The organism is Actinacidiphila sp. bgisy145 (genome assembly GCF_057708125.1).
Genome location: NZ_JBYIRL010000035.1, coordinates 1 through 57366, shown reverse-complemented (window position 1 = coordinate 57366; position 57366 = coordinate 1). Strand labels below are relative to the sequence as shown.

The window sequence follows — 57366 nt, the reverse complement described above, 5'->3', positions numbered from 1 at the left end:
TCCGCGGCGAGGCCCAGCTCGCCGGATACGAGCGGGCGTTCGCCTTCCCCGGCTTCGTGCCCGCGTACATCAGGCCGCTGTTCTGCGAGGGCAAGGGCCCCTTCCGCTGGGCGGCGCTGTCCGGCGACCCCGCCGACATCCACCACACCGACAAGGCGATCCTCGACCTCTTCCCCGAGAACGAGTCGCTGGCCCGCTGGATCAAGCTCGCCGGCGAGCGCGTGCACTTCCAGGGCCTGCCCGCCCGCATCTGCTGGCTCGGCTACGGCGAACGCGACCGCGCCGGCGAGCGGTTCAACGAGATGGTCGCCGACGGCACCCTCAAGGCGCCGATCGTCATCGGCCGCGACCACCTGGACACCGGCTCCGTCGCCTCCCCCTACCGGGAGACCGAGGGCATGCTCGACGGCTCCGACGCCATCGCCGACTGGCCGCTGCTCAACGCGATGGTCAACGTCGCCTCGGGCGCCTCCTGGGTCTCCATCCACCACGGCGGCGGCGTCGGCATCGGCCGCAGCATCCACGCCGGCCAGGTCACCGTCGCCGACGGCACCCCGCTCGCCGCGGAGAAGATCCGCCGCGTGCTCACCAACGACCCCGGCATGGGCGTCATCCGGCACGTGGACGCCGGGTACGACCGCGCCGAGGAGATCGCCGGGCAGCGGGGCGTGCGGGTGCCGATGCGGGAGGGCGACGGAGCGTGAGCGACGCCGCGAGGAAGCAGGGCGGCGGCTTCGGCGGCGGACCGGACGGACCGGGCGGCGCGGACCGGCCGGCGGCCGGTGCCCGGGCCGCCGGCCGGGCCCCTTCGGCGCCCGGCTTCCAGACGATGTGGCGCGAGCTGGCCGCCGTCGGCCGCCACGCCGCCAGCGGCGGCTACCGCCGCTACGCCTGGACGCCCGCCGACACCGACTGCCGCGCCTGGTTTCGCGAGCAGGCCGCCGCCCGCGGCCTGGCGTACGAGACCGACCGCAACGGCAACCAGTGGGCCTGGCTCGGCGACCCTTCGGCCGGCGACGCGGTGGTCACCGGCTCGCACCTGGACTCCGTGCCCGACGGCGGCGCCTTCGACGGGCCGCTGGGCGTCGTCTCCGCGTTCGCCGCGGTCGACGAGCTGCGCGCTCGGGGCGCGCAGCCGCGCCGCCCGCTCGCCGTGGTGAACTTCGGCGACGAGGAAGGCGCCCGCTTCGGCCTGGCCTGCGTCGGCTCCCGGCTGACCGCGGGCCGCCTGACGGCCGAGGACGCCCGGCAGCTGTGCGACGCCGACGGGGTGACGCTCGCCCGCGCCATGGAGCACGCCGGGTACGACCCCGACGCGATCGGCGCCGACCCCGAACGGCTGGCGCGCGTCGGCGCGTTCGTCGAACTGCACGTCGAGCAGGGCCGGGCGCTGGACCTGACCGGCCACCCGGTCGGCGTGGCCTCCGCGATCTGGCCGCACGGCCGCTGGCGCTTCGACTTCCACGGCGAGGCCAACCACGCCGGCACCACCCGCCTCGCGGACCGGCACGACCCGATGCTGACCTACGCCGGCACGGTGCTCGCCGCCCGCGAACAGGCCCGGCTGGCCGGCGCGCTGGCCACCTTCGGCAAGATCGCCGTCGAACCGGGCGGCGTCAACGCCATCGCCTCCCGCGTCCGCGGCTGGCTCGACTCCCGCGCCGCCGACGAGGAGACGCTCGCCGCCGTCGTGGCCGGGATCGAGCGCGCCGCGCGCGAGGGCGGCCTCCGCGACGGCGTCGCCGTGGACGTGGTCCGCGAGTCCTTCACCCCGGAGGTCGAGTTCGCGCACACCCTGCGCGACCGGCTCGCCGCCCTGCTCGGCACCGACGCGCCCGCCCCGGTGCTGCCGACCGGCGCGGGACACGACGCCGGCATCCTCGCCACGGCGGTGCCGACCGCCATGCTGTTCGTACGCAACCCCACCGGCGTCTCGCACGCGCCGGCGGAGTTCGCGGCCGAGGACGACTGCGCCGCGGGCGTCACCGCGCTCGCCGACGTACTGGAGGGGCTCGCGTGCCGGTGACGTACTGGCTGGAGCACGCCTGGCTGGACCCCGCGGTCGAGCCGGGCGTGCTGCTGACCGCGGACGGCGGCCGGATCACCTCGCTGCGCACCGGCACACCCACCCCTCCGCCCGGCGCCGTCGCGCTGCGCGGCCTGACGCTGCCGGGCCTGGCCAACGCGCACAGCCACGCCTTCCACCGCGCCCTGCGCGGCACCGCCCAGCGGGGCGGCGGCACCTTCTGGACCTGGCGCGAGACCATGTACGCCACCGCCTCCCTCCTCACCCCCGACTCCTACTTCGACCTGGCCCGCGCGGTCTACGCCGAGATGGCGCTCGCGGGCATCACCTGCGTCGGCGAGTTCCATTACCTGCACCACCAGCCCGACGGCACGCCTTACGCCGACCCCAACGCGATGGGCCGGGCGCTGATCGCAGCGGCCGCCGAGGCAGGTATCCGGATCACCCTGCTCGACACCGCCTACCTGCGCGGCGGCCTCACCGAGCGCGGCCACCTGCCGCTGGACGGCGCGCAGCGGCGCTTCGGCGACGGCACCGCCGACCAGTGGTACGACCGCTGGTCACTCCTGGCGGACGCCGAGGACGCGACCGGCGCCGGGCACGCCCGGATCGGCGCGGCCCTGCACTCGGTACGGGCCTTCGCGGACAGCGACGGCTACACCGCCTTCGCGGAGCGCACCCGGCACGTGCCGGTCCACATCCACCTGTCCGAGCAGCCCGCCGAGAACGACGCGTGCCTGGCCGTGCACGGCCGCACCCCGGCCCGGCTGCTCGCCGACGCGGACTTCTGGGGCCCGAACACCACCGCGGTGCACGCCACCCACCTCACCGGCGAGGACATCGCGCTGCTGGGCGGCGCGCGGTCCGCGGTGTGCATGTGCCCCACCACCGAACGCGACCTCGCCGACGGCATCGGCCCCGCGCCCGCGCTTCAGCGGGCCGGCAGCCCGCTCGCCCTGGGCAGCGACAGCCACGCCGTGGTGGACCTGCTGGAGGAGGCCCGCGCGATGGAGCTGAACGAGCGGCTGCGCACCCGCACCCGCGGCCACTGGACCGCCGCGGAGCTGCTGCGCGCGGCCACCGCCGACGGGCACGCCAGTCTCGGCCGGCCCGACGCGGGCCGGCTGGCGCCGGGCGCGCTCGCCGACTTCACCACGATCGCGCTGGACTCGGTCCGCACCGCGGGGCCGCCGCCCCGGCTCGGCGCCGAGACCGCGGTATTCGCGGCGACCGCGGCGGACGTGCGGCACACCGTGGTGGCGGGGCGGCAGATCGTCGCGGACGGGCGGCACCTGCGAGTGCCGGACGTGGCGGGCGCGCTGGCCGCGGCGATCGCCGCCGTGCGCGGCTGAGGGCGGCCGGCATCCGTGCGCGGCGCGGCAGGCGTACGAGCAGGCGTACAAGCACGCCTACGAGCACGCCTACGAGCAGAAGGACGAGTGGGGCGGGCCGTGCCGCGGGCGCACGGCGCGCCGCCGAACCGGCGCGCAGCCGGCCCCCGGGACGGGACCGTTTCGCGGAGGACCCCCGTACTCCCGCGAAACGGTCCCGAACCCCGGCGGGCAGCCGCGCCGCCGCGGGCCCCCGTGTCCACGCGAGCACCACGAAGGAGCAGGCCATGACCGTCAGTACGGCCATCACCGGCATCGGCAGCCTGGTCACCAACGATCCCTCCCTCAGCAGCGCGGACAACCCTCTCGGCACGGTCCGCGACGCCGCCGTCGTCATCGAGGGCGACCGCGTCGTCTGGACCGGTGCCTCCAGCAAAGCACCCACCACTGACAACCGGGTCGACGCCGGCGGCCGCGCGCTCCTGCCCGGCTTCGTGGACTCCCACGCCCACCTCGTCTTCGCGGGCGACCGCGCCGCGGAGTTCGCCGCGCGGATGTCCGGGCAGCCGTACGCGGCCGGCGGCATCCGCACCACCGTCGCGGCCACGAGGGCCGCCTCCGACGCGGAACTGGCCGGCAACCTCGCCCGCCTGCTCGCCGAGGCCCGGCGGCAGGGCACCACCACGGTCGAGGTCAAGTCCGGCTACGGGCTGACCGTCCACGACGAGGCCCGCGCGCTGCGGATCGCGGCCGGGCAGACCCCGGAGACGACCTATCTCGGCGCCCACGTGGTCGCCCCGGAGTTCGCCGACGACCCCGCCGGGTACGTCGCGCTCGTCACCGGCCCGATGCTCGACGCGTGCGCGCCGCACGCGCGCTGGGTGGACGTGTTCTGCGAGGAGGGCGCCTTCGACGGGGACCAGGCGCGGGCGGTCCTCGAGGCGGGCGCCGCCCGCGGTCTGACCCCGCGGGTGCACGCCAACCAGCTCGGCCACGGCCCGGGCGTGCGGCTCGCGGTGGAGCTCGGCGCCGCCTCGGCCGACCACTGCACCCACCTCACCGACGCCGACGTGGACGCCCTGGCGAGCGGCGGGACCGTGGCCACCCTGCTGCCGGGCGCCGAGTTCTCCACGCGCGCCGCCTACCCCGACGCGCGGCGCCTGCTCGACGCCGGGGCGACCGTGGCACTGTCCACCGACTGCAACCCCGGGTCGTCGTACACGTCGTCGATGGCCTTCTGCGTCGCCGTCGCCGTCCGCGACATGGGCATGACCCCGGACGAGGCGGTCCGCGCCGCCACCCTCGGCGGCGCGCGGGCCCTGCGCCGTACCGACGTCGGGACGGTCGCCCCCGGCGCCAGGGCGGACCTGCACCTGCTGGACGCCCCCACGCATGTGCACCTCGCCTACCGCCCGGGTGTGCCGCTCACCGCGGCCGTGTGGCAGGCGGGCGAGCGGGTCCGCCCGCAGTACCCGGCCGGGTGAGCGCGCGGCCCTGCCGCGCCCCCGACCGGCGGCCGGTCAGGTCCGGGCGGGCGGCACCCGCAGGATGCGCAGCAGGGTCGAGGCCAGCACCTCGTACAGTTCGCCGTCGGGGAGGTCGGTCAGTTCGGCCAGGCGGTCCGGCACGGTGAAGACCACGCCGTACGCGAGCCGTTCGGCACCGGTGGGCCGCTCGCCGAAGATCAGCCGCAGCCCGCGCTCGTGCAGGGCGGTCACATGGGACTTGTCCGGGTGCTCGTGCCATTCGGGGTCGGTCGCGGCCATCACCATGTTCTGCCGGTTGGCGACGAGGAAGGCCACGAAGCCGTGCACGAGGTGCTCGGTCCTGGCCCGCCGGCCCCTGAGGGCCGCCGCCTCGTCCAGGAGCGCCTTCAGCCGCTCCATCCCGGGTTGCATCGCCGCGTGCAGGATGTCGTGCTTCGCCCGGAAGTGGTAGTAGACCGCCGCCTTCGTCAGTCCCAGCTCGTCCGCGATCATCTGGAGCGAGGTCGCGCTGTAGCCGAGTTCCGAGAAGAGCCGCTGGGCGGTGTCGAGGATCTGCTGCCGGGTCTGCTCGGCCTGCGCCGCGCGGCTGGTCAGGCCCCTGGCCGACGTCGCCATGGCTGCTTTCCTCCTTCGTCCCCCGTGATTTGCGCAGCATACAAGCCACCGGACACAGCGTCACCAGCTCGCGCACCGGGCCCGTGCGCGTTCGGTCCGACCCGCGGTCCGACCTGGTGTTCGGCCGGGCCCATCGCGCCGCGAGTGCCTTCCGGCATGGCGGTTTCACTGGCCTGCGGCCGGTGAATCACCTGCCGATCGGCCAGTGGTTCGCTTGACGAGCGGCTAGTGAAAGCCTAGCGTCGTCGAGCGGGACGGCAACCGCGCCGACCCGACGCCGGATGCACGGGAGACGTGGGGAAAGACACTTATGTCCAGTTATCTGTACCGCCTGGCCCGCTTTTCCTATCGGCGACGCGTCCTCGTTCTCGTGCTGTGGCTGGTGGCCGCGATCGCCGCCGTCACGATCGCCCAGCTCAGCGGCGGCAAGACGAACGACGACTTCACGATCCCGGGCACCGAGGCGCAGAAGGCGTCCGACGTGCTCAGCGCCAAGCTCCCCGCGTTCAGCGGCGGGCAGAGCACCATCGTCTTCGCGGTGAAGAGCGGCACCACGGTGACCTCGCCCGCCACGCAGAAGCAGATCCGCACGGCGATGGCCAAGGTGTCGTCCGTGCCCCAGGTGTCGAAGTCGGTGGACCCGTTCACCAGCCGCCTGGTCTCCAAGGACGGCCGGATCGCGCTCGGCCAGGTCCAGTGGACCGCCAAGCCGCCGGACGTCAAGGACGCCAACCTCGACGCCGTGCAGGACGCGATGAAACCGGTGCGCGCCGCCGGCGTGCAGGTCGAGTACAACGGCAGCGTCTACCCGGGCTGGCGCTTCGAGATCTCCGAGACGCCCGAACTGGTCGGCCTGGTGATCGCCTTCGCGATCCTGATGATCACCTTCGGCACGTTCGCCGCCGCCGGCATGCCGATCATCAGCGCGATCATCGGGGTGATCACCACCTTGATGGGGGTGACGGCGGTCGCCTCCGTCATCACCATCGCCTCCGCCTCCACCACCGTCGCCCTGATGCTGGGGCTGTCCTGCGGCATCGACTACGGCCTGTTCATCCTGTCCCGGCACCGCGCCAACCTGCTGCGCGGCGTCTCACCGGAGGAGTCGGTGCCGCTGGCGATGGGCACCGCGGGCAGCTCGGTGGTCTTCGCCGCGCTCACGGTGATCATCGCCCTGTGCGGCCTGACCGTGGTCGGCATCCCGTTCCTGACGATCATGGGCCTGTCCGCGGCCGCCTCGGTCGCGGTGGCACTGCTCATCGCGCTGACCCTGCTGCCCGCGCTCCTCGGCTTCGCCGGCCCCCGGATCGCCCGCTTCAGCCGGCTGCCGAAGTTCGGCGCGCACGCCGAGCGGGTGGCGCGCCGTACCGCCGCCGACCCGTACAGCACCGCGGGCGCCCGCTGGGCGCGGTTCGTCGTACGGCACCGCGTGGTGGTCGCCGTGATCGGCGTGGTGCTGCTGGGCGTGCTGGCGATCCCCGCCGCGAGCATCCGGCTCGGCCTGCCCTCGGGCGCCTCCCAGCCGACCGACAACACCCAGCGCAAGGCGTACGACCTGACCACCGAGGGCTTCGGCGCCGGCTTCAACGGCGCGCTGCTGGTCGTCGTCGAGGACGTCTCCGCGCCGGCGGACACCGCGAAGATCGCCGCCTCGCTCGGCCGGCAGGCGGACGTCGCCCAGGTCACCCCGCTCGCCGGGCAGCACAGCACCTCGCTGATCCGGGTGGTCCCGAAGTCCGGACCGAACGACGCCGCCACCCAGGACCTGGTGCACCACCTGCGCGACAACCGGACCGCGATCGAGTCCGGCACCGGCGCGCACATCCTCGTCGGCGGCACCACCGCCTCCAACATCGACGTGTCCGCCAAGCTCTCCAGCGCGCTGCCGGTCTTCCTGATCGCGGTCGTCGGCCTGGCGTTCGTGCTGCTGACCTTCGCCTTCCGCACGATCCTGGTGCCGCTGAAGTCCATCGTCGGCTTCCTGCTGTCGATGGCCGCGGCCCTGGGCGCCCAGGTCGCCGTCTTCCAGTGGGGCTGGGGCAAGCACCTGTTCGGCATCACCCCGAGCGAGACGATCAGCTTCCTGCCGATCATCATGCTCGCGATCATCTTCGGCCTGTCCAGCGACTACGAGGTGTTCGTCGTCTCCCGCATCAAGGAGGAGTACACCCGGCACGGCGACGCCCGCGCCGCGGTGCAGCGCGGCACCTCACTGTCGGCCCGGGTGGTCACCGCGGCCGCGCTGATCATGTTCTCGATCTTCGTGGCCTTCACCTTCACCTCCAACCCGACCATCAAGGCGATCGGCTTCAGCTTCGCCGTCGGCGTCTTCCTCGACGCCTTCGTGGTGCGGCTGACCCTGGTCCCGGCGGTGATGGCCATCGTCGGCGGCCGGATCTGGTACCACCCGAAGTGGTTCGGGCGCTTCGTGCCCGACCCGGACATCGAGGGGCAGCGGCTGGAGGAGCGGCTGGCCGAGGGCGCCTTCGGCGCCGAGGCGGCGAAGGCGGCGTCGGCCGCGAACGCCTCCGTCGGCTAGCGCGGGCGGCCGGCAGGCCGGGGACGCCTCCGGGCCGGGTACGGGCAGGGCCGGTACGCCGGTACGCAGAGGGCCGGTGGGGGCGCGCGGGCGCCACCACCGGCCCTCTGCCGCGGCCCCGGGTCACACCAGGGACGCGGCCGCCCACGCGGCCACCGCGGCCACCACCAGCAGGGCGACGTTGAGCCCGATCTCCCGCACCTCCCCGCGCGACAGGTGCAGCGCGCCGGCCCCGACCTGCACCAGGGCCAGGCCGATCGCGGCCGCGACCGCGAGCCCGACCGCCACACCGGTCAGCGGCGGCAGCAGCAGCCCGAGCGCCCCGAGCACCTCCACCGCCCCGATCGCCCTGACCCGCGCCATGGGCACCTGGTCGACCCACCCCATCATCGGCCGCAGCCGATCCCGGTCCTGCACGAGCTTCTTGCCGCCCGAGTAGGCGTAGAACACCGCGAGCAGCACCGCCAGCACCCAGTACGCGACATGCACGGCAACCCCCAATGGTTACGAACCGTAAGTTGCCCCATCATGGGTGACCGTCGGAAGCCTTACAAAAGGCACACGCGTGTGCTCAACGCACACCGGACGTGCCCCGCACGACACCTGGAGGAGCGCCTTGGCGCGCTACGAGCACACCTGCATGATCCGCGGCGACGGCGGCCGGGCGATCCGCGCGATCCTGGACCGGATCTGCGACAAGTGGACGATGCTGGTCGTGGCCACGCTCGACGGCAACCGGATGCGCTTCACAGAGCTGCACCAGCACATCCCCGGCATCTCCCAGCGGATGCTGACCCTGACGCTGCGCAACCTGGAGCGCGACGGCCTGGTCTCCCGCACCGCCTACGCCGAGGTCCCGCCGCGCGTGGAGTACGCCCTCACCGACATGGGCAAGAGCCTGATCCCGCCCGCCTTGACCCTCGCGAGCTGGGCGATCGAGCACAACGCCGCCATCGAGGAGAGCAGGACCCAGTACGGCGACCGGCCCCGCTGAGCACCTCGACGGCGGCGTGCGGGCTGCTTCCTGCCGGGGACCTCGCGCTACTCCTCCACCATCAGGCCGCGGCGCAGCCTGGCGAGGGTGCGGCTGAGCAGCCGGGAGACGTGCATCTGCGAGATGCCCAGCTCCTCGCCGATCTCCGACTGGGTGAGGTTGCCGACGAAGCGCAGCGACAGGATGGTCCGGTCCCGGGCCGGCAGCTTGGCGATCAGCGGCCTGAGCGACTCGACGTACTCCACGCCCTCCAGGTCGTGGTCGTCGTACCCGATCCGGTCCGCGAGCGCGCCCTCCGGGTCGTCCTCGGCGGGCTGGGCGTCCAGGGAGCTGGCGGTGTAGGCGTTGCTCGCCGCCATGCCCTCGATCACCTCGTGCTCGGGCAGGTCCAGCCGGTCGGCCAGCTCCCGCACGGTCGGGGTGCGGTCGAGCTGCTGGGCGAGCTCGTCACCGGCCTTGGCCAGGTCCAGCCGCAGCTCCTGAAGCCGCCGCGGCACCCGGACCGACCAGGAGGTGTCCCGGAAGAACCGCTTGATCTCGCCGACGATCGTCGGCATCGCGAAGGTCGGGAACTCCACCCCGCGGGCCAGCTCGAACCGGTCGATCGCCTTGATCAGGCCGATCGTGCCGACCTGGACGATGTCCTCCATCGGCTCGCTGCGGCTGCGGAAGCGGGAGGCGGCGAACTTCACCAGCGCGAGGTTCAGCTCCACGAGCGTGTTGCGGACGTAGCTGTACTCGCCGGTGCCCTCCTCGAGGGCCTGCAACCGGCCGAAGAGCGTCTTGGACAGCGCCCGGGCGTCGACCGGGCCGATCTCCTCGTAGGGCGGGATCTCGGGCAGCCCGTCGAGCTCGAGGTCGAAGTGACCGGGGTCGAGATGGCCTGGGCCGCCCCCCTGCTGCTCCTGGTCCTGGTCCGGGCCGAGCCGGGGTGTCATGCGCTCATCCCTCTCTTGCGGCGCGGGTGGTCTTTCCTCTGCCGTACTCCAGCCCTACCGCCATTCGGCGGTATGCCGCAAGTCCGGGGCCTGCACGGCCGACTACCGCGCGCAACCCGGAACGGTTATGGTCAGGCTCGCGTCACCCTAGGGACGCAGGGTGTGTGACCAGGGACGCGGCGAGGAGAACAGATGGACCACGAGGCGGTGGGCACCGCCGATCTCGGCCGAAGGCTGCGCGTCGACGTACGGCAGCACGGCAGCAGTACGGTCTTCACCCCGTCGGGAGAGCTCGACCACTACACCGCCGACCTGCTCGCCGGGCCGATCACCACGGCCGTCGAGCAGGGCGCGACCCGGCTGGTGGTGGACTGCTCGGGCCTGGAGTTCTGCGACTCCACCGGGCTCAACGTGCTGCTCGGGGCACGGCTCCAAGCCGAGGCGGGCGGGGGTTCGGTGCACCTCGCGGCCATGCGGCCGACGGTCGCGCGGGTATTCGAGATCACCGGCGCAGACGCGGTGTTCAGCGTGCACGAGACACTCGACGAGGCACTCCAGGAGTAGCCGGGCGGGGGAGGGGGGCAAGCTGCATGAGAGGGATCAGCCGGTTCGCAGACGCATTGGTCACGCGGGAGGCGTGTTCCCGGAGATCGACCGGGCAGAAGAACGTTCGGACCCAGCCGGACATCCGTGAGGTGAGGCCAAGATGAGCACCACCCGGCCGTACGCCGCGGGTGACCGCGCTCCCGACGCGGGCGACGGCGAGAGCGGCGCCGAAGCGCGGTCGACCGCACCCGAGCCGGTGCGGCGGCTGGCGCTCTCCGGGGAGAGCGGCATCGTGCCGCGCGCCCGGGACTTCACTCGCCAGGCGCTGCGCGAGTGGGGCTGGCTGCCCGGCTCCACCGCGGACCGCCGGGCCGCCGCCGAGGACGTGCTGCTCGTGGTCTCGGAGCTGGTCACCAACGCGTGCCTGCACGCCGGCGGCCCCGACGAGCTGCGGCTGCTGCGCAGCGGCAAGGCGCTGCGGCTGGAGGTCACCGACGGCGGCCGCGGCGAACCCGCGCCGCGCTCCCCGCACCGCGCGGGGCGCCCCGGCGGCCACGGCATGTTCATCGTGCAGCGGCTCTGCCTGGACTGGGGCGTGGTCCGCGACGGCGACCGCCCGGGCAAGACCGTGTGGGCGGAGCTGGCGGCCCCGCAGTAGCCCCTCCGGCGCGCTGTCGGGCGGTCGGCGGTATCTGTTGCCCACTGCGGGGCCGCCGGGCCGTCAGAAGGGCGGCCAGGCCCCTTCCTGCGGCCGGTCGGGCCGCCGGGCGCGGGTGTGCCCGACGGCCCAACCGTCGGGCTCACCCGTCGAGCTGCCCGATCGTGGCCACCGACGGGCCCCGCTGCGTGCGCAGGGCGGCGGCCGCCGACTCCGCGTCGCGCAGCACCCGTACCGCGTTGTGCCAGGTGAGCTTCGCGATGTCGGTGTCGGACCAGTTGCGGCCGAGCAGTTCGGCGACGAGGTGGGGGTAGCCGGCCACGTCGGCGAGGTCGGTGGGGGTGAACGCGGTGCCGTCGAAGTCGCCGCCGATGCCCAGGTGGTCGATGCCCGCGACCTCGCGCATGTGGTCGAGGTGGTCGGCGACGGTGGCCGAGGTGGCGGCCGGCCGCGGGTGCACCGCTTCGAAGGCGTGCTGCACCGCCATGCCCGCCGGGGTGGTGTCCAGGGGGTGCAGGCCGTGGGCGCGCATGTTCGCGTCCGCTTCCTGGGTCCACTCGATCGCGGCGGGCAGGATGAACTTCGGCACGAAGGTGGCCATCGCCACACCGCCGTTGCCGGGCAGCAGGGCGAGCACGTCGTCGGGGATGTTCCGCGGGTGGTCGCACACCGCGCGCGAGGAGGAGTGCGAGAACAGCACCGGCGCCTGCGCCACCCGCAGCGCGTCGCGCATCGTGTCGGGGGCGACGTGCGAGAGGTCCACCAGCATGCCCAGCCGGTTCATCTCGCGCACCACCTCCTCGCCGAAGGCGGTCAGGCCGTGCGCGGCGGGCTCGTCGGTCGCCGAGTCCGCCCACGGGGTGTTGTCGTTGTGGGTGAGCGTCATGTAGCGCACCCCCAGCGCGTACAGGGCGCGCAGCGCGGCCAGCGAGCAGTCGATGGAGTGCCCGCCCTCGGCACCCATCAGGGACGCGATCCGGCCCGAGGCGCGTGCCGCCTCCATGTCGTCGGCGGTGGTCGCCAGCAGCAGGTCGTCGGGGTGGCGCTCGGCCAGCCGGCGCACCACGTCGACCTGTTCGAGGGTCGCGGTCAGCGCGGCGCCGCCCTTGAGCGACACCGACACGTAGACCGACCAGAACTGCGCGCCCACCCCGCCGGCCCGCAGCCGCGGCAGGTCGGTGTGGGTGCGGGCGCTCTGATCGGCGGTGAGGTCGAACCGGTCCAGGTCGTACGCGACCTGCTCGCGCAGCGCCCACGGCAGGTCGTTGTGGCCGTCCACCACGGGGTGGGCGGCCAGCAGGTCACGGGCGCGGTCGAGGCGGCGGTCCACAGGGGCTCCAAGTGCGTTGCGGGGGTGCGCGCCCACCGGGCACGCACCCCTCGACGGGCGGCGGTCCGCGGCGGCTACCGGGCGAAGCCGAAGCCCGCGGTCCCCTTCACCTTCGCACGCAGCCGGTCGCCCTTCTCCGTGGCCTGCTCGGTCAGCGACGTCTGGAACTCGGTCATCCGCGCGCGCAGCTCCGCGTCATGGGCGGCCAGGATGCGTACGGCCAGCAGCCCGGCGTTGCGCGCACCGGCCACCGACACCGTGGCGACGGGCACGCCCGCGGGCATCTGCACGATCGACAGCAAGGAGTCCATGCCGTCCAGGTACTTCAGCGGCACCGGCACCCCGATCACCGGCAGCGGGGTGACCGCGGCCAGCATCCCCGGCAGGTGGGCGGCGCCGCCCGCGCCCGCGATCAGCGCCTTCAGGCCGCGGTCGGCGGCCTGCTCACCGTAGGCGACCATCTGGTGCACCATCCGGTGCGCGGAGACCACGTCGACCTCGTAGGGCACCGAGAACTCGTCCAGGGCCTCGGCCGCGGCCTCCATCACCGGCCAGTCGGAGTCGGAGCCCATCACGATGCCGACGGCGGGGGACGGCGCTTCACTCATCGATGGTTCCTCGCAGGTAGCCGGCCGCGTGGTCGGCGCGCTCGCGCACGTCGGCCAGGTCGTCGCCGTAGGTGTTCACGTGGCCGACCTTGCGGCCGGGCTTCACGTCCTTGCCGTACATGTGGATCTTCAGGCCCGGGTCGCGCGCCATGCAGTGCAGGTACGCCGGGTACATGTCGGGGTAGTCGCCGCCCAGGACGTTGGCCATCACCGTCCAGGGCGCGCGGGGGCGCGGGTCGCCGAGCGGCAGGTCGAGCACGGCGCGCAGGTGGTTGGCGAACTGCGAGGTGACCGCGCCGTCCATGGTCCAGTGGCCGCTGTTGTGCGGGCGCATGGCGAGTTCGTTGACGAGCACCTCGGAGCTGCCGTCCGGGCGGCGCACCTCGAACAGCTCGACCGCCAGGTGCCCGACCACACCCAGTTCGGCGGCGACGGTCAGCGCCAGCTGCTGCGCGGCGGCGGACAGCACGTCCGGCAGCCCGGGCGCCGGCGCGATCACGGTGTCGCACACGCCGTTCACCTGGATCGACTCGACCACCGGGTAGGCGACCGCCTGGCCGTGCGGCGAGCGCACCACGTTGGCGGCCAGCTCGCGGACGAAGTCCACCTTCTCCTCGGCGAGCACCGGCACCCCGGCCTTGAACGGCTCGGCGGCCTCCGCCTCGGAGCGGACGACCCACACGCCCTTGCCGTCGTATCCGCCGCGGGCGGTCTTCAACACCACGGGGAAGCCGTCGCCCTCGGCGGCGAAGCGCACCACGTCGGCGGGGTCGGCCACGACCCTGTTGCGCGGGCAGGGCACGCCGATCTCGGCGAGGCGGCGGCGCATGACCGCCTTGTCCTGGGCGTGCACCAGGGCGTCGGGCCCGGGCCGCACCGCGATGCCGTCCGACTCCAGGGCGCGCAGGTGCTCGGTGGGCACGTGCTCGTGGTCGAAGGTGATCACGTCGCAGCCCGCGGCGAAGGCACGCAGAGTGTCCAGATCCCGGTAGTCGCCGACGGTCACGTCGGACACGACCTGGGCGGCGGAGTCCTGCGGGGTGTCGCTGAGCAGGCGGAAGCGGATGCCGAGGGGGATGCCGGCTTCGTGGGTCATACGGGCGAGCTGGCCGCCGCCGACCATGCCGACTACGGGAAATGTCACGGTGAGGGTCCTGCCGGTGGTACGGGGGCTGGGTGCTGTCCAGGATATCCGCCGGCCGCCGGACGGAACTCACGGCCTTCGCAGGCCGTCTTCCTCCCCGAGGCAGCTAGGCTGTGGTCGAACCGTCGCCATCCGGCGCCCCGATCCCACCAGGAAGCCGAGTCCCCAGACCCCGACAGAACCAGGCCCAGCGACATCATGAGCGGACTGCGCGCACTGCGATCGAAGCTTGCCCTGATCTACCGCGAGATCGCCAAGTTCGGCGCGGTCGGCGCGGCGGGTGTGCTCGTCAACATCGGCGTGTTCAACCTGGTCCGGCACAACACGGGGTTGCAGACGGTACGCGCCAGCATCGTGGCCACCATGGTGTCGATCGTCTTCAACTACGTCGGCTTCCGGTACTTCACCTACCGCGACCGGGACCGGGCGGGCCGCACCAAGGAGCTCAGCCTCTTCCTGTTCTTCAGCATCATCGGCCTGGTGATCGAGAACGGCGTGCTCTACGCGGCGACGTACGGCTTCGGCTGGGACACCCAGTTGCAGAGCAACGTGTTCAAGTTCGCCGGTATCGGGGTGGCCACCCTGTTCCGCTTCTGGTCCTACCGCACCTGGGTGTTCCGGCGGCTGCCGGCCCGCGAGGCGGTGGAGCAGGCGGAGTCGTTCCTCACCGCGGCCGGGCCCGCGAAGCGGGACAAGGTCGGCAAGCAGAAGCGGGCGGCCGCCGACCGGATCGGCTAGGGTCCCGCGATCGCCGCACCGAACCCCCCGGGCCGCCGCCTGCCCCAGCGCCTCAGCTGATGACCTCCTGGCGCGGTGGCGGCGGGGTGATCTCCTGGGCGAGGAAGAGGGCGAAGACCGGTGGCCGCTGCTGGAGCAGTTCCAGCCGCCCGCCGTCCGCCTCGGCGAGGTCGCGGGCCACCGCGAGGCCGAGCCCGGTGGAGTTGCGGCCGCTGACGGTCCGCTCGAAGACCCTGGCGCCCAGGTCCGGCGGCACCCCGGAGCCGTCGTCCGACACCTCCACCACGGCCTGGTTGCCGGTCACCCGGGTGTGCAGGGCGAGGGTGCCGGCGCCGTGCATCAGCGAGTTCTCGATCAGGGTGGCGAGCACCTGGGCGACCGCGCCCGGGGTGCCGACCGCGCGCAGCCCGCGGGTGCCGGACAGCTCCACGGCGCGCCCTTCGTTCTGGTAGGCCGGCCGCCACTCCTCGACCTGCTGCCGGATCACCTCGTCGAGTTCGAAGTCGACCGCGGAACCGCTGCGCGGGTCGCGTGAGTTGGTCAGCAGCCGCTGCACGACGTCGGTGAGGCGCTCGACCTGGCCCAGCGCGATCGCCGCCTCCTCCTTCACCGCCTCGTGGTCGTCGGCGCTGTCCATGATCTCCTCCAGCCGCATGGACAGCGCGGTCAGCGGGGTGCGCAGCTGGTGGGAGGCGTCGGCGGCGAGCCGGCGTTCCGCGGTGAGCATCCGGCCGATGCGCTCGGCGCTGGCGTCCAGTACGTCCGCGATCCGGTCGAGTTCCGGCACCCCGTAGCGGCGGTGGCGGGGGCGCGGATCGCCCGAGCCGAGGCGCTCGGCGGTCTCCGCGAGGTCGGTGAGCGGGCTGGCCAGCCGCCGTGCCTGGCGCATCGCCAGCACCACCGCGGCCAGCACCGCCAGCAGCGCCACCGCGAGGATCACCAGCAGGGTGCGGCCGATCTGCCGGCTGACGGTGGAGCGCGACTCCTCCACGGTGACGGACTCGCCGTGGTCGCCGCGCTGCGTGGACTTCAGGACCGCGCCCGAGGGCCGGTCGCCGAGGTGCACCTCGGGCCGTCCGGGCACCCGGACGAGCGCGTACCGGTTGTCGGCGATCTGCCGGTCCAGGCCCTTGGCGTCGACCGACTCACCGGCCAGGATGCGGTTCTCCACGATCCCGGTGAGCCGGACCGCCTCGGACTGCACGCCGTCCTGGGCGCTGCTCTGGATGGTCCGCGCCTCCACGATCACCAGGGAGATGCCGAAGACGGCGATCACGACGAGCACCACGGCCAGCGTGGAGGTGATCAGGCGGCGGCGCATCGAGCGGGCGGGTCAGTTCTTCTCGAAGCGGAAGCCGACGCCGCGGACGGTGGCGATGTAGCGCGGGTTGGCCGCGTCGTCGCCGAGCTTCTTGCGCAGCCAGGAGATGTGCATGTCCAGGGTCTTCGTCGACGACCACCAGGTGGTGTCCCACACCTCGCGCATCAGCTGCTCGCGGGTGACCACCCGGCCGGCGTCCCGCACCAGGACCCGCAGCAGGTCGAACTCCTTGGCGGTGAGCTGGAGTTCGTCGTCGCCCATCCAGGCGCGGTGCGACTCGACGTCGATCCGCACCCCGTGCGTGGAGGGCTGGGCGGACTCGGTGGTGCCGCGCCGCAGCAGGGCCCGGACCCGGGCGAGCAGTTCGGCGAGGCGGAACGGCTTGGTGACGTAGTCGTCGGCACCGGCGTCCAGGCCGACCACGGTGTCCACCTCGTCGGCGCGCGCGGTGAGCACCAGGACGGGGAAGGCGTGTCCCTCCGTGCGGATGCGGCGGCACACGTCCAGACCGTCCATGCCGGGCAGGCCCAGGTCGAGCACCACCAGGTCGACCGCGCCGAGCAGCGCGGTCTCCAGCGCGGCGGGTCCGTCCTCGCGCACCTCGACCTCGTACCCCTCGCGGCGCAGGGCGCGTGCGAGCGGTTCCGAGATGGATGCGTCGTCCTCGGCGAGAAGTACGCGGGTCATGGGCTTGATGGTAGTCCGCGCCGGGCCCTGGCGGCCCGGTGGTCCACAGACCCGTGGCGGCGGCCGGTCAGAGCACCTTGCGGCGGATCAGGGCGCTCAGGGTCAGGGCGGCGGGCAGCAGCGGCAGCCACACGGTGACGATCCGGAAGGCGAGCACCGCCGACGCGGCCGCCCCGGTGGGGGCGCCCGCGGCGACCAGGGCGATCGCCAGGGCCGCGTCCACCGAGCCGATGCCGCCGGGGGTGGGCACCAGGGCGGCCGCGCAGGTGGCGGCGAGGTAGGCGAGCGCGACGGGCACCGGCGCGACCGGCAGGTCGAGGGCGCGGGCGACGGCGGCCATCGACACGGCCTGGATCAGCGGGAAGACCAGCGAGCCGCCCCACAGCGCCAGTGCGCGCTCCGGCCGCGCGTGCAGGGTGCGGGCGTCGGCGAGCGCGTCGGTGACGAACCCGGCGGCCGCGCGGCGCAGCGAGCCGGCGAGCACCAGGGTGAGGACGGCCGCGGCGGTCACCGCGGCGGCCGCCGCGGCCAGCAGCAGGAGCCCGTCCCCGTCCGGCAGCAGGCCCTTGGCGTGCAGGGCGTGCGGATTGGCGGCGAGCAGCACCAGCAGCAGGCCCACGCGGCAGCAGGACTCGGCGAGCGAGTACAGCGCGAGGGCGGCCGTCGCGCGGGCCAGCGGCACCCCGTTGACGCGCAGGAACCGCAGGTTGACCGCGCTGGCGCCGAGCCCGGCGGGGGCGAGCTGGCCGGCGGCGGTCGCCGCGAACTGGGTGGCCAGCAGCGGGAGCCGGGGCAGGGGTTCCAGGACGGTGCCCTGGCGGGCGACGGAGTTGGCGGCCCAGCCGAGGCCGGTGCAGGCCAGCGCCGCCAGCAGCCAGCCGGGGTCGGCGGCGACCAGGTCGTGCCCGCCCGACACCATCAAGGAGCGGTGCGCGAGCGCCCACACGCCGACCAGGACGGCCGGCACGAGCCCGGCGGCGGTACGCAGCGGCAGGCGCCGCCACAGGGCCCTGCCGGCCCGTCCGGGCCGGTCCTGGGCCTCCTCCTCGGCGGCGGTGTCCGCGCTGCTCGTGCCGGCCGCGGGCGGGCCGGGCGCCGGGACGCGCGTCCTGCGGCGGACCCTGGCAGGCGTCCGCGGCATCGCACCCGCCCCCCGCCCCGCTCGTCACCGGCCCGGCGCCGGCCGGTCGCCGGCTGCCGGACCCGGCCGGGCGGCCGGGTCCGATCGCAGCATCGCGGGGCCGGGCTACGGCGGGGATACGCCCAGGCCACGGATGGGACACGTCCTGGCGTCGGGCGGGCCGGGCGCCGCGCGGCCGGGTCCTACTGATGTCTGACGGGCGCCGACGAGTGCCCGGTCAGCAGGCGCACAGGCAGAAGGGGTGGCCCGCCGGGTCGGCGTACACCCGCCAGTTGCGCGTGCCGCCCTGGTCGCCCTCGAGCAGGGTCGCGCCCAGGGAGAGGACCTGCTGCTCGGCGGTGTCCATCTGCTCGCGTGGCACCGCGATGTCCAGGTGGAACTGCTGCGGCCGCTCCGGGTCCGGCCAGGCCGGTGCCCTATGGGCGGGGGCGAGCTGGAAGGACAGCCGCTGCCCGTCCTCGCGGTTGAGGTCGACCCAGGTGCTGTCCTCGGCGTCGACGGTGCCGCCGACCAGTTCCGCGTAGAAGGCGGCGAGCGAGGCGGGGTCCGGGCAGTCGAGGACGACAGCGCCGAGGGTGCCGATCATGCGGGCTCCATAAGGTGTCAGGCGGCCCGGGAGCGTTACCTGCTTCCGGTCCTTGCTGGTAACCGTTACCTCATGATGGCGGTATTGGGGTAACGCTGCAAGGCTGATTCGGCAGTAACGTTGCGGGGGTGGAGCAGCCCGGAGACCGCCATGCCGCACCCCAGTCGCTTCGGCTGGTGCAGGACCTGGTCAACACCGTCGACCTGGAGGACGCGGAATCCGACGCGCTGGGCAGCCCGGAGGCGCTGGCGGCATGGGCGCGCGAGCACGGGATCACCGCGGGCGGCGGCTTCGACTGGGCGGGGCTCGACATGGTCCTGACGCTGCGCGAGGCGCTGCGCGACGCCTGCTCCGCGCACGCGGGCACCGACATGGCGCCGGAGGCGGTCGCCGCGCTGGACGGGCTGCTGGCCGCGGCCCCGCTGCGGCTCGCGGTCGATGCGGCGGGCGCCGCCACGGTGGTGCCGGGCCCTACGGACGACGGCGTCGCGGCCCTGACCGCGCAGGTGGCCGCGGCGATCGCGGCGGCCGCCGCGGACGGCACCTGGCACCGTCTGAAGGCGTGCGCGGCCGACACCTGCCGCTGGGCCTACTACGACCGCAGCCCGGCCGGCCGCGGCCGGTGGTGCTCGATGGCGGTCTGCGGCAGCCGGGCGAAGATGCGGGCCTACCGCGGCCGGAAGTGAACGCGGCGGCGCACAGGCCACCCTGACACGCAGTCAGGCGGCGCCTGGGGCGGACGAGGCCGCGTGCCCCGCGTCGTTACGCGTTGGGGCGGCCCATCGCGCGGAAGGTCCAGCCCGCCTTGCGCCACAGCTCCGCGTCGAGCGCGTTGCGCCCGTCGAGGATGTGCAGCTGCCCGGCCACGTCGGCCAGCGCGACCGGGTCCAGGTCGCGGAACTCGCGCCACTCGGTGAGGTGCAGGACGATGTCCGCGCCGCGGACCGCGTCCAGGGCGCTGTCGGCGTACCCCAGGGTCGGGAAGAGCCGCCGGGCGTTGGCCATGCCCTTGGGGTCGTAGACGGTGACCTGGCCGCCCTGGAGGTGGATCTGGCCCGCGACGTTCAGCGCGGGGGAGTCGCGCACGTCGTCGGAGTCGGGCTTGAAGGCGGCGCCGAGCACCGCGATCCGGCGCCCGAGGAAGCTGCCGCCCAGCGCCTCGCGGGCCCACTCCACCATGTGGGTGCGGCGCCGCATGTTGACGGAGTCGACCTCGCGCAGGAAGGTCAGCGCCTGGTCCGCGCCCAGTTCGCCGGCCCGCGCCATGAACGCGCGGATGTCCTTGGGCAGGCAGCCGCCGCCGAAGCCGATCCCGGCGCGCAGGAACTTCTTCCCGATCCGGTCGTCGTGCCCTATGGCCTCGGCGAGCACCGCGACGTCGCCGCCGGCGGCCTCGCACACCTCGGCCATGGCGTTGATGAAGGAGATCTTCGTGGCGAGGAAGGCGTTCGCGGCGGTCTTGACCAGCTCGGAGGTCGGGTAGTCCGCGACGATGAACGGCGTCCCCTCCGCGATCGGCCCGCCGTAGACCTCCCGCAGCAGGGACTCGGCGCGCTCGCTGGCCACGCCGACCACGATCCGGTCCGGGTGCAGGGTGTCCTGCACCGCGAAGCCCTCGCGCAGGAACTCCGGATTCCAGGCCAGCTCGACGCCGTCGCCCGCCGGTGCCAGCTCGCGCAGCATCCCGGCCAGCCGGGCGGCGCTGCCGACCGGCACGGTGGACTTGCCCACCACCAGCGCGGGCCGGCGCAGGTGCGGCGCGAGCAGGCTGACGGCGCTGTCCACGTAGCTCATGTCGCAGGCGTACTCGCCCTGCTTCTGCGGGGTGTTGACGCAGACGAAGTGCACGTCGCCGAAGTCGGCGACCTCCTCCCACGACGTGGTGAAGCGCAGCCGCCCGCTGGAGCCCTCGATCCCGGCCACGTGCTTGGCCAGCAGGTCCTCCAGGCCGGGCTCGTACATCGGCACCCGGCCCTGGGCCAGGGTGGCGATCTTGCTCTCGTCGATGTCGAGGCCGAGCACCTCGAATCCCAGCTCGGCCATGGCGGCGGCATGGGTGGCGCCGAGGTAACCGGTGCCGATGACGGTGAGCTTCAGAGGCATGCGCCGAAGCATAGTCCGGACCGGCTCGGCCGAATCCAGCGTGCGGCGGCGGCCGAGGGGCCACAATGCGTCCATACGGCCACAGGCCAACCGGGGTGGGGGTGCGTCATGGCGTACGAGGCTGGACCGGACGGCACGGGCGAAGATCCGAACGCCTCCTCGGGCCCGGAGCAGGCACCCTCCGAACCCGCACCCTCAGACCCCCGAGGCCGGCCCGCCGAGCCCGACCCCGCACCCATGGACCCCCAAGGCGGGTCTGCCGAGCCCAGCCCCGAAGACCCCGCACCCAAGGACCCCGCACCCAAGGGCCCCGGCCCCGAGGACCCCGCGCCCGACCGGCGGGCGCGGCGGCGGCGCCGAACCCGCCGGGTGCTCTACGCCGCCCTGAGTCTGCTGTGCGTCGGCGCCCTGCTGATCGTCGGCACCGGCTACTGGGCCTACCACCACTACACCGGCCGGGTGCAGCGCATCCCCAACGCCTTCCCCACCGACGTGCCGCAGTCCGCGGTGCCGCAGCCGTCCCGCAGCGGCAGCCAGACGTTCCTGCTCGTCGGCCTGGACGCGCGGTCCGACCTGCCCACCACCGGCAAGGGCGCCAAGGCGCCCGAGTGGAAGCCGGGAGCCCAGCGCAGCGACACGATGATGCTGGTGCACATCCCCGCCGACCACAAGAACGCCTACGTCGTCTCGCTGCCCCGCGACTCCTGGGTGGACGTCCCCGGCCACGGCAGGGCCAAGCTGAACGCGGCCTTCTCCTGGGGCGGCCCGCCGCTGCTGATCGACACGGTGCAGCGCCTGACGAAGGTGCGGATCGACCACCTGATGGTGATCGACTGGAGCGGCTTCAAGAAGCTCACGGACGCGATCGGCGGGGTGGACATCACCGTCGACAAGACCGTCTCGCGGCGCAACGGCCCCGGCGGCGTGTGGACCGCGGGCACCCACCACATGGACGGCGCCGAGGCGCTGGACTACGTCCGCGAGCGCTACGGGCTGCCGCGCGGCGACCTCGACCGCACCCACCGCCAGCAGAACTTCCTGCGCGCCGTGCTCGGCAAGCTGCTGTCCACCGGCACCTTCACCAACCCGCTGAAGCTCAAGCGCACCCTCGACCAGGTCACTTCGGTGGTCAGCTTCGACGACCGGCTGACCGACGGCGACCTGCGCGACCTGGTGTGGCACCTGCGCGGGGTGCGGTCGAAGGACATGGCGTTCATGAACGCGCCGGTCGCGGGCTTCGACACCGTCGACAAGCAGTCGGTGGTGCTGCTGGACGCCAACGCCTCGGACGAGCTGTGGGAGGCGATGCGCAACGACACCATGGCGCACTACCTGGCGACCACCGACGGCGTCGACACCCTGGGCAAGAACGTGTCGTGATCGGCGCGGCCCGGTGTCGCCAACGTCACGCGGGGGAAAGATCACAGGCGCGGGCCCGTTGGCACCCGCCGCCCCGCAACCGTAGGGTTGCGGAGTTACTGAACGGTAGCAAACACTCGGGAGTGAGACTTCATGGCCGCAGCCGACTTCGACCTGTTCCGGACCTCTGAGGAGCACGAGATGCTCCGCGACGCCGTCCGGTCGCTCGCCGAGGCCAAGATCGCCCCCTTCGCCGCCGAGGTCGACGAGCAGTCGCGCTTCCCCCAGGAGGCGCGCGACGCCCTGGAGGCCAACGACCTGCACGCCATCCACGTACCCGAGGCGTACGACGGCTCCGGCGCCGACGCGCTGTCCACCGTGATCGTGATCGAGGAGGTGGCGCGGGTCTGCGCGTCGTCCTCCCTCATCCCGGCGGTCAACAAGCTGGGCTCGCTGCCGGTCCAGCTGTCCGGCTCCGAGGAGTTGAAGGCGAAGTACCTCGGCGCGCTGGCCCGCAAGGAGGGCATGTTCTCCTACGCGCTGTCGGAGCCGGACGCCGGTTCCGACGCCGCGGGCATGAAGACCCGCGCGGTGCGCGACGGCGACACCTACGTCCTCAACGGCGTCAAGCGCTGGATCACCAACGCCGGCGTCTCGGAGTACTACACGGTGATGGCCGTGACCGACCCCGAGAAGCGGTCGAAGGGCATCTCGGCGTTCGTGGTCGAGAAGGGCGACGAGGGCGTCTCCTTCGGCGCGCCCGAGAAGAAGCTCGGCATCAAGGGGTCCCCGACCCGCGAGGTCTACTTCGACAACGTCCGCATCCCCGCGAGCCGGATGATCGGCGAGGAGGGCACCGGCTTCGCCACCGCGATGAAGACCCTGGACCACACCCGCGTCACCATCGCCGCCCAGGCGCTCGGCATCGCCCAGGGCGCGCTGGACTACGCCAAGGGATACGTCCAGGAGCGCAAGCAGTTCGGCAAGGCCATCGCCGACTTCCAGGGCATCCAGTTCATGCTGGCCGACATGGCGATGAAGCTGGAGGCCGCCCGGCAGATCACCTACGCCGCCGCCGCCAGGTCCGAGCGCTCCGACGCCGACCTGACGTTCTTCGGCGCCGCCGCCAAGTGCTACGCCTCCGACGCGGCCATGGAGATCACCACCGACGCCGTCCAGCTCCTCGGCGGCTACGGCTACACCCGGGACTACCCGCTGGAGCGCATGATGCGCGACGCCAAGATCACCCAGATCTACGAGGGCACCAACCAGGTCCAGCGGATCGTGATGGCCCGTCAGCTCCTCAAGGGCTGAGCCCGCCGGCAGGAGTGGGCGCCACCGCGGGCCCGGCCGTTCCCGGCCGGGCCCGTGTGCAATTGCCGCCGGACCGGCGGGTGCGCTCGCGGGCGCGGCGGCCCGCCGGGCGGTGCGCGCGTAGGACGCCGTCGAGGGGTGCCGGGGTTCCCCGCGTCTCAACTCTGTAATAAACCCACACGGGGTCGCGACGGTTTGTGTGAACTTTGTGCACGTGGACAGGTTTAGCGGTCGATTTGCGACCAATTGACAAGCGGTTGCGGTCGCTTGTAGAGCTGTGTGGGCCATTGGCGGTGACCGGGGGGTCACTGTGTCACATGCCTGATGGCCATCCGCACTTCTGCTCCGATTTCTGTGAAGGGCAAACGTGTCCATATCCTCCCGCCGCACCTCCCTGACGGTGCGTTACGTAGGCGTTGCCTCCGCCGCAGTCGCGCTCGCGCTCGGCGTCGCAGGCACCGCGTCAGCCTGCAACATCAAGGACTTCTCGTTCACCGGCTCCGCCACCTGCGACCAGCAGAGCGGCAACGGCGTCATCACCGTGCACGACACCGACCGCACCCGTCCGGTCACGATCACGGTCAAGGACGGCAGCGGCAAGCAGGTCGCCCAGCAGAAGTACACCGACAGCGGTGACTTCACCATCTCGGTGCCGTGGTCCGCGGGCGCGCACTACCAGGTGCTCGCGTCCGTCCAGGGGTACTTCGACAACCAGTCGGTGGCCAACGGCGTCACCCTGCCGAACACCGAGTGCGGCGCGTCGGCGCCCACCTCGCCCGCCTCCCCGTCGGCGCCCGCGACCGCTCCCTCGGCCTCGCCCTCCACCTCGCCGTCGACGTCGGCCTCTTCCCCGGCGGCGTCCGACAGCCCGAGCGCCGTGGCGAGCACGTCCGTCGCCGCGGTGGCCGACACCAGTTCCCCGTCGCCGAGCGGCAACCTCGCCGAGACCGGTGGCGGTAGCAACACCGGGATGATCGCGGGCATCGCGGGCGCCCTGGTCGTCGTGGGCGGCGGCGCCGTCTTCGGTCTGCGCCGGCGCAGCGCTTCCGCGCGCCACTGATCCGAAGTCCGGTCACGGGTTCGTCCCAAGGACGCTCCGTGCATGTCCCCGACACGTTCGAGGGCGATACGCTGCGACGCCGCCGCCGGTCCGCCGGCGGCGGCGTCTTCGCATGTCAGCACGTCGAACACAATGGGGGTACGTCCATGGCCATTCGCAAGTCCACCATGCAGGAGCAGGTGGCGCAGGCCATCGCGCAGATCAACCCGGCCGACCGGCCGATCGCCACGATCCACGTCCAGACCGGCCCGAGCCCGTGGTTCATCGCGGCCATCGGCGCCATGGGGACGCTGTTCGTGAAGTACTACTTCGTCACGGTCACCGAGCAGGCCGTGGTCTTCCACAAGGCGGGCCGGATGAGCGCCCGTCCCAAGGAGCTGGTCGCCGCGATACCGCGGCAGGAGGCCGCCCGCCTCATCAGCGAGGTCCACCGCAACACCATGTGGAGCTCGCTGAAGTTCCAGCTGCCCGGCCAGCAGAAGCCGACCCGGCTGAACGTCGCCCGCTACTGGCGCAACGAACTGGACCAGTGGGTGCCCGCGGCCACCGGGATGCGCGCCGCGTGACGCACGGCAGCGGCCCCGGTACCCCCTCTCTGGCTCAAGGGGCCGGGGCCGCTGCCTGTGGGACTCCCGTACGAGGCGGGGCGCCGGTCAGCCGGTGGTGGTGCCGACGTCGACCTTCTCGTCCTGCTGGAGCTCGCCGAAGAGCTGCTTGGACTTCGTCTTGTCCCACAGCACCGAGTCGCCGTCGCCGGTCTGGTAGTTGGCGTTGGCTATCGGCACCGTCAGCTGCTTGCCGTCGCCGCCGCTGACGCCCTTCATCGCGAAGAACATGTGCGTCAGGTCGAGCAGGCTCATGTTCTTGTCCACCACCAGGGTGTCCAGACCCGAGCCGATCACCGGGTAGAGCTTGAACGGGTTCAGGATGGTGGACGGCGACGCCGCCTGGTGCGCCAGCGTGGACAGGAACTGCTGCTGGTGCTTCATGCGCCCCAGGTCCTGGTCCGCCTCCTGGTGCCGCTCGCGGACGTAGGCGAGGGACTCCTTGCCGTTGACCTTCTGGCAGCCCTTCTGCAAGTCAGCGCCCGACGCCTTGTCCTTCAGCGGCGCGTCCAGGCACAGCCGCACCCCGCCCAGGGCGTCGACCAGGTTCACGAAGCCGGAGAAGCCGATCTCCGCGTAGTGGTCGATGTGGATGCCCGTGTTGTACTCCACGGTGCGGGTCAGCAGCTCGGGGCCGCCGTCCGCGTACGACTTGTTGAGCTTGTGCGTGGAGGCCGGGTACTGCTTCTTCGTCTCCTTGCCGTAGAACGACGGGATCGTCACGTAGGAGTCGCGCGGCAGGCTCAGCATCGTGGTGCCGTTGCTGCCGGTGTGCAGGATCATCATCGAGTCGGTGCGCTGCCCGGAGTCGGAGCCGGTGTGCAGCTCCTTCTCCTGGGCCGCGGTCAGGCCCTCGCGGCTGTCGGAGCCCACGATCAGGTAGTTGGTGCCCTTGCCCTTGGCAGGAGCGCCCGCCTCCTTGTTGATCGCGCTCAGGTCCACCTCGCGGCGCACCTTGGAGTCGGCCCAGAAGTACGTGGAGACGGACACCACGAGCAGCACCACGACCAGGCCGAGCGCGGTGTAGCCGATCTTCCTGCGGGTGCTCCAGCGCGGCCCGCGCGGCCCCCGGCCGCCCGGTCCACCCGTGCTCGGCGGCCCGTAGCCGCCGGAGCCGGCGCCGGCGCCAGGCTGCGGGCCCGGCTGCGGCCGCCGTGCCTGCTGCGGCGGGACACCGCCGTGGGCGGCGGCTCGACGCGGCGACAGTTCAGGGGGCAGCGGCGGCTCGGAGAGCCTGCGCTGCTCGGTGTCATCGCTCCAACCGTTCATGCCCGCCAGTGTGCCCGGCCCCGGCGCGGGACCGGCAATCACCGGCGGTTCTGTGGCAGACCCGATGCATTCGGCCACCGGCCGTAGCGCTCCCGCGACAGAAGGGCACACGACCGCGACAGTCTTCACCACCGGCATACAGTTGACGGCGTGATCGACTCATCCGCGCCGGAACCCCTGCCCACCCCGCAGGTCCCGGTCCTCCCGGGGAAGCCCACCTCCGCCTCCCGCATCACGCTCTCCCACATCATGAGCGCGCACGACACCAACCTGCTGGGCACCGTCCACGGCGGCGTGGTGATGAAACTGGTGGACGACGCGGCCGGCGCCGTCGCGGGCCGCCACTCCGAGGGGCCGGCGGTGACCGGCGCCATGGACGAGATGGCCTTCCTCGCCCCGGTCCGGGTCGGCGACCTGCTCCAGGTGGAGGCCCAGGTGAACTGGACCGGCAAGACGTCCATGGAGGTCGGCGTCCGGGTCGTCGCCGAACGCTGGAACAAGGCCGGCCCCGGTGAGCAGGTCGCGACCGCCTACCTGGTCTTCGTGGCCGTCGACGCCGAGGGCAAGCCGCGCCCGGTGCCGCCGCTGATCTGCGAGAACGACCGGGACCGGCGCCGCTGGCAGGAGGCCCAGATCCGCCGCACCCACCGGCTGGCCCGCCGCCGCGCGATCCTGGAGCTGCGCCGCGAGCGCGCCGCGGAGGGCCTGGACGGCTGAGTCAACAGCCCACCGGGTCGGCGCTCTGACCCGATCCCGCGGCCTGCGGTGCCGGCTGTGTGGAGGCGGCCGGCTGCGGCGCCAGCGTGGTCACCGGCCGCACCGTACGGCCCTTGAAGTCCATGCCGAGGGTGACCTGCATCACCGGGCCCCGGCCCTTGTCCGGCACCAGCCGCGCCCCGGGCAGCGCGGCGGCCAGCGTCTTCACCGAGCGGTCCCACCGGGGGTCGTAGCGGATGGTGGTCTGCGCGGGGTGGCCGTCGGCGGTGGTGGCCAGCCCCGGGGTGACGAAACCGGTCGCGCGCAGGGCCCGCTGCACGCTGCCGGCCAAGCCGCTGACGCCGGTGGCGTTGGCGACGGTGACGCTGATCCCACCGGGGGCGACGTCGACCTTGACGGCCTTGGGGGAGGAGGAGCCCGCGGCGGACCCGTTCGCGCCGCCGGTCCCGGCGGAGGCGACGGTCCCGGTGGGCCGCGGCGCCGCGGACGGCTGCCGGGCCCCGGCGCGGTCCGCGGTCAGCGGCTGGTCGGCGCGGACCGCGGCCCACAGCTTCCCGGCCTTCGCGGTGTCCCACTTCACGGTGGAGCCGACCCCCGGCACGTGGTAGCTCAGATCGCTCAGCGGCACCGAGGCGTACTCCGACGACTTGGAGCTGAAGCCCTTCATGCTGCGGGCCAGCGAGATCAGGTCGGTCGGCCGCAACCCCTCGTCGGCGCGGACCGAGCCGAGCACGGTGCCGGCCACCTTCTCCAGCCGCATCGGGTTGGCCAGGGTGCCGCCCGAGGTGATCTTGTGGATGACCTGGGAGACGAACTGCTGCTGGCGCCGCATCCGCCCGAGGTCGGAGTCGGCGTCGATGTGCCGGGAGCGTACGTACTGAAGGGCCTGGCCGCCGTTGAGCGTGGTGGTGCCCACCGGCAGGTTCAGCCCGCTGTAGGAGTCCTTCAACGGGCGGGTGGTACACACCGGGACCCCGCCGAGCACGTCCACGGTCTTCATGAAGCTGACGAAGTCGACTTCCAGGTAGTGGTCGATGTGCACCCCGGTCAGCTTCTCGACCGTGCTGACGGTGAGCTTGGGGCCGCCGTCGGCGTACGCCTCGTTGATCTTCGCCGGGTGCGTCGGGACCAGCGGCCTGCCGCCCGCCGAGGTGGCGGTGGCGGTCGCCGCGGCCTTCCCGGCGCCCTGCCCCCGCTTCGCCAGGACGGCGGCCGGGCCCACGTCCGGCAGCTGTACGTAGGTGTCGCGCGGGATGGACACCACGCTCGCCCGGTCCCGGTCCTGCGAGAGGTGCACCAGCATGATCGTGTCGGTGCAGTGGCAGGGCGCTCCGCCCAGGTGGTACTGCTTCTTCTCCTGCGGGTCCAGCCCGTCCCGGCCGTCGGTGCCGACCAGCAGGAAGTTGGTGCCCTTGCTGCCGCCCGGCCGGTTCTGGATGCCGCCGAAGGCGTCCACCCGGTTGATCGCGCCGTTCAGCCCGGCCACCATCGCGTGGCCGACCCCGCTGGCGGTGATCACCAGCAGCGCCACCCCGCCCGCGATCCTGGTGCTCAGCCGCACCGGCGGCCTGCGCCGCGGCCGCCGCGGGCCCGCGGGCTGCGCGGCGGCCCTCCTCGTACCCGCCGGAACCCGCCCCGCCGGGCCGCGCCCCTGCCCGGTGGCCGGCGCCGGCGTCGGCGCCGGGACCGCGGCGCTGCGGCGGACACCGGACGGCGACTGGCGGCTTCGGGTGGGCGGCACGGGCGACCTCCGAACAGTTGCGGTGCGGCCGTCGCGACGGGGGCGCCGCCGGCGCGCTGCGACCCGGTTGGCCGCCTGAAGACCCGATCAGGCTAGAGACAAATAGGACTGTCAGTCTTCACCCCACGCGCTGGTGTCCCCCGTTAGCGGTAACGTTTGCCGGAATGAACGCCGTCACCCCCGCCGCGCTCCCGGCCGTCTCCGTGATCATGCCGGTGCTCGACGAGGAGCGCCATCTGCGCAACTCCGTCCGGCACATCCTGGCGCAGGACTACCCGGGCGAGCTCGAGGTCGTCATCGCGCTCGGCCCGTCCACGGACCGGACCGACGCGATCGCCGCGGAGCTGGTCGCCGAGGACCCGCGGGTCCACACCGTGCCCAACCCCACCGGCCGCACCCCCGCCGCCCTCAACGCGGCGATCAAGGCGTCCCGGCACCCGGTCGTGGTCCGCGTCGACGGCCACGGCATGCTCTCGCCGGACTACATCGCCACCGCCGTCCGGCTGCTGGACGCCACCGGCGCGGCGAACGTCGGCGGCCTCATGCACGCCGAGGGCGAGAACGACTGGGAGCGGGCGGTGGCCGCCGCCATGACGTCGAAGATCGGCGTCGGCAACGCGGCCTTCCACACCGGCGGCGCGGCGGCCCCCGCCGACACCGTCTACCTCGGCGTCTTCCGCCGCGAGGTGCTGGAGCGGCAGGGCGGCTACAACGAGGAGTTCGTCCGCGCCCAGGACTGGGAGCTGAACTACCGCATCCGCGAGGCCGGCCACCTCATATGGTTCTCGCCCGAACTGCGCGTGTCCTACCGCCCCCGGCCCAGCGTGCGGGCCCTCGCCAAGCAATACAAGGACTACGGCCGCTGGCGCCGGGTGGTGACCCGCTACCACCGCGGCTCGGTGAACCCGCGCTACCTCGCGGCCCCGACCGCCCTGGTCGCCAACGTGGCCGGACTTCTGCTCGGCGGCGGCACCACCCCGTGGGCGCTGCTCGTCCCGGGCGCGTACGTGGCGGGCATCACCCTCGGCTCGCTGCCGGCCGGCCGCGGCCTGCCGATCGGCGCCCGGCTGCGTATCCCGCTCGCGCTGGCCACCATGCACATGTGCTGGGGCTACGGCTTCCTGACCAGCCCGCGGTCGCTGGCCCGCCGGGTCGTCGCCAGCCGCCGGCCCGCCGTGACCGAGCCGGCCCCGGCCCAGCCGGCCGACGTGTAGACCCTCGGCCTTCCCTCAGCGGCGTACGGCGAGGGGCCCACCGGTGCTTAGGTTCCGGTGGGCCCCTCGTGCGTGCCGGTCGGTGAGCCCCCGGGTGCCCGGGGGCTCACGGTCAGAACTGGTAGACCGGCAGGATGTCCATGCAGCCCGTGGTGTCGGCGCCGTTGATGACGTCGGCGTCGTCGGGCACCGAGCCCGCCTTCGGCAGGGTCGCGCTGTAGTCGGTGCCGCTCTTCCAGTCCGAGCCGACGGTCAGGGTGATCGTCTGCACGTCGGAGGAGGCCTTGACGTCGTTCGACGGGATCTTCAGCGCCTTCGCCACCGACAGCGCGTCGGACTTGCTCTGCGCGCCGCCGCTGGAGGGGTAGTTCAGCACGGTGCTCTCGCGCGGCCCGGTGTCCTGGCTGGCCGCCGCCTGGGTGAAGCCCGCGGTGCCCAGCGCCTTGGCGAGTGCGCCGGCGCGGCCCGGGGTGGCGACGCCGTCGGCGCTGCCCGCGGTGCCGTTGACCACGGTGACCGGGATGCTCGCGGGCGCCTGCGCCGCCGGGCCGGTGGTCGCCGAGGGGGTCGGCGTGGCCGACGAGGTGCCGGTCTTCGCCTTGCCGTTGGCGTCCATCGCCACGTCGTTGCGCAGCAGCGACCAGACCGTCGAGGCGCTCGGCGCGGGCAGGTAGTGCGCGTTCGGGTCCTGGGGGTCCTCGATCCGCGGCATGGTCAGCATCGTGATCCGGTTCGGCGGGATCGTCTTGAGCTGCATGCCGAGGTCGTAGAGCTTCTTCGGGGTGCCGATCTCGGAGGACACCTCGAACGCGGACATCGCGGTGGTGGCGATCTTGTTGAGCTTCGCCGGGTCGGTGAAGAGGTTCTGGCCGCGCAGCTTGCGGATCAGTGAGCTCATGTACATGTGCTGCGCCTTCGAGCGGCCCGCGTCGCTGCCGAACGCGTGCCGGGTGCGCAGCCACTGGAGCGCCTGCTGGCCCTTGACGGTGTGGGTGCCCGCGGTCAGGTGCAGGTGCGAGCCGCCGGGCTGGGCCGCGGTCGCGTGGTCGTCGACGTTCTCCTTGACGCAGACGTCGACGCCGCCGACGACGTCGGCCATCTTCACCACGCCCGCGAAGTCGATGGTCAGCCAGTGGTCGATGTAGACGCCGGTGAGGTTCTGCACGGTGGCCAGGGTGCAGCCCGCGCCGCCGCGGCTGAGCGAGGCGTTGATGATGTCGTTCGTCTTCGCGTAGACCTTGTGCGTCTTGGGGTCGGTGCACTCGGGGATGTCCACCCGGGTGTCGCGGGGGATGCTCACCACCGACATGTTGCTGCGGTCGGCCGACAGGTGGGCGATCATGATCACGTCGGCCCGGGCGCCGGTCGCGTCCGCCGCGCCGCCGAGCTTCGCGTCCTCGGGGTCGGAGCGGGTGTCGGAGCCGAGGATCATGATGTTCATCGGGGTCTGGCCCGCGGAGTTCGCCTTGGACTTGGCGACGTTCGTCTTGCCGCTGCTGCGCTCGCCCTTGCGGATCTTGCCGGCGAGGTACTCGTAGTAGCCGTAGGCCGCGCCCGCGGTGCCGAGTACGGCCACCGCGACCACGATGGCCACCCAGCGGAACACCTTGCGCTTGCGGCTCCTGGTCTTGCGCCGCCCGCCGCGCCGGTGCCCGCCGCCGTGACCCGCGGCGCCGGCCGCGGCGCCGGACGGGGTGGGGCTGTCGCCGGAACCGCCGGGGCCGTCGAAGCCGCCGGAGCCGCTGGCACCTCCGGGGTCGCCGGCACCACCCGAGCCGTCGAAATAGCCGGAGCCGCCCGAACGCGGCCCGGGTATCGCGCCGTCGTGGAAGGAGCCCTGGTCCCAGTCCGGGCCGCCGGGGTCGGAAGCAGCCCCGTAGCCGGGCTCTCCCACCCTGCCGTCGCGCATACGGACTCCTCCGCTCACCGGTCCGGCTGGGGCAGCCGTCATCCCGTCTTCGTCGTCTGCTTATCAGACCGTCGTTTCGGATAGTCGTTTCAGACCGTCCATGACCGTCTCCTCAGACCGTCCTTATGTCAGACGGTCGGATGGCGGACATAGTTGCATGCGGGGGGCAGGACATACCGGGCCCGTCATCGCGGTGACGCGGTGGCCTATCCCACGCAGGAGGTGTCGTCCGCCGTGATCGACTTCAGGCCCTTGGGCGGGGTGGTGGGCGGGGCGATCGGCGTGCCCGGTTTGGTGTAGTCCGCGCCCAGGGTGAGCGACATGTACGTCAGCGGCGGCACGTCCTTGGTGCCCTCGATCAGCGCGGACGCGGGCAGGCCCATCATCGCGGCCAGCGAGCGGGCCTGGTCGGCCTGGTTCGGGGCGTAGCGCAGCGTCGTCTTCGCCGCGCGCGTCGCGGAGTCGCCGCCGTTGGCCGAGCGGTTGACGCCCTCGTCGTTCTGGAGCCAGAGGAGCACGTCCTGCGAGGCGCCGAACGAACCGGTGCCGTTGTAGACGGTCACGCGGGTGTTGTGCGGAGTGGCCTTGGCGCCGACCAGCTTGGGGTCCGTCCGGGCGGAGCCGTCCGACAGCGAGATGTCCTGCTTGACCACGCCGAACAGCTGCGTGGACTTCGCCTGGTCGATGACGACGGTGCGGTGCGTGCTGTCGTCCGGGTTCTGCTCGACCGGCAGTTCGGCGAGCGTGAAGTGCTTGCCGGCGACCTTGCCGAACTGGCCGGCCAGGGTGTCGAGCGCGCTGACGCTGCCGATCGGGGTGTCCACGGTCAGCACGCCCGCGGCCGTGGTGGCCAGCGCCTTGAGCTTCTTCGGGTCGGTCAGCGCCGAACCCGAGGTGGCGGTGCGGAACAGCGCGGCCAGGAACTGCTGCTGGACCTGCACCCGGGCCAGGTCGCCGCCCGCGGGCACACCGGACGAGCCGGGCAGTTCCTGTTCCGCGCGCACCAGCGCCAGCGCCTGCGCACCGGCCACCTTCTGCCGGCCCGCGCCCAGCGAGAGCCCGGTCGAGGCGTCGTGCAGCGGCTGCTTCAGGCACATCTCCACACCGCCGAGCGCCGTGGTCAGCCGCTGCACCGCGGCGAAGTCCACCATCACGAAGTGGTCCACGTGCAGCCCGGTGAGCTGGGAGACCAGCCGCATCGCGCAGCCTGCGTCGCGTCCGGCGAGCACCGTGGCGAACCGCTGCCCGCTCGCGCCCTTGACCACGGTGTCGCCCACCGGGCACTCGGGCACGTCGGTGACGAGGTTGGGCGGGATGCTCACCGCGGTGGCGTTGCTGCGGTCGGCCGACAGGTGCAGCAGCACCGCGGTGTCGGCCTGCCCGGTCGCGGCCGCGGTGCCGGACTCGTGGCCGATCCCGGCCCGGCTGTCGGTGCCGAGCATCAGGATGTTCATCTGACCGTTGGCGGAGAAGGAGGAGGTGCCCGCGTTGCCGACGTCCAGGGTGTGCACCACCGCACCGGACTTGTGGAACGCGGCGTAGCCGCCGACCCCGCCCGCGACGACCGCCAGGCCGATGACGCCGGCCGCCCACACCGTCGTCATGCTCCGGTGCTGCTTGGGCTTGCGGCGGCTGGGTGCGGCGGTGGCTCCGGTGGTGCCCGCGGCGCCCGCGGCCCGGGTCCCGCCCGCACGCCGGGAGCCGCGGCCGGCGGCGGCCCGGCGGCTGCCGGGCGGGCGCGGCGCGGCGGGCGGTGGTACGGGACCGGGTGCGGCCGCAGGTGCGGGCTCGGGTGCGGGTTCCGTCGCCGACTCGGCCGGTTCCAGCCGCAGTTGGTAGGTGCCCGTGACCGGGTCGAGCACCCATTGGTCAGCGGGGTCGACGTACTCGGAGCCTTGCGTGTCCACGGTCGCTCGGGACCTCCATCCGCAGTGGCCTTAAGCGCCCTACCTTAGTTCATCGGCCTTTGCCGCAGATGTCTCGGTCGGCCGTCGTTCCCTTGAAGGTCGGAGCGTTCGAAGGGCTGGTCGAAGGGGTGCTCGACGGGGTCGCGGAGCCGGTGGCCGAGGGGCTGTCCGAAGGCGAAGGCGACGCGCTGGCCGTACTGCTCGTACTGCCGCTCGTACCGCTGTCGTCGCTGCTCACCCGCACCGGCTGGTCGGCGCGTATGGCGGCGAAGAGCGTCTCGGCGTCGGGCTGCACCAACTGGTCGCGGTTGCGGTCCTGCACGTAGGGCTCGACGGGCGCGGTGACGAAGTGGATCGAGCCGGCGGGTATCTTCTGGAGGCGCTGCGCCAGCGCGTACAGGTCGCTGAGCGAGTTGAGGCCGGGGTCGGCCGTCAGCGACTTGGTGGCCGCGTCCAGCAGCGGGTACACCTTGCCGGGGTTGAGCAGCACCCCGTTGCTCTGCACCTTCTTGATCAGCGACGCGAGGAAGTCCTGCTGGCGGCTGATCCGTTCGGTGTCGCTGCCGTCGCCGATGCCGTGCCGGACCCGTACGTAGCCCAGCGCCTGTTCGCCGTTGAGCTTGTGCTTGCCCGCGGACAGGTTCAGGTGCGAGTACGTGTCATGGATGGCGACCGGGGTGCACACCTCGACGCCGCCGACCGCGTTCACCATGTTCTTGAAGCCGCTGAAGTCGACGATCAGGTGGTGGTCGACCCGTACGCCGGTCAGCTCCTCGACCGCGCGGATGGTGCAGGCCGCGCCGCCGAACTCGAAGGCCCAGTTGAACTGTTCGAACTTCGCGGCGACCGTGCTGCCGTCGGACTTGGTGCACTTGGGCACGTGCACCATCAGGTCGCGCGGGATGCTCACCGCGGTGGCGTTGCTGCGGTCGGCCGACAGGTGCAGCAGGATCGTGGTGTCCGAGCGCTGGGTGCCGGTGTCCTGGCCGTACTTGTCGTTGCCGCCGCTGCGGCTGTCCGAGCCGATCAGCAGGATGTTCTCGGTCGAGGCCGGGCCCTCGGGCGGGCGCTGCGACGCCTGCGCCTTCAGCTCGTTCTCGGTCACCGTGTCGGTGGTGATGTTGCCGTTGAGGTGCTGGTAGACGTACCAGACGCCGCCGGCGCAGGCGAGCACGAGCACCGAGGTGGCGATGGCGGTGTACTTCAGCCACCGGAAACGGCGCCGGGGCGCGGGGACTTCGGCATCGGAGCCGGGTGCGGCGGATTCGTCGGGCGCGGGTGCGGGTGCTTCGGTGGCTTCGGCGGGCTGGTCGGTTTCGTCGGGCGCGGGTACGGGCGCCTCGGCGGTTTCGGCCTTCACGGGTGCTTCGGCGGATTCGTCGGCTTCCGGCGCTTCGTCCTCCGGGTCCGCGGCGGAGTCGTCCCGCGATGGCTGCGCTGGCGTGGTCACGTCGTGCCCGTCCCTAGGTCAGGGGCCCGGCGGGCGGTGCCGGGCGTCATCCAGTCGCCGGAGGGATCGGACCCGAGTACCCGCGCGGCATTCGTTCAGACAGTCGAAATACCGCAAGGGTTGCCCGGAGCGCGCATTCTGTGCGGGAGTTGAGGAAATTTTCATGCAGGATCGGCACCTGCGTGATCAGTGGTGCTCAGGCGGCGCCCGGTGCGACCGTGCGGGTCACGCGCTCCGCGTCCTTGCGGCGCTCCAGCGCCTCGGCCGGCAGTTGGTCGAGGTGCCGGCACAGGACGACGGAGGCGCCCGCGGCGAGCGGTGCCAGCAGCCCCGCGGCCAGCCCGTGCCAACCGTCGTACGGCAGCCCGGACAGCAGCCGTGAACCCGGCGTCAGCCCCAGCGCCTCGGCCTCGGCGCGGGCCCTGGCCACCACCTCCGCGCCGGTGAGGGTCTCCCCGCCCGGCAGTTCGAGCGCCGGGTCGTCCGGCCCGACCGGCACGTACGGCGCGAACCGGTCGCTCTGGGAGGGCACTTCGACCGCGTAGTCCAGGAACGGCTGCGGCGGCGGCTGAGGGAACCGCCCGCCGAGCGGCCGCAGCGCCATCGCCACCCGCGGGCCGGCGCAGCGCGCGGCCTCCTCCAGGGTGTCCGGGCCGCTCACCACCAGGTCGGCCGCCGCCGGATCGCAGCCGGGCACCGCGACGACGCCGGCGGCGGACGCGGCCACCAGCCACACCGCGGTCTGCCAGTGCGCGGGCAGCAGCAGCGCGACCCGGTCGCCGGGTTCGGCGCCCAGCTCGTCCTGGATCAGGTTCGCCGTCTTCGCCACCCAGTTGGCGAAGGTCGCCACCGACAGCTCGACCCGCTCGCCGGTCGCGTCGTCGTAGAAGGTGATCAACGGGCGGCCCGGGTCGGCGCGCAGCGCGTCGGCGAGCAGTCCGGCGGGGGTCAGTGCGCTGGAGGTCACACGGCCCAGGCTACCTGGGGCGATACACGGACCCGGCCCGGTGCGCCGGTTCGCCGCAGCGGCCGACGTGCTGACGAGTTATCAGGTGGTGGTTTATCGGGTTTACCGCTTATGCCACTATCGTTCCCATGCGAGCACACCCCGCCTCCGCGGCCGGTACAGCCGACCCGACCCGCCGTCCCGCCACCGAGGCGATCCTGCTGGTCGGCGGCAAGGGCACCAGACTGCGCCCGCTCACCGTACACACCCCCAAGCCGATGGTCCCGGCCGCGGGGGTGCCGTTCCTCACCCACCAACTGGCCAGGGCCCGCGCCGCGGGCGTCGAGCACGTGGTGATGGCCACGTCCTACCTGGCCGAGGTCTTCGAGCCGTACTTCGGCGACGGCTCGGCGCTCGGCCTGCACCTGGAGTACGTCACCGAGACCGACCCGCTCGGCACCGGCGGCGCCCTGCGCAACGTCGCCCACCGACTGCACTCCGCGCCCGGCGAACCGGTCCTCGTCTTCAACGGCGACATCCTCACCGGCCTGGACATCGGCGCCCTGGTCGCCGCCCACCGCGCCGGCGGCGCCGACGTGTCGCTGCACCTGACCCGGGTCGAGGACCCGCGCGCCTTCGGGCTGGTGCCCACCGACCCGGACGGCCGGGTCACCGCCTTCCTGGAGAAGCCGCAGACGCCCGAGGAGATCGTCACCGACCAGATCAACGCGGGCGCGTACGTCTTCACCCGCGCCCTGCTCGACGAGATCCCCGCCGGCCGTCCGGTCTCCGTCGAGCGGGAGACCTTCCCCGGACTGCTCGCCGAGGGCGCTCACCTGCACGGCATGGTGGACTCCACGTACTGGCTCGACCTCGGCACCCCGCAGGCGTTCGTCCGCGGCTCCGCCGACCTCGTCCTGGGCCGCGCCCCCTCGCCGGCCGTCCCCGGGCGTCGCGGCGAACGGCTCGTGCTGCCCGGCGCCGAGGTCGCCGAGGACGCCAAGCTCTTCGCCGGCACCTGTGTCGCCGAGGGCGCGGTCATCGGGTCCGGCGCCCTGGTGGAGGGCAGCGCCGTACTGGCCGGCGCGCGGATCGAGCCGGGCGCGGTGGTGCGCGACAGCCTGATCGGGGTCAACGCCCGGGTCGGCAGCCGCGCGGTCCTCGTCGGGGCGGTGGTCGGCGACAACGCGGAGGTCGGCGCCGACAACGAACTGCTCGGCGGCGCCCGCGTGTGGTGCGACGCACGTATCCCGGCGGGGAGCGTGCGGTTCTCCTCCGACCAGTAGGCGGGGGCGGGGGGACCGGGGGCGCGGCGCGGCCCGGGGCCGGGGGGCGGGGGCGCGGTGCGGCCTGGGCCCGGTCGGTCCGGGCCGCCGGGGCTCTGTCAGCGGTGGAGCCGGGGGCTGCGCCGGGGCTGTCAGGGGCGAAGCGGAATCCGTCGGGCGAGGGCGCCGACGAGCCTTCGCAGTCGCCCGCTATACCCTTCCGGGGTGCCCGAAGACACCGCGTCCCCCAGGCCCGCCGCCGCGCAGGCGCCCCCGGGCCGCACCCGCACCTGGGCACCCCCCTTCCCCCTCGACGTGCGCCGCACCCTCATGCCGCTGCGCCGCGGCGGCGGCGACCCCGCCTTCCGGATCACGCCCGACGGCACCGTGTGGCGGGCCAGCCGAACCCCCGCGGGCCCGGCCACCCTGCGCCTGACCGGCAGCCCCGCCGCGATCGAGGGCACCGCCTGGGGCCCGGGAGCGCAGTGGCTGCTCGACGGCCTGCCCGCGCTGCTGGGCGCCGACGACGACCCGTCGGCGTTCGTCCCGCGGCACCGCCTGGTGCACGCCGCGCACCGGCGGCACCCCGGGCTGCGGCTGACCCGCACCGGGCTGGTGCTGGAGTCGCTGATCCCCTCGGTGCTGGAGCAGAAGGTCACCACGATCGAGGCGTACCGCGCCTGGCGGCTGCTGCTGCTCCAGCACGGCGAGGCCGCCCCCGGGCCGCGGGACGCCGGGGCGCCGCCCGGTATGCGGGTCATGCCCGACGCGGCCGGCTGGGCCCGGGTGCCGTCCTGGGACTGGCGCGGCGCCGGCGTGGACAACAAGCGCGCCTCCGCCGTCCTGCGCGCGGTGCGTCTGGGCGGCCGCCTCGACTCCCTGGCCGCCCGCCCCGCCGAGGAGGCCGCGGCTTTGCTCACGACGGTCCCCGGCATCGGCCCGTGGACCGCCGCGGAGACCCTCCAGCGCAGCCACGGCGCCCCCGACGCGGTGACCGTCGGCGACCTGCACCTGCCGCACCACATCGGCTACGCGCTGACCGGCGAACCGCGCTGCGACGACGAGACGATGCTGCGGCTGCTGGCCCCGTACGCCGGGCAGCGGCACCGCGCCGCCCGGCTGATCCTGCTGGCCGCGCCCGCCCCGCCCCGGCGCGCGCCGCGGATGGCGCCGGCCCGGCACCGCTGAAGCGGAACCCGAACCCGAAGCGGAACCCGAACCCGAACCGGAACCCGAACCGGAATCCCGCGGCGCCCGCGGGCGCGGCGCGGGCGCCGGACCGGCCGCCGGCTGACGTGACCGCCGGAGCCCGCGCGGTCAGCGCACCGCGAGGAACGGCTCCGCCGCGCGCTCGGCCCTGGGCGCGGGTGCCGCCGCGGGGTGGCCGACCGCGATGGTGCCCAGCGGGTCCCACGACGGCGGCAGGTCGAGCACCTTGCGCACCACGTCGCGGCAGAACAGCGCGGAGGACACCCACGCCGACCCCAACTGCTCCCCGGCCAGCGCGACCAGGAAGTTCTGCACCCCGGCGCCGCCGGAGACCAGGAACATCTCCCGCTCGGCCGTCGCCCGCCGCTCGTCCGGGTACGTGTGCGCGCCGCCCTCGGTGACCAGGCACGGCACCACCAGATACGGCGCCCTGCGCAGCACCTCGCCGCGCCGCAGCCGCTTGGCGACGCTCGCCTCCGAGAAGCCGTCACCGCGCAGGTCGGCGGCCCACGCGTCCCGCATCGCGTCCAGCAGCCGCAGCCGCGCCTCCGGCGTCTCCAGCAGCACGAACCGCCACGGCGTGGTGTGGTGCGGGGCGGGCGCGGTCACCGCGAGGGCGACGGCGCGCCGCACCGCCGCCGGGTCCACCGGTGCGTCGCTGAACTCCCGCACGGTGCGCCGCAGCGACACCGCTTCCCGTACGGCCTCGGACGTGCCCAGCCGGAACATGTCGCTGGCCGCCGACCGCACCAGGGCCCGGGCCCCGATGTCCTCCGGGTCGTCGGCCCCGTCCGCCTTCTGGGGGCGCAGGACGCGTGCCAGGCCGCGGACCACCGCGACGGGCATCCCGGTGGCCTTGCCCTTGACGAGGTCGCCGGCCGCGGCCAGCTCGTCCGCGGTCGCGGTGATCGTGACGTTCAAGGGGTTGCCGTGGGAGTCCTCGCCGCCCCGCAGGTCGTCCAGCACCTGCACGCCGGCCGCGCCGATCGCCACGTCGGTGAGCCCGGAGCGCCAGGGCCGCCCGAAGGTGTCGGTGACGACGATGCCGACCTGTACGCCCAGCGCGTCCCGCAGCCCCTGCCGGATGCGCCGGGCGGAGGCGTCGGGGTCCTCGGGCAGCAGCAGTACGGTGCCCGCCGGGGTGTTGGACGCGTCGACCCCGGCCGCGGCCATCACGAAGCCGTGCCGGTTCTCCACGATCCGGGTGTTCCCGCGCCGGGCCACCAGCCGCACCGTTTCCGCGTCGATCGCGGCCTCGCGGTCGTCCGCCTCCACCAGCCGCCCTTCGGCCTTGCTGACGATCTTGGACGTGACGACCACCACGTCGCCGTCGGCCAGGGCGACGCCGGTGGCGACGATCAGCTTGGCGATGTCGGCGCCGGGCTGCACCTCGCCGATCCCGGGGACGGCGAACACCTCGTAGCGGGGGGCGGTCGCGGTCATGCCCGCACCTCCTCGGCCAGCGCGAGGGCCTCGCGCGCCATCTGCGTGGTCGCCGCCAGGTCCGTCATGAGCAGGGGCACCGCCCGGCAGCGGATGCCGGCCGCCTCGACCTGCGGGACGGCTCCCGCGTCCACGGTGTCCACCAGCCACCCGTCCAGCAGCCCGCTGCCGTAGTGCGCCGCCACCGCCGCCGCGGTGGACTCCACGCCCACGGCCGCCAGCACCTTGTCGGCCATCCCGCGCACGGGCGCGTCGCCGACGATGGGGGACAGGCCCACCACCGGCACCCCGGCCTCCGCGATCGCCTCGCGCACTCCCGGTACGGCCAGGATGGTGCCGACGCTCACCACCGGGTTCGACGGCGGGAACACGACCAGGTCCGCGCTGCCGATCGCCTCCAGCACCCCAGGGGCGGGCTTCGCGTTCTCCGCGCCGACCGGCACCACCGCGTGCGCGGGCACCGACGCGCGCAGCCGCACCCAGTACTCCTGGAAGTGGACCGCCTTGCGCTCCCCGTCGACCTCCACGAGCACATGGGTCTCGACCCGGTCGTCGGACATCGGGATGAGCCGCACCCCGGGTTGCCAGCGGGCGCACAGCGCCTCGGTGACCGCGCTGAGCGGATAACCCGCACCGATCATCTGGGTGCGGACGATGTGGGTGGCGAAGTCCCGGTCGCCCAGGCCGAACCACTCCGGTCCGACGCCGTAGGCGGCGAGCTCGTCCTTGACCGCGAAGGTCTCGTCTGCCCGCCCCCACCCCTGCTCCTCGTGGATGCCGCCGCCCAGGGTGTACATGACGGTGTCGAGGTCGGGGCAGACCTTCAGCCCGAACAGGTGGATGTCGTCTCCGGTGTTGCCGATGACGGTGATGTCCGCCTCCGGCGCCGCTGCCTTGAGGCCGCGCAGGAAGCGCGCTCCTCCGATACCTCCGGCCAGAACCACGATTCGCATGGCCCCAGTCTGTCAGCCCCGTGACGTGCGGTGCCCGGGCCTCGGGCCGACTACGCCTGCGCGGGTGTAAGGGCGCCCGGGGTGCACGCGTACGGGGTCATCTCGGTCAGCCCGGGGAAGTACACGTGCAGGCTGACGGCGCCGTCCAGCGACTCGTTGGCGACGTCGTGGACGTAACCCGGGGCGAACACGCGCTGGTGACCGGGCGTCAGGACGCGGCGGGTCTCACCGCGGGGGGTCAGCGCGCGCTCGTGCAGGGTGCCGTCCAGGACGGTCAGCACGCCGCTGGAGCGGCCGTGGTCGTGCAGCCCGCTGCCTTGCCCGGGCAGCCAGCTCAACAGCCACACTTCGTAGCCGGGTCCGGTTCGCAGGCGCGCGTACCAACGGGTGGTGGCGTCGTAGCGCACCTGCGGGGCCCACTGCGCGCGGTCGGCGGCGATGGAGCGGGCGAGTCCGGCGAACTCCGCGACGGTGCTGGGGTGTCGGGGCACCGGCGGGAGCAGGTGGGGCAGCTCGAGTGGGTCACCGGCGATCGAGACGTCGGAGTACATGAGGGGTGTGTGTTCCTTGGGGTGCGCATGATGCGGAAAGGTGCCGGCGGCCGTGGCGGCCGGACAGGGGATCAGCGGCAGCGGAAGGAACAACAACAGCTCTGGGCGAGCGCGACGCAGCAGGACTCGGGGCGGCGAGTCCGGAAGGGCGCGTGGTGCTCGGCGTGCATGGGGCCAAGCAAATCGGTTCGAGCGGCGCCCTGTCAACCGAATGTCCGAAATGACCGATTGGTTTCCCCTGATCCGGTGGGCTCCGGTGGTGAAAGGTTTGTGTGTGGAGGGGTGCGGATAGGAGGTGGCGCAACCGTGCAGATCTGATGGGGATCTCCTTTCGGATCTGGGAAAACACGCGGCCCCGGTATGACCTTGTGCTCCTGTGATCGAAATGTGATTCCCGGTGCGTCGCTCGAACGAGTGGAACGCCGCCCGTCACCGCAGCGTCTGGCGTGGTGTGAGCGTTTGGCCGGTGGGGCCACGGTTGACGGATGCGGTCATTCAGGCCGATATCAACACTATCTGTCACTCCTTGGTTCAGCGGAGTGAATAACGGGCTCAATAGCAGATCTCGGCTTGACTGGCCCGGATCGGCACACTTGTAATTTCACTCGTGTCGTTCTGCCGGACCGCCGGACATGACGGCAGGTACCACCACGGGGAACATCACGGGGAAGCACGACAGACAGGGGCGCGCATGACCGAGCAGTTCCAGTTGCTGCTGGCCGAGGAGGCCGACGAGGAACTCGGCTGGCAGGAGCGCGCGCTGTGTGCGCAGACCGACCCCGAATCCTTCTTCCCCGAAAAGGGCGGTTCCACCCGTGAGGCGAAGAAGGTCTGCCTCGCCTGTGAAGTCCGTTCCGACTGCCTTGAGTACGCCCTCGCCAACGACGAGCGCTTCGGCATCTGGGGCGGCCTGTCCGAGCGCGAGCGGCGCCGCCTGAAGAAGGGCGTCGTCTGACCCGCAGCCCCGGCCGGCACCTCGCCGTCCCCCCGGCCGCCGCTTGCCCGCGGCCCCGCATCCGGCCCGTCTCCCGCGCCCTCCGGCACGGCAGGCGGGCCGCTGTTGTGCCTACGCCCGGACGGCCGCGCCGCTGCGAGCCGTTAGTGTGGGGGGCCGTCCGAGATGCATGCCCCGCCGCCGGCGGGTTGATGCGTCCACCGCAGTCCAGCGAACCGGGGCCCGAACCTCGATGTCCGTGAACAGCCCAGCACCGGCCGTCCATCCGTCCGGGACCCCTGAGTTCCCGCACCACGTCGTCACCGCCGTGCTCGTCGCGCACGACGGCGCGCGCTGGCTGCCCAAGGCCCTCCAGGGGCTGCTCGCGCAGGACCGCCCGGTCCAGGACGTCGTCGCCGCCGACACCGGCAGCGCCGACGACTCCGCCCGCCTGCTCGCCGAGTCCCTCGGCGACCAGCGGGTGCTGCACCTCGCCCGCCGCACCGGCTTCGGCGCCGCCGTCGACGAGGCCGTGCGCTCCACCACACCGCTGACCGCGGACGACCTGCCCTACCTCCGGCGCCGCACCAGCGGCTGGGACCCCGTCAACCGCACCTGGAACGACGACGCGTACGACGAACCCGCCCAGCCGCCGGCCGAACCCGTCCAGTGGCTGTGGCTGCTGCACGACGACTGCGAGCCGGAGCCCGGAGCGCTGGCCGCCCTCCTGCGCACCGTCGAGACCTCACCGTCCACCGTGATCGTCGGCCCCAAGCTGCGCAGCTGGTACGACCGCCGCCAACTCCTGGAGACCGGCGTCTCCATCGCCCGCAGCGGGCGCCGCTGGACCGGCCTGGAGCGCCGCGAGCAGGACCAGGGCCAGCACGACCAGGTCCGCCCCGTGCTGTCCGTCTCCTCCGCCGGCATGCTGGTGCGCCGCGACGTGTGGGAGGAACTCGGCGGCTTCGACCGCCGCCTGCCCCTCATGCGCGACGACGTCGACTTCTGCTGGCGCGCCAACGCCGCCGGCCACACCGTCCTGATCGCCCCCGACGCGATCATGCGGCACGCCGAGGCCGCCTCCCGCGAACGCCGTCCCGTCGACTGCGCCGGCCGCTCCGCGGTCAACCCGCACCGCGTCGACAAGGCCGGCGCCGTCTACACCCTCCTGGCCAACACCCGCGGCGCACTGCTGCCCTACGTCATGGTGCGGATAGTCGTCGGCACCCTGCTGCGGACCCTCGCCTACCTCGTCGGCAAGGTGCCCGGCCAGGCCGTCGACGAGATCGTCGGACTGCTCGGCATCCTGCTGCGGCCGGGGCGGGTGCTCGCCGCCCGGCGCCGGCGCGGCAGCGGCGCGGTGGCGCCCTCCGAACTGCGGCCGCTCTTCCCGCCGCCCGGCGCGACCGTCCGCGCCACCGTCGACCAGGTGGTCAGCAACTTCGCCGGCCGCGCCGACGCCTCCACCGCCGCGGCCGGCCGCCATGGCGGCGCCGTCGAGTCCGGGCCCGGCGACGACGACGGCGACTTCCTGGAGGTCGAGCAGTTCGCCCGGCTGAAGCGGATCGCCCGCAAACCCGGCCCCGTGCTCTTCGCCGTCCTGCTCGTCGTCTCCCTGGCCGCCTGCCGCGGCCTGCTCGGCGGCGGCTCGCTGGCCGGCGGCGCCCTGCTCCCCGCCGACCCCGGCGCCTCCGACCTGTGGTCCACCTACGCCGGCTCCTGGCACACGCTCGGCACCGGCGGCACCCAGGCCGCGCCCCCCTACATCGCGGTCCTCGCGCTCTTCGCCACCGTGCTGTTCGGCTCCACCGGCCTGACCCTGACGCTGTTCCTGGTCGCCTCCGTGCCGCTGGCCGGCATCGCCGCCTACTTCGCGTCCCGGCCGCTGGTCGAGTCCCGCCTGCTGCGCGCCTGGGCGTCGGTCGCCTACGCCTTCCTGCCCGCCGCGACCGGCGCCCTGGCCGGCGGCCGCCTCGGCACCGCCGTACTGGCGATCCTGCTGCCGCTCATGGCCCGCGCCGCCGTCTCCGCCGCGGGCCTGCAACTGACCGACTCCGCCATCGAGCGCGGCGCCCGCCCCGGCTGGCGCGCCACCTGGGCACTGGCCCTGATGCTCACCTTCACCACCGCCTTCACGCCCGTCACCTGGCCGATCGCCCTGGTGCTGGCCGCGGGCGCGATCGGCTGGCGCCTGGTGCGCCGCCAGCAGCAGCTCCTGGTGCCGCAACTGCTGCGCGCGGCCGCCCTGGTCGTCACCCCGCTGGTGCTGCTCGCCCCCTGGTCGCTGACCCTGCTCTCCCACCCGGGGCGCATGCTCGAGGAGGCGGGCCTGCCGTACTCCACGAAGACCGCCTCCGGGCTCGACCTGCTCCTGCTCAGCCCCGGCGGTCCCAAGGCGTCCGGCGGCTTCCTGCTGATCGGCGTCGTGCTCGCCGCGCTCGCCGCCCTGATGCGCGGCAGCCGCCGCCCCGCCATCGCCGTCGCCTGGGGCGCCGCCCTGACCGGCATGCTCTTCGCGGTCGTCGAGAACAGCAAGGACTGGGCCGGCCCCGCCACCCTGGTCTACGGCCTCGCGCTGCTGGCCGCCGCCGCGATCGGCGCCGAGGGCGCGAACGAGCGGATCGCCGCCAGTGGTTTCGGCTGGCGCCAGCCGGTCGCCGCCCTGATCGCCTTCGCCGCGGTCGCCGCCCCCCTGCTCGCCGCCTTCACCTGGATGATCGACGGCGCCGACGGCCCGCTCAAGCGCACCGACCCGACGCAGGTGCCCGCCTTCGTCGCGGAGGAGGCCACCACCTCCGACCAGCCCCGCACCCTGGTGATCGGCGGCACCCAGAGCCAGGTCCAGTACGCCATCGTGCGCGGCTCCGGCGTCCGGCTCGGCGACGCCGAACTCGCCGCCGAGGCACCCCACAACCGCGCCCTGGACAAGGTGGTGGCCAACCTCGTCGCGGGCTCGGGCGCCGACCAGGGCAGCCGGCTGGCCGGATACGCCGTGCGGTACGTCCTCGCGCCCAAGGGCGCGCCCAAGGCGTTCGGCAAGGTGCTCGACAGCACCCCGGGCCTGTCCCGGCTCAGCCAGTCCGACGGCACCGAGCTGTGGCAGGTCAACCAGAACGTCTCCCGCATCACCATCACCAGCAAGGGCGCCAAGCCCGTCGGCGTCCCCGCCGGCCGCATCCAGGCGCACACCAAGGTGCCCGCCGGCCCGTCCGGCCGCGTGCTGCGGATCGCCGACACCGCCAACTCGGGATGGCACGCGACCCTCGACGGCACCGCGCTCACCCCGGTCACCGTCGACGGCTGGGCCCAGGGCTTCGACCTGCCCGCCACCGGCGGCCGGCTGGACGTCACCTACAAGGAGCCGCTCACCCACATCGGCTGGCTCGGCATCCAGGCGCTGCTGCTGCTCGTCGTGATCGTGCTGGCGCTGCCGGGCCGCCGCCAGGAGATCGACGACGACCTCCCGGAGGCGGACGGCGTCACCACCGCCGACCTCCCCGGCCAGCCCCTCGGCGAGGGCCGCCGCGCCCGCCGCCTGCAAGCCGCCGCGGAAGCGGAGGCGGCCGAGGCAGCCGCCGCCGGCGCCACCGCGGCGCCGAACGCGCCCTCCGGCACCGAGCCGCCGGACACTGCCGCCGAGCCGCTCGAAGCCGGCATCCCTGCGCCCCGCGAAGAGGCCCAGGAGGCCCAGGACGGCGACTACGAGCAGGCGCCCGCCTATTCGGCCCCCGCCGGCGGGTACGACCCGTACGCGGCCGCTGAGGGCGCCGACGGCTACACCTACCAGGACACGGGCTACCAGGAAGGCGGCTACCAGGAGGGCGGCTACGCCGATCCCGCCTACGCGCAGGCCGCCCCCGGCTGGGAGAGCGCCCCGGCCGCCCAGCAGCCCTACCCGGCCGATCCCGCCGGATACGACCAGCAGGCGTACGGCGACGGCTACGGCTACCCCGCCCAGCCCGGCTACGACCCCTACGCGCCGCCGCAGCCCGCCCCGGACGGTCAGGCCCCCTACGACCAGGGCTACGGCGAGCAGCCCGACCAGGACGAGCAGGGCCGGCCCGGCTACCCCGACCCCGCGCCGTACTACGCAGACGGCGACCAGCGCCGTGATGGGAGCGAGTACCAGTGAACCGCAGCACCCTGTCCCTGGCCGGTGCCGTGGTCGCGCTCGCCGTCCTGACCGGCGCGGCCTCCATGACCGGGGGCGACGACTCCCACGCCGCCACCGCCGGCTCCTCCTCGCGCCTGCCGGTCCAGCGCAGCACCCTGCTGTGCCCGGAGCCGTCGACGTCGGAGTTCGCCGACACCACGTACACGTCCTTCACCCCGACCGGCAGCGGCACCTCCGGCGGCAAGGCCACCCTGGTGCCGGCCACCACGAAGCCCACCGCGCTCAAGCCGCTCACGTCCACCGGCAAGCCCGTCACGTCGAGCACCGACAAGTCGGACTCGCCCGCGCTGATCGGCACCGCGGACGGCGCCGTGGCACCCGGGTGGAGCGTGTCCCAGACGACCGTCGTGAGCGACGGACCCGGCCGCGGCCTGCTCGGCACCTCCTGCGTCGCCCCCGACAGCGAGTTCTGGTTCCCGGGCGCCAGCACCCAGGACGGCCGCCAGGACTACGTGCACCTGGTCAACCCCGACGACACCCCGGCCGTCGTCGACATCGACCTGTACAGCAAGGACGGCCAGCTCAAGGGCTCCACCGGCGACGGCATCACCGTGCCCGCGAACAGCTCCAAGCCGGTGCTGCTGTCCACGCTCATCGCCGACAAGGTGCAGGACCTGACCGTGCACGTCGTCGCCCGCAGCGGCCGGGTCGGCGCCGCCGTGCAGGCCACCGACAACGCGGCGGGCACCGACTGGCTGTCGGCCGCCGCCCAGCCGGCCGGGGACCTCGTCATGCCCGGTATCCCCGCCGACGCCACCGACGTGCGTCTGATCACCTATGTGCCCGGCTCCGATGACGCCGACCTGACGCTGAAGCTCGCCACCCCCAGCGGCTCGATCACCCCGGCAGGCAACGAGACGCTGCACGTCAAGAGCGGCATGACCACCTCCGTCGACCTCGGTGACCTCACCAGGGGCGACGCCGGGTCGCTGATCATCGGTTCGAGCAGCTCGCACGACCCGGTGCCGGTGGTCGCCGGGCTGCGCATCACCCGCGGCAAGGGCAGCGACCAGGAGATCGCCTTCCTGCCCGCGACCGCCCCGATCGACCGGCAGGCATCCATCGCCGACAACCGCAGCAAGGGCTCCACACTCGCCCTGACCGCCACCGGCAAGGACGTCAGCGTCAAGATCACCTCGTCGGCGGGCTCCACGGCGGGTACCTCGGTCAGCAAGACCGTCACCGTCAAGGCGGGCACGACGGTGTCCACGGCCCCGCCGCAGCCCTCCGGCCTCAAGGGCGCCTACGCGGTGACCGTGCAGCGCCTGTCCGGAGGACAGTTGTACGCGTCGCGGATGCTCGCACTGCCCCTGGACGGGGTGCCGATGTTCACGATCCAGCCGATGCCCGACGACCAGGGGCTGGTCGAGGTGCCGCAGGCCGCGGACGACCTGCGCGTCCTGGAACCCTAGGGTCCCCGGCCCCACCGCGTGTCACCCAGCGTCCCGGGGCACCGGCCGCCCTCGCCTCCAGGATGCGAATCCAGGGTGCGAGGGCGGCCGGCTCACTCCTCGCCGTACTTCGGATCGACGTTCTCCGGCGACAGCCCGAGCAGTTCGGCGACCTGCTCCACGACGACCTCGTGCACCAGCAGTGCGCGCTCGTCCCTGCCCTTGGCGCGGATCTCGACCGGGCGCCGGTAGACCACGATCCGGCTCGGCCGGTCCTTGGCCGCGCCGATCAGCCGCCCGAGCGGCACCGGGTCGCCGTCGGACGCCGGGGTGTCCTGCGGCCAGGGCACGTCCTGCACGGCGAACTCCACGTCGGCCAGCTGCGGCCAGCGCCGCTCCAGCCGGTCCGCGGCATCCCGTACCAGGTCGTCGAAGGCGTCGGCCCGGCTGAGCGCGAGCGGCACCTGCGGGGGCGCGATGGGCCCGCGCATGCCGCGGCCGTGCCGGTCGCGGTGCCGCGGCCTGGGCGCGGGCTGGGGCGGGGGTGTGGGGGCCGAGCTGTCCATCATCGTGAGCCTAGCCCCCGACGCGGGCGCGCACAGCAGGGCGTCGCCTGCGTACCGCGCCCTGCCCGCCGTACGGCGCAGCGTCCGGGCAGCCTCCGCACCCCGCCCGCCAGGCGCGCGGCACCCGCCGCCGTGGCTGCTTGGCGCCTCCACCGAGCCGCCGCCGGGTTCGGATCGGGCCACAGAAGTGACGGATATCCGCCACCTGACGTGCTGTGCCGCCCCGCCCGGCGCCGGCGGCCGCGGCGTTACTGTCGGTAGGCGCATTTGCTGCTCCGACGGTAGCCGCAGGTCAGCGTCGTACGTCCGGCGCGGCGGGCGGCAGGGGCCACGAGCGACACGACCGAGTGACCTGGTGGAGAGTCGTCGCGGCCCGCTCAAGAGTGCGGTACCGTCCAACCTCGTGAGCCCTGTACGTCGCTGTTCGCGCACCGCTTGCGGCCGTCCCGCCGTCGCGACACTGACGTACGTCTACGCGGACTCCACGGCCGTCCTCGGCCCGCTGGCCACCTACGCCGAACCCCACTGCTACGACCTGTGCTCGGAGCACTCCGAGCGGCTCACCGCCCCCCGCGGGTGGGAGGTCGTACGCCTGGCCACCGACACCGGTCCGGTCCGCCCCGTCGGCGACGACCTCGAAGCCCTCGCCAACGCGGTCCGGGAAGCGGCCCGCCCGCACCAACGCGGCCCGGGCGGCGCGGCCACCGCGCGCGACATCGACCCCGTGGAGGTCGCCCGGCGCGGGCACCTGCGGGTCCTGCGGTCGCCCGACCAGTAGCCCCGCCGGACCCGCGCGGCGTCTCGGATAGGTTGGTCGCGACCTGACCGCCCGGGACCGTAACGCAGAGGTGTGCAGTGCCCCAATCACCGGGTTCTCCGGCATCCCCCGACCTGTCGCAGATCGTCAAGGCGTACGACGTGCGCGGCGTCGTCCCCGACCAGTGGGACGAGTCGCTCGCCGAGGTCTTCGGCGCCGCCTTCGCCACGGTCACCGGCGCCTCCGCGCTCGTCGTCGGCCACGACATGCGGCCCTCGTCGCCGGGCCTGTCCCACGCCTTCGCGCGCGGGGCCGCCGCAAGGGGCGCGGACGTCACCGAGATCGGCCTGTGCTCCACGGACGAGCTGTACTTCGCCAGCGGCCGGCTGGACCTGCCGGGCGCGATGTTCACCGCGAGCCACAACCCCGCGCGCTACAACGGCATCAAGATGTGCCGGGCGGGTGCCGCGCCCGTCGGCCAGGACACCGGGCTCGCCGAGATCCGCGACCTGGCCGAGCAGTGGTCCGCGACCGGAGCGCCGCCGGCCGTCGCGACTCCAGGCATCATCACGGCGCGCGACGTCCTCGGCGACTACGCCGGGTTCCTGCGCTCGCTGGTCGACCTGTCCGGCATCCGCCCGCTGAAGGTCGTGGTGGACGCGGGGAACGGCATGGGCGGCCACACCGTGCCGACCGTCCTGGACGGCCTGCCGATCGACCTCGTGCCGATGTACTTCGAACTCGACGGCACCTTCCCCAACCACGAGGCCAACCCGCTCGACCCGAAGAACCTCGTAGACCTCCAGGCGAAGGTCCGCGAGACCGGGGCCGACCTCGGGCTCGCCTTCGACGGCGACGCCGACCGCTGCTTCGCGGTCGACGAGCGCGGCGAACCCGTCTCCCCCTCGGCGATCACCGCGCTGGTCGCCGTCCGCGAACTGGCCAAGCACCCGGGCGCCGCCGTCATCCACAACCTGATCACCTCCCGGTCGGTGCCCGAGGTCATCGCCGAACACGGCGGCACCGCGGTCCGCACCCGCGTCGGCCACTCGTTCATCAAGGAGCGGATGGCGCAGACCGGCGCCGTCTTCGGCGGCGAGCACTCCGCGCACTACTACTTCCGCGAGTTCTGGAACGCCGACACCGGCATGCTCGCCGCCCTCCACCTGCTGGCCGCCCTCGGCGCCCAGGACGGCCCGCTGTCCGCCCTCGTCGCGTCCTACGAGCGCTACGCGGGCTCCGGCGAGATCAACAGCACCGTCGCCGACCAGGCCGGGCGCACCGCCGCCGTGCGGGCCGCCTTCGCCGCCGAGGACGGCGTCTCCTTCGACGAACTCGACGGACTGACGGTCTCCACGCCCGCGTGGTGGTTCAACCTGCGCGCGTCCAACACCGAGCCGCTGCTGCGGCTCAACGTGGAAGCGCGCGATGACGCCGAGGTGGGGCGCCTGCGCGACCGGGTGCTCGCCATCGTCCGCGGCTGACGGCCAGGCGAAGGGCCGGGACCCTGCCCGGCCCTTCGGCAGGCGCGGCCCGTGCGGGTTGGTGCGCCGGCGGGCGACGGCCGGCGGGTCGTCCGTTGAGGGGTTGTCCGTTGACGGGTTGTCCACAGGCGGGTCGGCCCCGCCGCCGGGTACGGCGATAGGCTGAACCCGCAGGCCGCAACGGCCCCACACCGCCGCACCCCGCACGGAGGACCACCTTGCCGCTCGTCGAACCCAGCCTCCTGGAGATCCTCGCCTGCCCGGCATGCCACGCGCCCCTGCGCGAGGACGACGCCGCGGCCGAGCTGCTGTGCACGTCCGACGCCTGCGGCCTGGCCTACCCCGTGCGCGACGACATCCCCGTACTGCTCGTCGACGAGGCACGCCGTCCCGCCTGACCCAGGCCGAATCCGCACCCGACCGGGAGGTCGTGTTGTTCGACGAGTCGCTGTTGGAGGACCCCGACGCGCTCGCCCGCGCCGACGCCCACGGGCTGCTGCGCGGCGTCGCCGCGGCCGGAGCACGAGTACGCACCGCCCTGCGGCTCGCCGACGAAGCAGGCCTGGCCGACATGCGCCCCGACGGGCGGCCGCGCGCAGTGCTCCTCGCGGGCAGCGGTCCCGAGGCCGCCGCCGTCGCCGACCTGCTCGCGGCACTCGGCTCCGGGGCGGCCCCGGTCCAACTGCTCACCCCGACCGGCCCCAGACCGGAGCAGGCCCGCTGGACACTGCCCGGCTGGAGCGGCCCGCTCGACCTGCTCCTCCTGCTCAGCGAGCAGGGCACGGAGCAGGGCCTCACCGACCTCGTCGAGCAGGCATACCGCCGCGGCTGCACCGCCGTCGCCGTCGCCCCGGCCAAGACCCCGCTCGCCGAAGCCGTCGGACAGGTCCGCGGCATCGCCCTGCCCTTCGCCGGCCCGGTCGGCGCCGCCGCCGTACCCGCGGCCACCGACACCGGCGCCTTCTGGGCACTGCTCACCCCCGTGCTGGACCTCATCGGCCGGATCGGCCTGATCAGCGCGCCCGGCAGCGCCCTCGACGCCGTCGCCGACCGGCTCGACGAGATCGCCGCCCGCTGCGGACCCGCCGTCGCCACCTACACCAACCCCGCCAAGACCCTCGCCGCCGAACTCGACGGCTCCCTGCCCCTGCTGTGGAGCCAGGGCCCCGTCGCGGCCGCCGCCGCGCGCCGCTTCGGCACCGTCCTCGCCACCCTCGCCGGGCGCCCCGCGCTCGCCGCCGAACTGCCCACCGCCCTCACCGCCCACGGCCCCCTGCAGGCAGGCGCCCACACCCTGGCCGGCGACCCCGACGACTTCTTCCGCGACCGGGTCGAGGACACCGAGACCCTGCGCCTGCGCATCGTCCTGCTCCAAGAAGCCCCCGACCAGCCAGGTTCCGCCGCGCCCGCCGCACGCGAGCAGGCATACGCCCACGACACCCCGCTCAGCGAGATCACCGCTCCCGGCGGCGCCCCGCTGGACACCGCCGCGGAACTCCTCGCCCTCACCGACTTCGCCGCCGCGTACCTGGCCGTCGCCTCGACCGAGAGACCCTGACCGGAATGAACCGCCTCACCAACACCATCCGCCCCTACGCCTGGGGCTCCACCACCGCCATCCCCGAACTCCTCGGCACCCCGCCCACCGGCGAACCCCAAGCCGAGATGTGGATGGGCGCCCACCCCGGCGCACCCTCGCGCATCGACCGCGGCCAAGGCCCCGTCGCCCTCGACACCGTCATCGACGCCGACCCGGCCGCCGAACTCGGCGAAGCCGCCGTCAAGCGCTTCGGACCGCGCCTGCCTTTCCTGTTCAAGGTCCTCGCCGCAGGCGCGCCCCTGTCCGTCCAGGTCCACCCCGACCTCGCCCAGGCCGCCTCCGGATACGCCGACGAGGAAGCCCGCGGGATTCCCCTCGACGCCCCGAACCGCAACTACAAGGACGCCAACCACAAGCCCGAGATGATCGTCGCGCTGTCCCCCTTCGACGGCCTGTGCGGCTTCCGCCATCCCGCCGAGGCCGCGGACCTCATCGACGCGCTCGGCGTCCCCGCCCTGACCCCCTACGTCGACATCCTGCGGGCCCAGCCGGAGGACCAGGCCCTGCGCGAGGTGCTGTCCGCCGTCCTCGGCGCAGAACCCGACGCCATGGCCGAGACCGTACGCGCCGCCACCGAAGCCGCCACCCGCCTGGCGCAGACCCCCGGCTCCGCGCACGCCGCCGCCTACGCCGCCTACGCCAAGGCCGCCCACAGCTTCCCCGGCGACCGCGGCGTCATCGCCGCGATGCTGCTCAACTACGTACGCCTGCAACCCGGCGAAGCGCTCTACCTGGGTGCCGGCATCCCGCACGCCTACCTCGACGGCCTCGGCGTCGAGATCATGGCCAACTCCGACAACGTGCTGCGCTGCGGCCTCACCCCCAAGCACATCGACGTACCCGAACTCATGCGCATCGTCCGCTTCGAGGCCGGCGACCCGGGCGTGCTGCGCCCCGAGGCCGGACCCGACGGCGAGGAGCTGTACCCGGCCCCCATCGATGAGTTCCGGCTCTCCCGCTACCTGCTCGCTCCCGGCGCCGACCCGCGCACCCTGCCGGCCGGCACCCCGCAGATCCTGCTGTGCACCAGCGGCCAGGTCCGCCTGCGCACCCTCGGACCCGCGCGGACCCCCGCCGCCGACGGCGCCGAACTGACCCTCGCCCAGGGCGAGTCCGCCTACATCCCCGCCGGCGAGCACACCGAGCTCACCGGCCAGGGCACCCTGTTCCGCGCGACCGTGACCGTCTGACCCCGACCGAAGGGACACCCACCACCCATGAGCGCGTCAGGCGGCAGCAGGGCGATCATCGCGGCCCTCAGCGCCAACCTCGCGATCGCCCTCGCCAAGTTCGTCGCCTTCGCGTTCAGCGGGTCGTCCTCGATGCTCGCCGAAGGCGTGCACTCCGTGGCCGACTCCGGCAACCAGGCGCTCCTCCTCATCGGCGGCAAGAAGGCCAAGCGCGCCGCCAACGAGGAACACCCCTTCGGCTACGGCCGTGAGCGCTACATCTACGCCTTCCTCGTCTCGATCGTCCTGTTCTCCGTCGGCGGCATGTTCGCGCTCTACGAGGGCTACGAGAAGGTCAGCCACCCGCACCCCGTCGACCACTGGTACTGGCCGGTCGGCGTCCTCGTCTTCGCGATCATCGCCGAGGGCTCCTCCTTCCGCACCGCGATGAAGGAGTCCAACCACACCCGCGGCGACCTGTCCTGGGCCGAGTTCATCCGCCGCGCCAAGGCACCCGAACTCCCCGTCGTCCTGCTGGAGGACTTCGGCGCGCTGATCGGCCTCGCCCTGGCCCTGGCCGGCGTCGGTATCGCCATCGGCACCGGCAACGGCGTCTGGGACGGCGTCGGCACCCTGTGCATCGGAACCCTCCTCATCTGCATCGCACTCGTTCTCGCCGCCGAGACCAAGTCCCTGCTGATCGGTGAGGGCGCAAGCACCGACCTCGTCGCCCGCATCCGCGACTCCATCGCCGACGGCGACACCGTCACCGGCGTCATCCACATGCGCACCCTCCACCTCGGCCCCGAAGAACTCCTGGTCGCCGCGAAGATCGCCGTCGCCCACGACGACACCGCCGCCCAGGTGGCCGCCGCCATCGACGCGGCCGAAGAGCGCATCCGCGCCGCCGTGCCCATCGCCCGGGTCATCTACCTCGAACCCGACATCTACAGCGCGGCCGCCGCGGCGGCGGGCCCCGACCCCGACCAGACGCCCGGCGGCCGCTGACCGCGAGGCCCTGCGGCAGACAGGCCGCCCGGTGTAGATTCATTCGTAGCCAGACGTCGCTGCTGATGGCGGTCGGGCGGTCAACGCACCACGACCGGCCGAGGGAGAGAGGGCCTCCGACGGATTGCGCTGCCAACGGGACAGGTGTGTCCGTAGCGCTCGACACGCCATACCGCGCGGTAGCGCCTGTCCAAGTCCACCTCGACCACCACGAGGAGCAGCCCGTATGACCACCACCGCCACCGACTTCAAGGTCGCGGACCTTTCTCTTGCCGCGTTCGGCCGCAAGGAGATCACCCTCGCCGAGCACGAGATGCCCGGCCTGATGTCGTTGCGCACCGAGTACGCCGCGGCCCAGCCGCTGGCCGGCGCCCGCATCACCGGCTCGCTGCACATGACCGTGCAGACCGCCGTCCTCATCGAGACCCTCGTCGCCCTCGGCGCGCAGGTTCGCTGGGCGTCCTGCAACATCTTCTCCACCCAGGACCACGCCGCCGCGGCCATCGCCGTCGGCCCCGAGGGCACCGTGGACAACCCGCAGGGTGTGCCCGTCTTCGCCTGGAAGGGCGAAAGCCTCGAAGAGTACTGGTGGTGCACCGAGCAGGCCCTGACCTGGCCGAACACCCCCACCGGCGGCCCCAACATGATCCTGGACGACGGCGGCGACGCCACGCTCCTGGTGCACAAGGGCGTCGAGTTCGAGAAGGCCGGCGCGGTCCCGGCCACCACCGCCGATGACAGCGAGGAGTACGGCCACATCCTCGACCTGCTGCGCCGCACCCTCGCCGCGAGCCCGCAGAAGTGGACCCAGCTCGCCTCCGAGATCCGCGGCGTCACCGAGGAGACCACCACCGGCGTCCACCGCCTGTACGAGATGCAGCAGGACGGCACGCTGCTCTTCCCGGCGATCAACGTCAACGACGCGGTCACCAAGTCGAAGTTCGACAACAAGTACGGCTGCCGCCACTCGCTCGTCGACGGCATCAACCGCGCCACCGACGTCCTCATCGGCGGCAAGGTCGCAGTGGTCTGCGGCTACGGGGACGTCGGCAAGGGCTGCGCCGAGTCGCTGCGCGGTCAGGGCGCCCGCGTCATCATCACCGAGATCGACCCGATCTGCGCCCTCCAGGCCGCGATGGACGGATACCAGGTCGCCACCCTCGACGACGTCGTCGAGACCGCCGACATCTTCGTCACCACCACCGGCAACCGCGACATCATCATGGCCTCCGACATGGCCCGGATGAAGCACCAGGCGATCGTCGGCAACATCGGCCACTTCGACAACGAGATCGACATGGCCGGCCTCGCCAAGATCCCCGGCATCGTCAAGGACGAGGTCAAGCCGCAGGTCCACACCTGGACCTTCCCCGAGGGCAAGACCCTCATCGTCCTCTCCGAGGGCCGCCTGCTGAACCTCGGCAACGCGACCGGCCACCCCTCCTTCGTGATGTCCAACTCCTTCACGGACCAGACGCTGGCCCAGATCGAGCTGTTCACGAAGCCCGAGGAGTACCCGATCGGCGTCTACGTGCTCCCGAAGCACCTTGACGAGAAGGTTGCCCGCCTCCACCTGGACGCGCTCGGCGTCAAGCTCACCACGCTCCGCCCCGAGCAGGCGTCCTACATCGGCGTCAAGGTCGAAGGCCCCTACAAGCCGGACCACTACCGCTACTGACCGGTGCGGTCGCGCGCCCGCGCGGCCGACCGAGCGGCCTGAAGATCCACCGCGCACCGGCCCCCGTCTCGCCTGCGAGGCGGGGGCCTTGCCAGACCCCGGAACCGAACGATGCCCCGCGGCCGATACTCCTTCTACGACACGCATGACCACACTCCCCTCGGTGCAGAGCACTTCCACTGCGCCACCGGCCCTTCCGGCTGGCGCTACACTGCGCAGACCACCACGCCCGAAGGCGCGCACGCGGGATCGATCGACCTCACCATCGACGACCTGGGCCGTCCCATCCGCCTGGAGTTGCACGCGGCGGCATGGCAGGTCCGCGCCGCCGCACTGGACGGCGTCACCTGGGTCAGGACGGACCCGTCGGGCGAGCACGCGCAAGAAGGAAACGCGCCCGCGCACGCGTTCACCGGCGTATCGCCGGCGTTCCTGATCGCCACCGCGCGGCTGCTCCGCCTCGAACCGGGCGGCCCGGCCATGCGCGTACGTCTCGTGTCATTCCAGGCCCCCGTCCTCGCACCGCTCACCGTCGACCAGTCGTGGTCGCTCCTCACCAGGACAGCACATTCCACGGACAGCGGTTTGCTGCCTGTGGACAACTTCCGCGTGGACGACCTCGCCACCGGCGACCAGCACGACGTCCACATCGCCGGCGACGTGGTCCTCGCGGCGCCGGGCGTCGAGCTGGAGGACCTCGACACGCCCCCGTCCAGCTTTGGCTGATTTGACGCTCACCTGGGTGGGATGTAGGTTTGAACGGTTGTCGCGAACCGGACTCGTCCGGGGTGAGCGCGAGAACCTGCTACCTCGCTCGTCGAGGGCACCAACATCCGTCCGAGAGAAATCTTGAGTCGGTACGCGTGTCTGCGAAAGGCGGGTGGTAATTCCGACCGGAAAT

50 protein-coding genes (1 of these 50 only partly in view) are annotated in these 57366 nt (G+C 73.2%); 29 read left to right on the top strand and 21 right to left on the bottom strand.

The window, feature by feature from the left end; translation table 11 throughout:
• From hutU to hutI, 4 genes are all read left to right on the top strand, one after another.
• Positions 1-704, top strand: the end of a protein-coding gene (gene hutU, locus AC3ERT_RS27650) for a urocanate hydratase (protein WP_335971117.1). 961 nt of this gene lie to the left of the window's left edge; 704 of the gene's 1665 nt are visible here — the last part of the coding sequence; the start codon falls outside the window, past its left edge; its stop codon occupies positions 702-704.
• Between the two features lie 125 nt (positions 705-829).
• Positions 830-2026 carry an allantoate amidohydrolase gene (locus AC3ERT_RS27645; protein WP_435177436.1) on the top strand — a complete coding sequence of 399 codons (1197 nt, stop codon included), beginning with the start codon at positions 830-832 and terminating at the stop codon, positions 2024-2026.
• Positions 2017-3378, top strand: a complete 1362-nt coding sequence (locus tag AC3ERT_RS27640) for a formimidoylglutamate deiminase (RefSeq protein ID WP_435177410.1) — start codon at positions 2017-2019, stop codon at positions 3376-3378. The genes AC3ERT_RS27645 and AC3ERT_RS27640 overlap by 10 nt, the downstream gene beginning before the upstream one ends.
• A gap of 266 nt (positions 3379-3644) precedes the next feature.
• Positions 3645-4841 carry an imidazolonepropionase gene (gene hutI / locus AC3ERT_RS27635; protein WP_335971120.1) on the top strand — a complete coding sequence of 399 codons (1197 nt, stop codon included), beginning with the start codon at positions 3645-3647 and terminating at the stop codon, positions 4839-4841.
• A 36-nt stretch (positions 4842-4877) separates the two neighbouring features.
• On the opposite strand, the gene AC3ERT_RS27630 is transcribed toward hutI, so the two are convergent.
• Positions 4878-5459, bottom strand: a complete 582-nt coding sequence (locus AC3ERT_RS27630) for a TetR/AcrR family transcriptional regulator (protein ID WP_335971122.1) — start codon at positions 5457-5459, stop codon at positions 4878-4880.
• A gap of 310 nt (positions 5460-5769) precedes the next feature.
• Here AC3ERT_RS27630 and AC3ERT_RS27625 point away from each other — a divergent pair, with 310 nt between their 5' ends.
• Positions 5770-7998, top strand: a complete 2229-nt coding sequence (locus AC3ERT_RS27625; RefSeq protein ID WP_435177408.1) for an MMPL family transporter — start codon at positions 5770-5772, stop codon at positions 7996-7998.
• A 123-nt stretch (positions 7999-8121) separates the two neighbouring features.
• On the opposite strand, the gene AC3ERT_RS27620 is transcribed toward AC3ERT_RS27625, so the two are convergent.
• A complete protein-coding gene (locus tag AC3ERT_RS27620) occupies positions 8122-8487 on the bottom strand; it encodes a DoxX family protein (protein ID WP_435177406.1) in 366 nt (121 codons plus the stop codon).
• 127 nt (positions 8488-8614) lie between these two features.
• On the opposite strand from AC3ERT_RS27620, the gene AC3ERT_RS27615 reads away from it, so the two are divergent.
• Positions 8615-8992 carry a winged helix-turn-helix transcriptional regulator gene (locus AC3ERT_RS27615; protein ID WP_335971128.1) on the top strand — a complete coding sequence of 126 codons (378 nt, stop codon included), beginning with the start codon at positions 8615-8617 and terminating at the stop codon, positions 8990-8992.
• Between the two features lie 47 nt (positions 8993-9039).
• On the opposite strand, the gene AC3ERT_RS27610 is transcribed toward AC3ERT_RS27615, so the two are convergent.
• Positions 9040-9930, bottom strand: a complete 891-nt coding sequence (locus AC3ERT_RS27610; RefSeq protein WP_335971130.1) for an RNA polymerase sigma factor SigF — start codon at positions 9928-9930, stop codon at positions 9040-9042.
• Between the two features lie 192 nt (positions 9931-10122).
• Here AC3ERT_RS27610 and AC3ERT_RS27605 point away from each other — a divergent pair, with 192 nt between their 5' ends.
• Complete coding sequence (locus AC3ERT_RS27605; RefSeq protein ID WP_335971132.1) at positions 10123-10494, top strand: STAS domain-containing protein; 372 nt, start codon at positions 10123-10125, stop codon at positions 10492-10494.
• 142 nt (positions 10495-10636) lie between these two features.
• Positions 10637-11134 carry an ATP-binding protein gene (locus AC3ERT_RS27600; RefSeq protein WP_335971133.1) on the top strand — a complete coding sequence of 166 codons (498 nt, stop codon included), beginning with the start codon at positions 10637-10639 and terminating at the stop codon, positions 11132-11134.
• A gap of 142 nt (positions 11135-11276) precedes the next feature.
• Here AC3ERT_RS27600 and AC3ERT_RS27595 read toward each other — a convergent pair whose 3' ends face one another.
• The 3 genes from AC3ERT_RS27595 to AC3ERT_RS27585 form a co-directional block, all read right to left on the bottom strand.
• On the bottom strand, positions 11277-12464 hold the full coding sequence (locus tag AC3ERT_RS27595) for a dipeptidase (RefSeq protein WP_435177404.1): 1188 nt from the start codon (positions 12462-12464) through the stop codon (positions 11277-11279).
• Between the two features lie 74 nt (positions 12465-12538).
• Positions 12539-13072, bottom strand: coding sequence for a 5-(carboxyamino)imidazole ribonucleotide mutase (gene purE, locus AC3ERT_RS27590; protein ID WP_435177402.1), 534 nt, complete (start codon positions 13070-13072; stop codon positions 12539-12541).
• Entirely contained in the window at positions 13065-14195 is a 1131-nt protein-coding gene (locus AC3ERT_RS27585) for a 5-(carboxyamino)imidazole ribonucleotide synthase (RefSeq protein WP_435135493.1), read from the bottom strand. The genes purE and AC3ERT_RS27585 overlap by 8 nt, the downstream gene beginning before the upstream one ends.
• Before the next feature lie 219 nt (positions 14196-14414).
• Here AC3ERT_RS27585 and AC3ERT_RS27580 point away from each other — a divergent pair, with 219 nt between their 5' ends.
• On the top strand, positions 14415-14954 hold the full coding sequence (locus AC3ERT_RS27580; RefSeq protein WP_335971139.1) for a GtrA family protein: 540 nt from the start codon (positions 14415-14417) through the stop codon (positions 14952-14954).
• 52 nt (positions 14955-15006) lie between these two features.
• Here AC3ERT_RS27580 and AC3ERT_RS27575 read toward each other — a convergent pair whose 3' ends face one another.
• The 4 genes from AC3ERT_RS27575 to AC3ERT_RS27560 form a co-directional block, all read right to left on the bottom strand.
• Positions 15007-16275, bottom strand: coding sequence for an ATP-binding protein (locus AC3ERT_RS27575; RefSeq protein ID WP_435135446.1), 1269 nt, complete (start codon positions 16273-16275; stop codon positions 15007-15009).
• A 12-nt stretch (positions 16276-16287) separates the two neighbouring features.
• Positions 16288-16962 (bottom strand): response regulator transcription factor, encoded by a 675-nt coding sequence (locus AC3ERT_RS27570; protein WP_335971143.1) that lies wholly within the window; start codon positions 16960-16962, stop codon positions 16288-16290.
• A gap of 67 nt (positions 16963-17029) precedes the next feature.
• Entirely contained in the window at positions 17030-18103 is a 1074-nt protein-coding gene (locus AC3ERT_RS27565) for a lysylphosphatidylglycerol synthase domain-containing protein (protein ID WP_435177400.1), read from the bottom strand.
• Positions 18104-18320: 217 nt separating this feature from the next.
• Positions 18321-18689, bottom strand: coding sequence for a VOC family protein (locus AC3ERT_RS27560; protein ID WP_335971146.1), 369 nt, complete (start codon positions 18687-18689; stop codon positions 18321-18323).
• Between the two features lie 128 nt (positions 18690-18817).
• Between AC3ERT_RS27560 and AC3ERT_RS27555 the strand changes: the two genes are divergently transcribed.
• Complete coding sequence (locus AC3ERT_RS27555; protein ID WP_435177398.1) at positions 18818-19375, top strand: CGNR zinc finger domain-containing protein; 558 nt, start codon at positions 18818-18820, stop codon at positions 19373-19375.
• Between the two features lie 76 nt (positions 19376-19451).
• Here AC3ERT_RS27555 and AC3ERT_RS27550 read toward each other — a convergent pair whose 3' ends face one another.
• The gene (locus AC3ERT_RS27550; protein ID WP_335971149.1) at positions 19452-20792 is read right to left on the bottom strand and encodes a UDP-glucose dehydrogenase family protein; all 1341 of its coding nucleotides are present in this window, start codon (positions 20790-20792) and stop codon (positions 19452-19454) included.
• Positions 20793-21029: 237 nt separating this feature from the next.
• Between AC3ERT_RS27550 and AC3ERT_RS27545 the strand changes: the two genes are divergently transcribed.
• From AC3ERT_RS27545 to AC3ERT_RS27530, 4 genes are all read left to right on the top strand, one after another.
• Positions 21030-22172 (top strand): LCP family protein, encoded by a 1143-nt coding sequence (locus AC3ERT_RS27545; RefSeq protein ID WP_435177396.1) that lies wholly within the window; start codon positions 21030-21032, stop codon positions 22170-22172.
• Between the two features lie 132 nt (positions 22173-22304).
• Entirely contained in the window at positions 22305-23465 is a 1161-nt protein-coding gene (locus AC3ERT_RS27540) for an acyl-CoA dehydrogenase family protein (protein WP_335971152.1), read from the top strand.
• Positions 23466-23832: 367 nt separating this feature from the next.
• A complete protein-coding gene (locus tag AC3ERT_RS27535) occupies positions 23833-24525 on the top strand; it encodes an LAETG motif-containing sortase-dependent surface protein (RefSeq protein WP_435177394.1) in 693 nt (230 codons plus the stop codon).
• Between the two features lie 146 nt (positions 24526-24671).
• Positions 24672-25091 (top strand): hypothetical protein, encoded by a 420-nt coding sequence (locus tag AC3ERT_RS27530; protein WP_335971156.1) that lies wholly within the window; start codon positions 24672-24674, stop codon positions 25089-25091.
• Positions 25092-25178: 87 nt separating this feature from the next.
• Here AC3ERT_RS27530 and AC3ERT_RS27525 read toward each other — a convergent pair whose 3' ends face one another.
• Entirely contained in the window at positions 25179-26399 is a 1221-nt protein-coding gene (locus tag AC3ERT_RS27525; protein WP_335971158.1) for an LCP family protein, read from the bottom strand.
• Positions 26400-26648: 249 nt separating this feature from the next.
• On the opposite strand from AC3ERT_RS27525, the gene AC3ERT_RS27520 reads away from it, so the two are divergent.
• Positions 26649-27116: an acyl-CoA thioesterase gene (locus AC3ERT_RS27520; RefSeq protein ID WP_335971301.1), complete on the top strand. Its 468-nt coding sequence runs from the start codon at positions 26649-26651 to the stop codon at positions 27114-27116.
• 1 nt (position 27117) lies between these two features.
• On the opposite strand, the gene AC3ERT_RS27515 is transcribed toward AC3ERT_RS27520, so the two are convergent.
• On the bottom strand, positions 27118-28857 hold the full coding sequence (locus tag AC3ERT_RS27515) for an LCP family protein (RefSeq protein WP_435177392.1): 1740 nt from the start codon (positions 28855-28857) through the stop codon (positions 27118-27120).
• A gap of 164 nt (positions 28858-29021) precedes the next feature.
• On the opposite strand from AC3ERT_RS27515, the gene AC3ERT_RS27510 reads away from it, so the two are divergent.
• Positions 29022-30071 carry a glycosyltransferase family 2 protein gene (locus AC3ERT_RS27510; protein WP_435135461.1) on the top strand — a complete coding sequence of 350 codons (1050 nt, stop codon included), beginning with the start codon at positions 29022-29024 and terminating at the stop codon, positions 30069-30071.
• A gap of 112 nt (positions 30072-30183) precedes the next feature.
• Here the strand turns inward: AC3ERT_RS27510 and AC3ERT_RS27505 are convergent, their stop codons facing one another.
• The 4 genes from AC3ERT_RS27505 to AC3ERT_RS27490 form a co-directional block, all read right to left on the bottom strand.
• Positions 30184-31980, bottom strand: a complete 1797-nt coding sequence (locus AC3ERT_RS27505; RefSeq protein ID WP_435135463.1) for an LCP family protein — start codon at positions 31978-31980, stop codon at positions 30184-30186.
• 206 nt (positions 31981-32186) lie between these two features.
• Entirely contained in the window at positions 32187-33887 is a 1701-nt protein-coding gene (locus AC3ERT_RS27500; protein WP_435177390.1) for an LCP family protein, read from the bottom strand.
• 49 nt (positions 33888-33936) lie between these two features.
• On the bottom strand, positions 33937-35337 hold the full coding sequence (locus tag AC3ERT_RS27495; protein ID WP_435177388.1) for an LCP family protein: 1401 nt from the start codon (positions 35335-35337) through the stop codon (positions 33937-33939).
• Between the two features lie 196 nt (positions 35338-35533).
• Entirely contained in the window at positions 35534-36304 is a 771-nt protein-coding gene (locus AC3ERT_RS27490) for a TIGR03089 family protein (RefSeq protein ID WP_435177386.1), read from the bottom strand.
• 128 nt (positions 36305-36432) lie between these two features.
• Between AC3ERT_RS27490 and manB the strand changes: the two genes are divergently transcribed.
• Together manB and AC3ERT_RS27480 are read left to right on the top strand one after the other, a co-directional pair.
• Positions 36433-37569, top strand: a complete 1137-nt coding sequence (gene manB / locus AC3ERT_RS27485; RefSeq protein WP_335971173.1) for a mannose-1-phosphate guanylyltransferase — start codon at positions 36433-36435, stop codon at positions 37567-37569.
• Between the two features lie 204 nt (positions 37570-37773).
• Complete coding sequence (locus AC3ERT_RS27480; protein WP_435177384.1) at positions 37774-38736, top strand: DNA-3-methyladenine glycosylase family protein; 963 nt, start codon at positions 37774-37776, stop codon at positions 38734-38736.
• A gap of 129 nt (positions 38737-38865) precedes the next feature.
• Here the strand turns inward: AC3ERT_RS27480 and AC3ERT_RS27475 are convergent, their stop codons facing one another.
• Genes AC3ERT_RS27475 through AC3ERT_RS27465 form a run of 3 tightly spaced genes read right to left on the bottom strand, consistent with a single transcriptional unit; the run spans position 38866 to position 41704 of the window.
• Positions 38866-40200 carry a coenzyme F420-0:L-glutamate ligase gene (locus AC3ERT_RS27475; RefSeq protein WP_435177382.1) on the bottom strand — a complete coding sequence of 445 codons (1335 nt, stop codon included), beginning with the start codon at positions 40198-40200 and terminating at the stop codon, positions 38866-38868.
• On the bottom strand, positions 40197-41153 hold the full coding sequence (gene cofD / locus AC3ERT_RS27470) for a 2-phospho-L-lactate transferase (protein WP_435177380.1): 957 nt from the start codon (positions 41151-41153) through the stop codon (positions 40197-40199). The genes AC3ERT_RS27475 and cofD overlap by 4 nt, the downstream gene beginning before the upstream one ends.
• Positions 41154-41203: 50 nt before the next feature.
• Complete coding sequence (locus tag AC3ERT_RS27465; protein WP_435135475.1) at positions 41204-41704, bottom strand: cysteine dioxygenase; 501 nt, start codon at positions 41702-41704, stop codon at positions 41204-41206.
• Positions 41705-42395: 691 nt separating this feature from the next.
• Here AC3ERT_RS27465 and AC3ERT_RS27460 point away from each other — a divergent pair.
• From AC3ERT_RS27460 to AC3ERT_RS27450, 3 genes are all read left to right on the top strand, one after another.
• Positions 42396-42659, top strand: a complete 264-nt coding sequence (locus AC3ERT_RS27460; protein ID WP_031519519.1) for a WhiB family transcriptional regulator — start codon at positions 42396-42398, stop codon at positions 42657-42659.
• A gap of 232 nt (positions 42660-42891) precedes the next feature.
• Positions 42892-46770 (top strand): glycosyltransferase, encoded by a 3879-nt coding sequence (locus AC3ERT_RS27455; protein WP_435177378.1) that lies wholly within the window; start codon positions 42892-42894, stop codon positions 46768-46770.
• Positions 46767-48224: a DUF5719 family protein gene (locus AC3ERT_RS27450; protein WP_435177376.1), complete on the top strand. Its 1458-nt coding sequence runs from the start codon at positions 46767-46769 to the stop codon at positions 48222-48224. Before AC3ERT_RS27455 ends, AC3ERT_RS27450 begins: the two co-directional genes overlap by 4 nt.
• 92 nt (positions 48225-48316) lie before the next feature.
• Here the strand turns inward: AC3ERT_RS27450 and AC3ERT_RS27445 are convergent, their stop codons facing one another.
• Positions 48317-48769 carry a metallopeptidase family protein gene (locus tag AC3ERT_RS27445; RefSeq protein ID WP_335971188.1) on the bottom strand — a complete coding sequence of 151 codons (453 nt, stop codon included), beginning with the start codon at positions 48767-48769 and terminating at the stop codon, positions 48317-48319.
• Positions 48770-49124: 355 nt separating this feature from the next.
• Here AC3ERT_RS27445 and AC3ERT_RS27440 point away from each other — a divergent pair, with 355 nt between their 5' ends.
• From AC3ERT_RS27440 to AC3ERT_RS27405, 8 genes are all read left to right on the top strand, one after another.
• Complete coding sequence (locus AC3ERT_RS27440; RefSeq protein WP_435177374.1) at positions 49125-49547, top strand: DUF3499 domain-containing protein; 423 nt, start codon at positions 49125-49127, stop codon at positions 49545-49547.
• Positions 49548-49624: 77 nt separating this feature from the next.
• Positions 49625-51010 (top strand): phosphomannomutase/phosphoglucomutase, encoded by a 1386-nt coding sequence (locus AC3ERT_RS27435; RefSeq protein ID WP_435177372.1) that lies wholly within the window; start codon positions 49625-49627, stop codon positions 51008-51010.
• A gap of 218 nt (positions 51011-51228) precedes the next feature.
• Positions 51229-51408 carry a Trm112 family protein gene (locus AC3ERT_RS27430; RefSeq protein ID WP_335971192.1) on the top strand — a complete coding sequence of 60 codons (180 nt, stop codon included), beginning with the start codon at positions 51229-51231 and terminating at the stop codon, positions 51406-51408.
• Between the two features lie 35 nt (positions 51409-51443).
• Positions 51444-52568 carry an SIS domain-containing protein gene (locus tag AC3ERT_RS27425; protein WP_435177434.1) on the top strand — a complete coding sequence of 375 codons (1125 nt, stop codon included), beginning with the start codon at positions 51444-51446 and terminating at the stop codon, positions 52566-52568.
• A gap of 5 nt (positions 52569-52573) precedes the next feature.
• On the top strand, positions 52574-53800 hold the full coding sequence (gene manA, locus AC3ERT_RS27420) for a mannose-6-phosphate isomerase, class I (RefSeq protein WP_435177370.1): 1227 nt from the start codon (positions 52574-52576) through the stop codon (positions 53798-53800).
• Between the two features lie 27 nt (positions 53801-53827).
• Positions 53828-54787: a cation diffusion facilitator family transporter gene (locus AC3ERT_RS27415; protein ID WP_435177368.1), complete on the top strand. Its 960-nt coding sequence runs from the start codon at positions 53828-53830 to the stop codon at positions 54785-54787.
• Positions 54788-55013: 226 nt separating this feature from the next.
• Positions 55014-56465 (top strand): adenosylhomocysteinase, encoded by a 1452-nt coding sequence (gene ahcY, locus AC3ERT_RS27410; RefSeq protein WP_335971199.1) that lies wholly within the window; start codon positions 55014-55016, stop codon positions 56463-56465.
• A gap of 111 nt (positions 56466-56576) precedes the next feature.
• Positions 56577-57191 carry a hypothetical protein gene (locus AC3ERT_RS27405; RefSeq protein ID WP_335971201.1) on the top strand — a complete coding sequence of 205 codons (615 nt, stop codon included), beginning with the start codon at positions 56577-56579 and terminating at the stop codon, positions 57189-57191.
• Positions 57192-57366: the final 175 nt, after the last annotated feature.

Bases quoted from the DNA above. Each gene is read 5' to 3' on its own strand.
- AC3ERT_RS27645 (WP_435177436.1), top strand. From the start codon at position 830: ATGTGGCGCGAGCTGGCCGCCGTCGGCCGCCACGCCGCCAGCGGCGGC.
- hutI (WP_335971120.1), top strand. From the start codon at position 3,645: ATGACCGTCAGTACGGCCATCACCGGCATCGGCAGCCTGGTCACCAAC.
- AC3ERT_RS27630 (WP_335971122.1), bottom strand. From the start codon at position 5,459: ATGGCGACGTCGGCCAGGGGCCTGACCAGCCGCGCGGCGCAGGCCGAG.
- AC3ERT_RS27625 (WP_435177408.1), top strand. From the start codon at position 5,770: ATGTCCAGTTATCTGTACCGCCTGGCCCGCTTTTCCTATCGGCGACGC.
- AC3ERT_RS27610 (WP_335971130.1), bottom strand. From the start codon at position 9,930: ATGACACCCCGGCTCGGCCCGGACCAGGACCAGGAGCAGCAGGGGGGC.
- AC3ERT_RS27605 (WP_335971132.1), top strand. From the start codon at position 10,123: ATGGACCACGAGGCGGTGGGCACCGCCGATCTCGGCCGAAGGCTGCGC.
- AC3ERT_RS27600 (WP_335971133.1), top strand. From the start codon at position 10,637: ATGAGCACCACCCGGCCGTACGCCGCGGGTGACCGCGCTCCCGACGCG.
- purE (WP_435177402.1), bottom strand. From the start codon at position 13,072: ATGAGTGAAGCGCCGTCCCCCGCCGTCGGCATCGTGATGGGCTCCGAC.
- AC3ERT_RS27585 (WP_435135493.1), bottom strand. From the start codon at position 14,195: ATGGTCGGCGGCGGCCAGCTCGCCCGTATGACCCACGAAGCCGGCATC.
- AC3ERT_RS27580 (WP_335971139.1), top strand. From the start codon at position 14,415: ATGAGCGGACTGCGCGCACTGCGATCGAAGCTTGCCCTGATCTACCGC.
- AC3ERT_RS27575 (WP_435135446.1), bottom strand. From the start codon at position 16,275: ATGCGCCGCCGCCTGATCACCTCCACGCTGGCCGTGGTGCTCGTCGTG.
- AC3ERT_RS27570 (WP_335971143.1), bottom strand. From the start codon at position 16,962: ATGACCCGCGTACTTCTCGCCGAGGACGACGCATCCATCTCGGAACCG.
- AC3ERT_RS27565 (WP_435177400.1), bottom strand. From the start codon at position 18,103: ATGCCGCGGACGCCTGCCAGGGTCCGCCGCAGGACGCGCGTCCCGGCG.
- AC3ERT_RS27560 (WP_335971146.1), bottom strand. From the start codon at position 18,689: ATGATCGGCACCCTCGGCGCTGTCGTCCTCGACTGCCCGGACCCCGCC.
- AC3ERT_RS27550 (WP_335971149.1), bottom strand. From the start codon at position 20,792: ATGCCTCTGAAGCTCACCGTCATCGGCACCGGTTACCTCGGCGCCACC.
- AC3ERT_RS27545 (WP_435177396.1), top strand. From the start codon at position 21,030: ATGGACCCCCAAGGCGGGTCTGCCGAGCCCAGCCCCGAAGACCCCGCA.
- AC3ERT_RS27540 (WP_335971152.1), top strand. From the start codon at position 22,305: ATGGCCGCAGCCGACTTCGACCTGTTCCGGACCTCTGAGGAGCACGAG.
- AC3ERT_RS27530 (WP_335971156.1), top strand. From the start codon at position 24,672: ATGGCCATTCGCAAGTCCACCATGCAGGAGCAGGTGGCGCAGGCCATC.
- AC3ERT_RS27525 (WP_335971158.1), bottom strand. From the start codon at position 26,399: ATGAACGGTTGGAGCGATGACACCGAGCAGCGCAGGCTCTCCGAGCCG.
- AC3ERT_RS27520 (WP_335971301.1), top strand. From the start codon at position 26,649: ATGAGCGCGCACGACACCAACCTGCTGGGCACCGTCCACGGCGGCGTG.
- AC3ERT_RS27510 (WP_435135461.1), top strand. From the start codon at position 29,022: ATGAACGCCGTCACCCCCGCCGCGCTCCCGGCCGTCTCCGTGATCATG.
- AC3ERT_RS27505 (WP_435135463.1), bottom strand. From the start codon at position 31,980: ATGCGCGACGGCAGGGTGGGAGAGCCCGGCTACGGGGCTGCTTCCGAC.
- manB (WP_335971173.1), top strand. From the start codon at position 36,433: ATGCGAGCACACCCCGCCTCCGCGGCCGGTACAGCCGACCCGACCCGC.
- AC3ERT_RS27475 (WP_435177382.1), bottom strand. From the start codon at position 40,200: ATGACCGCGACCGCCCCCCGCTACGAGGTGTTCGCCGTCCCCGGGATC.
- cofD (WP_435177380.1), bottom strand. From the start codon at position 41,153: ATGCGAATCGTGGTTCTGGCCGGAGGTATCGGAGGAGCGCGCTTCCTG.
- AC3ERT_RS27465 (WP_435135475.1), bottom strand. From the start codon at position 41,704: ATGTACTCCGACGTCTCGATCGCCGGTGACCCACTCGAGCTGCCCCAC.
- AC3ERT_RS27460 (WP_031519519.1), top strand. From the start codon at position 42,396: ATGACCGAGCAGTTCCAGTTGCTGCTGGCCGAGGAGGCCGACGAGGAA.
- AC3ERT_RS27455 (WP_435177378.1), top strand. From the start codon at position 42,892: ATGTCCGTGAACAGCCCAGCACCGGCCGTCCATCCGTCCGGGACCCCT.
- AC3ERT_RS27445 (WP_335971188.1), bottom strand. From the start codon at position 48,769: ATGGACAGCTCGGCCCCCACACCCCCGCCCCAGCCCGCGCCCAGGCCG.
- manA (WP_435177370.1), top strand. From the start codon at position 52,574: ATGAACCGCCTCACCAACACCATCCGCCCCTACGCCTGGGGCTCCACC.
- AC3ERT_RS27415 (WP_435177368.1), top strand. From the start codon at position 53,828: ATGAGCGCGTCAGGCGGCAGCAGGGCGATCATCGCGGCCCTCAGCGCC.
- ahcY (WP_335971199.1), top strand. From the start codon at position 55,014: ATGACCACCACCGCCACCGACTTCAAGGTCGCGGACCTTTCTCTTGCC.
- AC3ERT_RS27405 (WP_335971201.1), top strand. From the start codon at position 56,577: ATGCCCCGCGGCCGATACTCCTTCTACGACACGCATGACCACACTCCC.